General features: G+C 67.6%; 50 protein-coding genes and 1 pseudogene (1 of these 51 only partly in view). 15 read left to right on the top strand and 36 right to left on the bottom strand.

The features are described from left to right. The 4 genes in view from AB7U46_RS07600 to AB7U46_RS07585 are tightly spaced (at most 56 nt apart) and all read right to left on the bottom strand, a layout consistent with a single transcriptional unit that may run on beyond the window. Nucleotides 1-674, bottom strand: the 5' end (the start) of a protein-coding gene (locus AB7U46_RS07600; protein WP_428336349.1) for an alpha-glucosidase. The gene continues 973 nt to the left of window position 1, outside the view; only the first 674 of its 1,647 coding nucleotides appear in the window; it begins with the start codon at nt 672-674; its stop codon lies beyond the left edge, outside the window. Beyond that, nucleotides 675-1,808: a carbohydrate ABC transporter permease gene (locus AB7U46_RS07595; RefSeq protein WP_428336348.1), complete on the bottom strand. Its 1,134-nt coding sequence runs from the start codon at nt 1,806-1,808 to the stop codon at nt 675-677. After that, on the bottom strand, nt 1,808-2,803 hold the full coding sequence (locus AB7U46_RS07590; RefSeq protein ID WP_428336347.1) for a carbohydrate ABC transporter permease: 996 nt from the start codon (nt 2,801-2,803) through the stop codon (nt 1,808-1,810). Before AB7U46_RS07590 ends, AB7U46_RS07595 begins: the two co-directional genes overlap by 1 nt. A gap of 56 nt (nt 2,804-2,859) precedes the next feature. Then, a complete protein-coding gene (locus tag AB7U46_RS07585; protein WP_428336346.1) occupies nt 2,860-4,212 on the bottom strand; it encodes an ABC transporter substrate-binding protein in 1,353 nt (450 codons plus the stop codon). A gap of 274 nt (nt 4,213-4,486) precedes the next feature. On the opposite strand from AB7U46_RS07585, the gene AB7U46_RS07580 reads away from it, so the two are divergent. From AB7U46_RS07580 to AB7U46_RS07535, 10 genes and pseudogenes are all read left to right on the top strand, one after another. Beyond that, a complete protein-coding gene (locus AB7U46_RS07580) occupies nt 4,487-5,572 on the top strand; it encodes a substrate-binding domain-containing protein (RefSeq protein ID WP_428336345.1) in 1,086 nt (361 codons plus the stop codon). Then, nucleotides 5,569-6,897, top strand: coding sequence for a GH1 family beta-glucosidase (locus AB7U46_RS07575; RefSeq protein ID WP_428336344.1), 1,329 nt, complete (start codon nt 5,569-5,571; stop codon nt 6,895-6,897). The genes AB7U46_RS07580 and AB7U46_RS07575 overlap by 4 nt, the downstream gene beginning before the upstream one ends. Nucleotides 6,898-6,899: 2 nt before the next feature. Then, nucleotides 6,900-7,865, top strand: a complete 966-nt coding sequence (locus AB7U46_RS07570; protein ID WP_428336343.1) for an ROK family protein — start codon at nt 6,900-6,902, stop codon at nt 7,863-7,865. A 148-nt stretch (nt 7,866-8,013) separates the two neighbouring features. Next, nucleotides 8,014-8,298, top strand: a pseudogene (locus AB7U46_RS07565) (STAS domain-containing protein); the annotation flags it as partial. Then, a complete protein-coding gene (locus AB7U46_RS07560) occupies nt 8,295-8,660 on the top strand; it encodes a response regulator (RefSeq protein WP_428336342.1) in 366 nt (121 codons plus the stop codon). The pseudogene AB7U46_RS07565 and the gene AB7U46_RS07560, both read left to right, overlap by 4 nt. Nucleotides 8,661-8,671: 11 nt before the next feature. Next, nucleotides 8,672-10,843, top strand: a complete 2,172-nt coding sequence (locus AB7U46_RS07555) for a chemotaxis protein CheA (protein WP_428336341.1) — start codon at nt 8,672-8,674, stop codon at nt 10,841-10,843. A gap of 4 nt (nt 10,844-10,847) precedes the next feature. Next, complete coding sequence (locus AB7U46_RS07550; RefSeq protein ID WP_428336340.1) at nt 10,848-11,309, top strand: chemotaxis protein CheW; 462 nt, start codon at nt 10,848-10,850, stop codon at nt 11,307-11,309. After that, nucleotides 11,306-12,181 (top strand): CheR family methyltransferase, encoded by an 876-nt coding sequence (locus AB7U46_RS07545; RefSeq protein ID WP_428336339.1) that lies wholly within the window; start codon nt 11,306-11,308, stop codon nt 12,179-12,181. The genes AB7U46_RS07550 and AB7U46_RS07545 overlap by 4 nt, the downstream gene beginning before the upstream one ends. Continuing rightward, nucleotides 12,172-12,558 carry a response regulator gene (locus AB7U46_RS07540; RefSeq protein WP_428336338.1) on the top strand — a complete coding sequence of 129 codons (387 nt, stop codon included), beginning with the start codon at nt 12,172-12,174 and terminating at the stop codon, nt 12,556-12,558. Before AB7U46_RS07545 ends, AB7U46_RS07540 begins: the two co-directional genes overlap by 10 nt. Beyond that, nucleotides 12,555-12,947, top strand: coding sequence for a hypothetical protein (locus AB7U46_RS07535; protein ID WP_428336337.1), 393 nt, complete (start codon nt 12,555-12,557; stop codon nt 12,945-12,947). Before AB7U46_RS07540 ends, AB7U46_RS07535 begins: the two co-directional genes overlap by 4 nt. A gap of 88 nt (nt 12,948-13,035) precedes the next feature. Here AB7U46_RS07535 and AB7U46_RS07530 read toward each other — a convergent pair whose 3' ends face one another. The 10 genes from AB7U46_RS07530 to recA all read right to left on the bottom strand — a co-directional run bounded on the left by AB7U46_RS07530 (nt 13,036) and on the right by recA (nt 26,944). After that, nucleotides 13,036-13,551 (bottom strand): chemotaxis protein CheD, encoded by a 516-nt coding sequence (locus AB7U46_RS07530; RefSeq protein ID WP_428336336.1) that lies wholly within the window; start codon nt 13,549-13,551, stop codon nt 13,036-13,038. Beyond that, the gene (locus AB7U46_RS07525; protein WP_428336335.1) at nt 13,548-14,600 is read right to left on the bottom strand and encodes a protein-glutamate methylesterase/protein-glutamine glutaminase; all 1,053 of its coding nucleotides are present in this window, start codon (nt 14,598-14,600) and stop codon (nt 13,548-13,550) included. The genes AB7U46_RS07530 and AB7U46_RS07525 overlap by 4 nt, the downstream gene beginning before the upstream one ends. 35 nt (nt 14,601-14,635) lie before the next feature. Beyond that, on the bottom strand, nt 14,636-17,722 hold the full coding sequence (locus tag AB7U46_RS07520) for a methyl-accepting chemotaxis protein (RefSeq protein WP_428336334.1): 3,087 nt from the start codon (nt 17,720-17,722) through the stop codon (nt 14,636-14,638). Nucleotides 17,723-17,850: 128 nt separating this feature from the next. Further along, nucleotides 17,851-18,597: a squalene/phytoene synthase family protein gene (locus AB7U46_RS07515; protein ID WP_428336333.1), complete on the bottom strand. Its 747-nt coding sequence runs from the start codon at nt 18,595-18,597 to the stop codon at nt 17,851-17,853. Then, nucleotides 18,594-20,216, bottom strand: a complete 1,623-nt coding sequence (gene cimA, locus AB7U46_RS07510; protein WP_428336332.1) for a citramalate synthase — start codon at nt 20,214-20,216, stop codon at nt 18,594-18,596. The genes AB7U46_RS07515 and cimA overlap by 4 nt, the downstream gene beginning before the upstream one ends. 52 nt (nt 20,217-20,268) lie before the next feature. Further along, nucleotides 20,269-21,672 carry a cysteine--tRNA ligase gene (cysS, locus tag AB7U46_RS07505; RefSeq protein ID WP_428336331.1) on the bottom strand — a complete coding sequence of 468 codons (1,404 nt, stop codon included), beginning with the start codon at nt 21,670-21,672 and terminating at the stop codon, nt 20,269-20,271. A gap of 164 nt (nt 21,673-21,836) precedes the next feature. Then, a complete protein-coding gene (locus AB7U46_RS07500; protein ID WP_428336330.1) occupies nt 21,837-22,634 on the bottom strand; it encodes a class II glutamine amidotransferase in 798 nt (265 codons plus the stop codon). Nucleotides 22,635-22,717: 83 nt separating this feature from the next. Then, nucleotides 22,718-23,008: a DUF1330 domain-containing protein gene (locus AB7U46_RS07495; protein WP_428336329.1), complete on the bottom strand. Its 291-nt coding sequence runs from the start codon at nt 23,006-23,008 to the stop codon at nt 22,718-22,720. After that, entirely contained in the window at nt 23,008-25,665 is a 2,658-nt protein-coding gene (gene alaS / locus AB7U46_RS07490) for an alanine--tRNA ligase (RefSeq protein ID WP_428336328.1), read from the bottom strand. The genes AB7U46_RS07495 and alaS overlap by 1 nt, the downstream gene beginning before the upstream one ends. A 211-nt stretch (nt 25,666-25,876) precedes the next feature. Further along, nucleotides 25,877-26,944, bottom strand: coding sequence for a recombinase RecA (gene recA, locus AB7U46_RS07485; RefSeq protein ID WP_428336327.1), 1,068 nt, complete (start codon nt 26,942-26,944; stop codon nt 25,877-25,879). 200 nt (nt 26,945-27,144) lie between these two features. Between recA and AB7U46_RS07480 the strand changes: the two genes are divergently transcribed. Next, a complete protein-coding gene (locus AB7U46_RS07480) occupies nt 27,145-27,738 on the top strand; it encodes a hypothetical protein (RefSeq protein WP_428336326.1) in 594 nt (197 codons plus the stop codon). A gap of 106 nt (nt 27,739-27,844) precedes the next feature. Here AB7U46_RS07480 and AB7U46_RS07475 read toward each other — a convergent pair whose 3' ends face one another. From AB7U46_RS07475 to paaN, 9 genes are all read right to left on the bottom strand, one after another. Continuing rightward, on the bottom strand, nt 27,845-30,046 hold the full coding sequence (locus AB7U46_RS07475) for an ATP-binding protein (protein WP_428336356.1): 2,202 nt from the start codon (nt 30,044-30,046) through the stop codon (nt 27,845-27,847). Nucleotides 30,047-30,258: 212 nt separating this feature from the next. Then, complete coding sequence (locus tag AB7U46_RS07470; protein WP_428336325.1) at nt 30,259-31,434, bottom strand: RsmB/NOP family class I SAM-dependent RNA methyltransferase; 1,176 nt, start codon at nt 31,432-31,434, stop codon at nt 30,259-30,261. Between the two features lie 83 nt (nt 31,435-31,517). Beyond that, complete coding sequence (locus AB7U46_RS07465) at nt 31,518-33,476, bottom strand: 3-hydroxyacyl-CoA dehydrogenase NAD-binding domain-containing protein (RefSeq protein WP_428336324.1); 1,959 nt, start codon at nt 33,474-33,476, stop codon at nt 31,518-31,520. 1 nt (nt 33,477) lies between these two features. Then, the gene (locus AB7U46_RS07460; protein ID WP_428336323.1) at nt 33,478-34,179 is read right to left on the bottom strand and encodes an ABC transporter ATP-binding protein; all 702 of its coding nucleotides are present in this window, start codon (nt 34,177-34,179) and stop codon (nt 33,478-33,480) included. After that, nucleotides 34,166-34,942, bottom strand: a complete 777-nt coding sequence (locus AB7U46_RS07455; protein ID WP_428336322.1) for an ABC transporter ATP-binding protein — start codon at nt 34,940-34,942, stop codon at nt 34,166-34,168. The genes AB7U46_RS07460 and AB7U46_RS07455 overlap by 14 nt, the downstream gene beginning before the upstream one ends. Further along, nucleotides 34,939-35,895, bottom strand: coding sequence for a branched-chain amino acid ABC transporter permease (locus tag AB7U46_RS07450; RefSeq protein WP_428336321.1), 957 nt, complete (start codon nt 35,893-35,895; stop codon nt 34,939-34,941). The genes AB7U46_RS07455 and AB7U46_RS07450 overlap by 4 nt, the downstream gene beginning before the upstream one ends. A 1-nt stretch (nt 35,896) precedes the next feature. Next, nucleotides 35,897-36,769 (bottom strand): branched-chain amino acid ABC transporter permease, encoded by an 873-nt coding sequence (locus AB7U46_RS07445; RefSeq protein ID WP_428336320.1) that lies wholly within the window; start codon nt 36,767-36,769, stop codon nt 35,897-35,899. Nucleotides 36,770-36,821: 52 nt separating this feature from the next. Next, nucleotides 36,822-37,967, bottom strand: a complete 1,146-nt coding sequence (locus AB7U46_RS07440) for an ABC transporter substrate-binding protein (protein ID WP_428336319.1) — start codon at nt 37,965-37,967, stop codon at nt 36,822-36,824. A 44-nt stretch (nt 37,968-38,011) separates the two neighbouring features. Beyond that, nucleotides 38,012-39,652 carry a phenylacetic acid degradation protein PaaN gene (gene paaN, locus AB7U46_RS07435; protein WP_428336318.1) on the bottom strand — a complete coding sequence of 547 codons (1,641 nt, stop codon included), beginning with the start codon at nt 39,650-39,652 and terminating at the stop codon, nt 38,012-38,014. A 102-nt stretch (nt 39,653-39,754) separates the two neighbouring features. Between paaN and paaG the strand changes: the two genes are divergently transcribed. The 4 genes from paaG (at nt 39,755) to AB7U46_RS07415 (ending at nt 43,050) form a co-directional block, all read left to right on the top strand. Then, on the top strand, nt 39,755-40,543 hold the full coding sequence (gene paaG, locus AB7U46_RS07430; protein WP_428336317.1) for a 2-(1,2-epoxy-1,2-dihydrophenyl)acetyl-CoA isomerase PaaG: 789 nt from the start codon (nt 39,755-39,757) through the stop codon (nt 40,541-40,543). A gap of 26 nt (nt 40,544-40,569) precedes the next feature. After that, nucleotides 40,570-41,001: a hydroxyphenylacetyl-CoA thioesterase PaaI gene (paaI, locus tag AB7U46_RS07425; RefSeq protein ID WP_428336355.1), complete on the top strand. Its 432-nt coding sequence runs from the start codon at nt 40,570-40,572 to the stop codon at nt 40,999-41,001. A 26-nt stretch (nt 41,002-41,027) separates the two neighbouring features. After that, a complete protein-coding gene (paaK, locus tag AB7U46_RS07420; RefSeq protein WP_428336316.1) occupies nt 41,028-42,338 on the top strand; it encodes a phenylacetate--CoA ligase PaaK in 1,311 nt (436 codons plus the stop codon). A 112-nt stretch (nt 42,339-42,450) separates the two neighbouring features. Next, entirely contained in the window at nt 42,451-43,050 is a 600-nt protein-coding gene (locus AB7U46_RS07415) for a TetR/AcrR family transcriptional regulator (protein WP_428336315.1), read from the top strand. A gap of 24 nt (nt 43,051-43,074) precedes the next feature. Here the strand turns inward: AB7U46_RS07415 and AB7U46_RS07410 are convergent, their stop codons facing one another. The 13 genes from AB7U46_RS07410 to AB7U46_RS07350 form a co-directional block, all read right to left on the bottom strand. Next, a complete protein-coding gene (locus AB7U46_RS07410) occupies nt 43,075-43,689 on the bottom strand; it encodes a transferase hexapeptide repeat family protein (RefSeq protein WP_428336314.1) in 615 nt (204 codons plus the stop codon). Further along, nucleotides 43,686-45,749, bottom strand: coding sequence for a phenylacetic acid degradation bifunctional protein PaaZ (paaZ, locus tag AB7U46_RS07405; protein ID WP_428336313.1), 2,064 nt, complete (start codon nt 45,747-45,749; stop codon nt 43,686-43,688). Before paaZ ends, AB7U46_RS07410 begins: the two co-directional genes overlap by 4 nt. 17 nt (nt 45,750-45,766) lie before the next feature. Continuing rightward, nucleotides 45,767-46,507: a Phenylacetic acid catabolic protein gene (locus tag AB7U46_RS07400; RefSeq protein WP_428336312.1), complete on the bottom strand. Its 741-nt coding sequence runs from the start codon at nt 46,505-46,507 to the stop codon at nt 45,767-45,769. A 23-nt stretch (nt 46,508-46,530) separates the two neighbouring features. Next, the gene (paaE, locus tag AB7U46_RS07395) at nt 46,531-47,607 is read right to left on the bottom strand and encodes a 1,2-phenylacetyl-CoA epoxidase subunit PaaE (RefSeq protein ID WP_428336311.1); all 1,077 of its coding nucleotides are present in this window, start codon (nt 47,605-47,607) and stop codon (nt 46,531-46,533) included. 19 nt (nt 47,608-47,626) lie between these two features. After that, nucleotides 47,627-48,139 (bottom strand): 1,2-phenylacetyl-CoA epoxidase subunit PaaD, encoded by a 513-nt coding sequence (gene paaD / locus AB7U46_RS07390; RefSeq protein WP_428336310.1) that lies wholly within the window; start codon nt 48,137-48,139, stop codon nt 47,627-47,629. 4 nt (nt 48,140-48,143) lie between these two features. After that, nucleotides 48,144-48,932 carry a 1,2-phenylacetyl-CoA epoxidase subunit PaaC gene (gene paaC / locus AB7U46_RS07385; RefSeq protein ID WP_428336309.1) on the bottom strand — a complete coding sequence of 263 codons (789 nt, stop codon included), beginning with the start codon at nt 48,930-48,932 and terminating at the stop codon, nt 48,144-48,146. Beyond that, entirely contained in the window at nt 48,932-49,216 is a 285-nt protein-coding gene (gene paaB, locus AB7U46_RS07380) for a 1,2-phenylacetyl-CoA epoxidase subunit PaaB (RefSeq protein WP_428336308.1), read from the bottom strand. Before paaB ends, paaC begins: the two co-directional genes overlap by 1 nt. A 46-nt stretch (nt 49,217-49,262) precedes the next feature. Then, nucleotides 49,263-50,252 (bottom strand): 1,2-phenylacetyl-CoA epoxidase subunit PaaA, encoded by a 990-nt coding sequence (gene paaA, locus AB7U46_RS07375; protein ID WP_428336307.1) that lies wholly within the window; start codon nt 50,250-50,252, stop codon nt 49,263-49,265. A 17-nt stretch (nt 50,253-50,269) separates the two neighbouring features. Continuing rightward, a complete protein-coding gene (pcaF, locus tag AB7U46_RS07370) occupies nt 50,270-51,475 on the bottom strand; it encodes a 3-oxoadipyl-CoA thiolase (RefSeq protein ID WP_428336306.1) in 1,206 nt (401 codons plus the stop codon). A 165-nt stretch (nt 51,476-51,640) separates the two neighbouring features. Then, nucleotides 51,641-52,465, bottom strand: coding sequence for a PaaX family transcriptional regulator C-terminal domain-containing protein (locus tag AB7U46_RS07365; protein WP_428336305.1), 825 nt, complete (start codon nt 52,463-52,465; stop codon nt 51,641-51,643). A gap of 15 nt (nt 52,466-52,480) precedes the next feature. After that, a complete protein-coding gene (locus tag AB7U46_RS07360; RefSeq protein WP_428336304.1) occupies nt 52,481-53,536 on the bottom strand; it encodes a hypothetical protein in 1,056 nt (351 codons plus the stop codon). 2 nt (nt 53,537-53,538) lie between these two features. Continuing rightward, nucleotides 53,539-56,214: a pentapeptide repeat-containing protein gene (locus AB7U46_RS07355; protein WP_428336303.1), complete on the bottom strand. Its 2,676-nt coding sequence runs from the start codon at nt 56,212-56,214 to the stop codon at nt 53,539-53,541. A gap of 99 nt (nt 56,215-56,313) precedes the next feature. Continuing rightward, nucleotides 56,314-56,775 (bottom strand): hypothetical protein, encoded by a 462-nt coding sequence (locus tag AB7U46_RS07350; protein ID WP_428336302.1) that lies wholly within the window; start codon nt 56,773-56,775, stop codon nt 56,314-56,316. Nucleotides 56,776-56,988 lie beyond the last annotated feature (213 nt).

Raw genomic sequence — 56,988 nt, 5'->3', positions numbered from 1 at the left:
TCGACCGGCAGCGGCGGGTTGTCGCGCAGCTGCTCGTCATGCATGTAGAAGTTGATCGTATCGAGGCGGAAGCCGTCCACCCCGCGCTCGAGCCAGAACTTCGCCACGCCGAGCAGCGCCTCCTGCACCGCCGGGCAATGGAAGTTCAGATCCGGCTGGCTCACGAGGAAATTGTGCAGGTAATACTGCTCGCGCCGCGCGTTCCACTGCCAGGCCGAACCGCCAAAGATGCTCAGCCAGTTGTTCGGCGGCGTGCCGTCTGGCTTCGGATCGGCCCAGACATACCAGTCCGCCCGCGCATTGTCGCGGCTCGCCCGGCTTTCCTGAAACCAGGGATGCTGATCCGAAGTATGGCTCAGCACGAGGTCGATCATCACCTTCAGCCCCAGCGCATGGGCCGTGGCGATCACCTGGTCGAAATCGGCGAGATTGCCGAACATCGGATCGACGTCGCAATAATTCGCGACGTCATAGCCGAAATCCTTCATCGGCGAGGTGAAGAAGGGCGAGATCCAGATCGCATCGGCGCCGAGGCTCGCGACATGGGGCAACCGGCGCACGATGCCCAGAAGATCGCCCACCCCGTCGCCATTCGTGTCCTGAAAGCTGCGCGGATAGATCTGATAGATCACCGCACCGCGCCACCAGTCGGGATCCTTGCGAAGCATGTTCATTCAGCCACCTTTCACCGAGCCGGCCAAGAGACCGCGCACGAGATATTTCTGCATTGCGAAGAAGACGAGGAGCGGCACCGCGATCGAGACGAAGGCGGAGGCCGCGAGAATCTCCCAGTCGCCGCCGCGCGAGCCGAGCAGCTCGCGCAGCACGCCGGTCATCACCAGCTGATCGCGGCGATTGCCGAGGAAGACGGTGGCGACGAGCAGATCGTTCCAGACCCAGAGAAACTGGAAGATCGCGAAGGAGGCCAGCGCCGGGAAGCTCAGCGGCAGGATGATCCGGCGGAAGATCTGGAACTCGGTCGCGCCATCGACGCGCGCGCTTTCGATGATCTCGCGCGGCAGGCCGACCATGTAGTTGCGCAAAAGGTAGATCGCGAGCGGCAGGCCGAAGCCGGTATGGGCGAGCCAGATCCCCATGTAACCCTTGCCGAGCCCGATCTCGTTGTGAAAGCGCAAAAGCGGGATCAGCGCGAGCTGCAACGGCACGACAAGGAGGCCGACGACCGCGGCGATGATCAGCGCGCGGCCGGGAAACTCCATCCAGGCCAGGGCATAGGCCGCGAAGGCCGCGATCAGGATCGGGATCACCGTCGCCGGCACCGTCACCGTCATCGTGTTCAAAAACGCCTGCCCCAGCCCCTCGGCCCCGATCACCCTTGCGTAATTGTCGGTGGTGAAGCGCGGCGGCGTGGTGGTGGTGGTAAAGATGCGCATGCCGCGCGTCTCGGTGAATTGCCTGGGCGAGGTCAGCCGGTAATCGCCGTTTTCCGCGACGGTGAGGCTTTGGCCGTCCTTCAGCGCGGCGGTGTCACCGGGGCGATAGGCCTCGGGCTCGCGCGAACTCGTGCCCCAGGCGGAGAGCGCCTCGCCCTTGGCGAGCACATTGCCTGAGATCACCCAGATATCCCCCTCCTGCGCCTGATCGGCGGCGGTGCCCGCGCGCACGAAGCCCGAGGCGGTCGAGGAGAACGGCGCCCGCCACCAGCCCGAGGCCGCGATCTGGTCGCGGTCGCGGAAGCTCGAGACGAGCAGGCCAAAGGTCGGCACCGTCCACAGAACGACGAGGATCGCGGCGGCAAGGTTCACCGCCCAGACGAGCCGCGCGCGGGTGCCTGCGATATGATCCATCAGGCCATCTCCTTGCGCGCGTTGCGGATGTTCCAGATCATGATCGGCGTGACGAGCGCCATGATCACGATCGCGATCGCCGAGCCGCGGCCGTAATCGGGCGCGCCGCGGAACATCCAGTCATACATCATATTGGCGAGCACCTGCGTGCCCCACTGGCCGTTGGTCATCACGAAAACGATGTCGAAAACCTTGAGCACGGTGATGGTGATCGTGGTCCAGACCACCGCGATCGTGCCCCAGATCTGTGGCACCTTGATCAGGAAGAAAAGCTGCCAGGGGTTCGCCCCATCGAGGATCGCGGCCTCGAGCGTTTCCTCGGGGATACCGCGCAGCGCCGCCGAGAGGATCACCATGGCGAAACCGGTCTGGATCCAGATCAGCACCACCATCAGGAAGAAATTGTTCCAGAACGGCACCGTGAGCCAGGTTTCGGGCGCGTGGCCGAAACCGGTGACGATCGCGTTCAGAAGGCCGATCTGATCCTGCCCCTCGGCGCGGAAATCATAGATGAATTTCCAGATCACGCCGGCGCCGACGAAACTGATCGCCATCGGCATGAAGATCAGGCTTTTCGCCAGATTGCCCCAGCGGATGCGGTCGGTCACCTGCGCCGCGAGCAGCCCGAAGAAGGTCGAGGCGGCGGGCACGACGAGAAGCCAGAGCATGTTGTTCAGGATCGACTCGCGGAATTTCGCGTCGCCCGCAAGCCATTCGTAATTGCCCAGGCCCACGAAATGCCGCCCGTCGCTGTCGAGCACCGAGAGCCAGAGCGACTTGAACACCGGATAGACGAGGTAAAGCCCCAGAAACAGCAGCGCCGGCCCGATGAAAAGCCAGGGCCGCACCCGGTTCGCCCGGGTGATGTTGCGCCCGGCATGCGCCCCGCGCGGCGGAAAGATCGTGTCAAGGATCAGGTTCGATCCCCAGAACCACGCGACGCAGCCAAAGACGCCGGCCACGATGGTGCCTGCTGCGAGAATTGCCTGTTGCATCCATCCCTCCCCGGACGTGGTCCGCCCGCGAGGTCTCCCCCGCGGGCGGACGCGCGTTACTTCAGCGTGTCCCAGGTGGCCTGGATCGCCTTCGCGACCTGGGCCGAGGACTTGCCGCCGACATAGTCGATCATGCCGGTCCAGAAGGCGCCTGCGCCGATCGCGCCCGGCATCAGATCCGACCCGTCAAAGCGGAAGGTCGTCGCGTTGAGCATGATCTCCCCCATCTTGCGCTGGGTGTCATTGGCATAGGCCGCGGGGTTCACCGCCTTGTAGGGGGTGACGAAGCCGCTCTGCGCCATCCAGACCTCATGCGCGATCGGGCTTTCGAGGAAGGAGATGAAGGCGTCGCCCACCGGATTGTCGCTGAGCTTGGCGAACATCGTGCCCGCGCCGAGCACCGGCTTGCCGAGATCCTTGCTCGCATAGGCGGGGAAGTAGAAGAAATCGGCATCCTGCCCGATCACCGTCCCCTCGGGGAAGAAGCTCGGGATGAAGCTCGCCATGCGGTGCATGTAGCATTGCGGCGGCGAGGTGAAGAGCCCCTTCGGGCTGTCGCGGAAATCGGTGGTGGCGACCGCGCCGACGCCGCCCGCGACGAAGGTGTCGTTCTTCGCGAACCAGCCGAAATCGTCGATCGCCTCGAGCACCTTCGGATCGTCGAATTTGAGGGTGTTCGCGACCCAGGCGTCGTAATCCTCGGGCGTGTTGTCGCGCAGCATGAAATCCTCGACCCAGTCGGTCGCGGGCCAGCCGGTGGCCCCGCCCGAGCCGAGCCCGATGCACCAGGGCGTGCCGCCATCCTTCACGATCTGCTCGGTCAGCGCCTTGAGCTCCTCCATCGTCTGCGGCACCTCATAGCCCGCATCCTCGAAATTCTCCGGCACATACCAGACGAGCGATTTCAGATCGGCCTTGAACGGGAAGGCATATTGGTGATGCGCGCCATCCGGCCCGAGGTAATTGCCATAGGCCGCCCAGCTGTCGCCCGCGGCGTAATTGTCCTTGATCCAGCCCTCGACACCATCGGCGAGCGGGATGAGCCGCCCCTTCTTCGCGAGATCGGCGGCAAGGCCCGGCTGCGGAAAGACCGCGATATCGGGCGGGGAGCCGCCCTCGGCGTCGATCACGATCTGCTGCTCGAAACTGTCGGAGCCGGAATATTGCACATCGGCCCCGGTCGCGGCGCGGAAATAGTCGAGCACGCTTTCGAAGAGGTCACGGTCCGCGCCGAGCCAGGGGCCGAGCACGGTGAGCTTCTTGCCCTTCAGATCCATCGACTTGAGCGCATCGTAGCTCGCCCAGTCGAAGCGGCTGTCGGCGCCCGGCGCGAATTTCAGATCCTGCGCGAAGGCGGACGAGGCCGCGAAGGCCAGAACGGCGACGCTGAGATAAAGGCTTCTGGTCATGTGGTCCTCCCGAGACCGGGCTTACGCCCCTGAGACATCCGGCGCGACGAGCCGGATCGGCGACTCGAAGTCAAAGCGCTTTGGATACCGAAAACTCCCTCAAGCCCTCGTGAAAGTCAATCGTCGCAAATGCCGCATCTGCATTGTAAACTGATGATTTAATGCTGCATGGCAGCATGTTGGAGATCTTGCGAGAGCCGATTGACGTGCCCGCGTTGCGGTCGTATTTTGCTCTAATCCAAACCGCTTTGACTATCCGGAAAGGCGGAGCATCATGAACCTCAAGGATCTTGCAAAGACACTGGGCCTGTCTCCCACCACGGTCAGCCGTGCGCTCAACGGCTATCCCGAGGTCTCCGAGGCGACCCGCGCGCGCGTCGCGGAAGCGGCGCGACGGCACAATTATCGCCCCAACACCCAGGCCAAGCGCCTCGCCACAGGCCGGGCGATGGCGATCGGCCATGTGATCCCGCTGCGCGCGAGCGGGCATGAGATCGTCAACCCGGTCTTCGCCGATTTCATCGCCGGCGCGGGGGAGGTCTACGCCCAGGCGGGCTATGACATGGTGCTCTCGATCGTGCCCGACGACGACGAGGAGCGGATCTATCGCGAATTGCGCTCGCGCGGGAATGTCGACGGGGTGATCGTGCATGCGCCGAGGGCGGGCGATCCGCGCATCGCGCTGCTGAGCGAGCTCGGCATCCCCTTCGTCGTGCATGGCCGCGCCTCGGGGCTGCGCATGCCCTATTCCTGGGTCGACGTGAACAACACCCACGCCTTCGAACGCGCGACCCGCTTCCTGACCGATCTCGGCCATCGCCGGATCGCGCTGATCAACGGGATCGAGACGATGGATTTCGCGCTGCGCCGCCGCCGCGGGTTCGAACGCGCCCTCGCCGCGCGCGAGATCCCCTGCGATCCCGCGCTGATGGTCGCGGGCGAGATGACCGAGGCGCAGGGCCATGACGCCGCGAGCCGCATGCTCGACAGCGCCGCGCCGCCGACCGCCTTCCTCACGGCCTCCTTCCTCAGCGCGATGGGCGTGCGCCGCGCGCTTTGGGAACGCGGCATGAAGATGGGGCGCGACGCCTCGATCGTCACCCATGACGACGAGCTCGGTTATCTGAAGAACGGCGCCGAGGAGCCGATCTTCACCGCCACCCGCTCCTCCGTGCGCGAGGCCGGGCGCCGCTGCGCGCGAATGCTGATTGCGCAGATCGAGGCGGGCCCGGGCCGGGCGCCACAGACCGACCTGCTCGAGGCGGTTCTGGTCGTCGGCCCCTCCACCGGGCCGGTGCCCGAGCGCGCCTTCCACGATGGCGTTCTTGCGCGGCATGCGCATAACGGGGTGCGGAAATGACCGATCTGCCGGCGCGCGGCGCCTTTCCCGAGGGGTTCCTCTTCGGCGCCGCCACCTCCTCCTACCAGATCGAGGGCCATCGTTTCGGCGGCGCCGGCCCGACCCATTGGGACAGCTTCGCCGCGACCCCGGGCAATGTGGTGCGCGCCGAGGATGGCGCCACCGCCTGCGACCATTATCACCGCTGGGAGGAAGATCTCGATCTGATCGCGGCGGCGGGGTTCGATCTCTACCGCTTCTCGACCTCCTGGGCGCGGGTGATGCCCGAGGGGCGCGGCGCGGTGAACATGGAGGGCCTCGATTTCTACGACCGGCTCGTCGACGGGATGCTCGCGCGCGGGATCAAGCCGGCGCTCACGCTCTACCACTGGGAGCTGCCCGCGGCGCTTTCCGATCTCGGCGGCTGGCGCAACCGCGAGATCGCGAACTGGTTCGCCGATTTCACCGAGGTGATCGCGCGCCGCCTTGGCGACCGGGTGTTTTCCGCAGCCCCGATCAACGAGCCCTGGTGCGTCGGCTGGCTTGGCCATTTCGCGGGCCAGCACGCCCCCGGGCTGCGCGACATCCGCGCGACGGCCCATGCGATGCACCACATCCTGCTTGCCCATGGCCGCGCGATCGCGGTGATGCGCAGCCACGGCATGGGCAATCTCGGCGCGGTGTGCAATTTCGAATATGCCCATCCCGCCGATCCCAGCCCCGAGGCCGCCACCGCCGCGCGCCGCTACGACGCGATCTACAACCGCTTCTTCACCGAAGGGATCTTCCACGGCCGCTACCCGGAGGAGGTGCTCGACGGGCTCGGCCCGCACATGCCCTTGAACTGGCAGGACGATTTCGCCACGATCGGCGCGCCGCTCGACTGGTTCGGGATCAACTACTACACCTGCAAGCGCATCGCCCCCGCCCCCGGCCCCTGGCCCGCACTGGCCGAACTCGAGGGCCCGCTTCCGAAGACGGCGATGGGCTGGGAGATCTTCCCCGAGGGGCTGCACGCCTTCCTCACCCGGATCGCGCGCGAATACACCGGCGCCCTGCCCCTCATCATCACCGAGAACGGCATGGCCGCGCCCGATACGCTTGACGGCGAGAGCTGCCTTGATGCCGGGCGCATCGCCTATTACGCCGAGCATCTCGACGCCTGCCTGCGCGCGATTGCCGAGGGGGTGCCGCTTCGGGGCTATATCTCTTGGTCGCTTCTTGATAATTACGAATGGTCGCTCGGCTACGAGAAGCGCTTCGGCCTCGTCCATGTCGATTTCGAAAGCCTGACGCGCAGACCGAAGGCCTCCTACCACGCCTGGGCACGCGCCCTCGGAGCCTGAGAATGACCAAGACCGCCCCGCTCACGCTCATCGCCGATATCGGCGGCACCAATACCCGCGTGGCGCTCGCCCGCGACGGGCAGCTGCTGCACGAGACGATCCGGCGCTATGCCAATGCGGGGCGCCCCGCGCTCGAACCGATCCTCGCCGAATTCATCGCCGAATCTGGCGTCACGGGCCTCGCCGGCGCCTGCATCGCCGCCGCCGGCCCGGTGCGCGACGGCGTGGCGGAAATGACGAACCTTTCCTGGGTGATCGAGGATCACGCCGTCGCGCAGGTCACCGGCACCCCAGCAGTGGCGCTGCTCAACGACCTGCAGGCGCAGGGCTACGCGCTCGGCCATCTCGCCCCCGAGATGGTGCGCGAGATCCTGCCGGGCGCCCCCGCCCGCCCTGGCGCGAGCCGCCTGGTGATCGGGGTCGGCACCGGGTTCAACGCCGCCCCGGTGCATGAGGGGCCGGGCGGGCGCATCGTCCCCCCGGGCGAGGCCGGCCATATCACGCTCCCCTGCATCACCGAGAGCGACTTCCGCCTGAAGGCCTATCTCGAGGAGAAACATGCCTTCGCCTCGGTCGAGCATGTCGTCTCCGGCCGCGGCATCGAGCGCGTCTACGCCTATCTCGCCGGCCATGAGGAGGCGATCACCCCGGGCCACGAGATCATCGCCGCGATCGGCGCGGGCGACGGGGTCGCGCGCGCGGCCGGGCAGCTCTTCGTCGAGATGCTGGGCCGGGTGACCGGCGATCTCGCGCTCGTCCACCTGCCCTTCGGCGGCATCTATCTGATCGGCGGCGCGGCGCGCGGCTTCGTGCCCTGGTTCGCCGAATTCGGCTTCGACCGGGCGATGCACGCGAAGGGGCGGTTCTCCGACTTCCTGCGCGCCTTCCCGGTCTTCGTGATCGAGGACGATTACGCCGCGCTCGCCGGCTGCGCCGCCTATCTGGCCGCGCATCTCGCGCGCAGCTGACGCCCGGCCGAGGCCGCGCCCCCGGGGCCGCATGAACCGGCGACGAACCCCTCCGGCGTCAAGCCAATCTTAACCTGCGCGCGGTAAGCCTTTTTCATTCTGGAATGAAAGGGGAACACGTGAGCCTTTTCCGGACCTTCGATTTCAGGGGGATGCGATGAGCGTTCTCCCCCTTCCCGCGAAACTCGATCTCGCGCAGGCCGAGACGCTGGCACAAGCGATTCGCGCCGAAAGCGGCGGCGATCTCGCCCTCGACGCGAGTGGCGTGACCCTGCTTGGCGGGCTGGGCCTGCAGATCCTGGCGAGCGTGGCGCAAAGCTGGCGCGCCAGTGGCCACCGGCTCACCATTTCCCCCCGTTCCGAGGCATTCGACGAGGCGCTCACGATTTTCGGCGTCGACCTCGCCACCCTGCAATCCGAGGAGGCCGCATGAGCCTGACAGTCCTTGCGGTCGATGACAGCCGCACGATCCGAGACATGCTGAAACTCGCGCTGAGCGAGGCGGGAATCACCCTGCATCTGGCCGAGGACGGCGTCCATGGGCTCGAGGTGCTCGAGGGGATCGAACCCGACGCGATCATCTCCGACATCAACATGCCGCGCCTCGACGGCTTCGGCTTCATCGAGGCGGTGCGCAATCAGGACAAGCATCGCGCGACGCCGATCCTGGTGCTGACCACGGAATCGGCGCCCGAGCTGAAAGCGCGCGCCCGCGCGGCGGGAGCGACCGGCTGGATCGTTAAACCCTTCGACCCGCCGAAGCTGGTCAAGGCGCTGCAGATGGTTGCGGGCTGAGGGAGGCACCGATGGCAACGGACCCGATGGCGGAAATCCGGGCGAGTTTCTTCGTCGAATGCGAGGAACTGCTCGAAAGCCTTCAGGATGCGCTCTCCGACATGGACGAGGGCAATCAGGACAACGAGACGATCAACGTCGTCTTCCGCGCGGTCCATTCGATCAAGGGCGGCGCCGGCGCCTTCGGCCTCGATGCGCTGGTGGGCTTCGCCCATCGCTACGAGACGGTGCTCGACGAGCTGCGCTCGGGCCGGCTCACGGTCACGCCCGATGCGATGAAGCTCTTCTTCCATGCCGCCGACCTGCTGCATGACCATGTGCGTGCGGCGCGCGATGCCGGCGCCCCGCCCGAGGGGGCGGAGGAATGCCTGACCGATCTCGAGGCGCTGATCGGTGGCGGTGCCGGCCCCGCGCCCGAGGAGGAGGTCACCGATTTCCAGCCGATGGGTCTGAGCTTCGACTTCGAACCCGAGCAGGCCGAGGGCGAATCGCCGCGCTGGCGCGTCACCTTCCGCCCGACGGCGGCGCTCTACGCCTCCGGCAACGAACCCCTGCACCTGCTGCGCGCGCTCGCCGCGCTGGGCGAGACGCAGGTGAGCTGCCGGCTCGACGATCTGCCTCCCCTCGAGGATCTGAACCCCGAGGAATCCTATCTCGAATGGCAGGTCGAGATCAGCGGCGACATCACCGATTTCGAGATCCGCGAGGTGTTCGATTTCGTCGAGGATGTCTGCGCCCTGACGATCGAAACGACCGATTCCGATCCCGCGCCCGCCTTCGACTTTTCCCTGCCCGATCTGCCGCCGCTCGACGAGAGTGGCCTGACCGAACCCGAACCGCCCTCCGATCCCCCGCCCGGATCGGGTCTCGAACCTCCCGCGGAAACCTCTCCGATGACCGAAACGCCCACTGCTTCCGACACAGGTTCCACGCAGGCCGCCGCAGGCTCCGCCGCCTCGGCGCGCGATGCCTCGGCCGAGCACAGCACCACCGTGCGCGTCGATCTTGAGCGCATCGACCGGCTGGTGAACCTCGTGGGCGAACTCGTGATCAATCAGGCGATGCTCGCGCAAAGCGTCGCGGAGGCCGGCCTGCCCCCGAATTCGGCGGTGATGACCGGGCTCGAAGCCTTCATGATGCTCACGCGGGACATTCAGGACAGCGTGATGATGATCCGCGCCCAGCCGGTGAAACCGCTGTTCCAGCGCATGGCCCGGATCGTGCGCGAGGCCTCCGGCGCGGTCGGCAAGGAGGTGCGGCTGCGCACCGAGGGCGAGGCGACCGAGGTCGACAAGACGGTGATCGAACGTCTCGCCGATCCGCTGACCCACATGATCCGCAACGCGGTCGACCACGGGCTCGAAACCCCTGAAAAGCGCGTCGCGGCGGGCAAATCCGCCGAGGGTGTGATCACCCTTTCGGCGCAGCACCGCTCCGGTCGCGTGGTGATCGAGGTAAGCGACGACGGCGCCGGGATCAACCGCCCGAAGGTGCGCGAGATCGCGGTGCGCAAGGGGTTGATCGCCGCCGACGCCACGCTCAGCGACACCGAAATCGACAACCTCCTGTTCCTGCCCGGTTTTTCCACCGCAGACCAGGTTTCGGCCCTCTCCGGCCGCGGCGTCGGCATGGATGTCGTGCGACAGGCGATCCAGGGGCTCGGCGGCCGCATCGCGATCCATTCCGAACCCGGCAAGGGCACCCGCTTCTCGATCTCGCTGCCGCTCACCCTCGCGGTGCTCGACGGGATGGTGGTGAATGTCGCGGGCGAGACCCTCGTCGTGCCGCTCTCTTCCATCCTCGAAACGGCGACCCTCACCGACGAGGACATCCGCACCCTCGGCCCGCAGACCAATGTCGTGCATGTGCGCGGCGCCTTCGTGCCGCTCTACGATCTGGGCGCGGAACTCGGCTATCGCCCGCCGCAAACCTCCTATGCCGGCGGCATCGTGCTGCTCACCGCGCAGGAAAACGGCAACCGGTCCGCCCTGATCGTCGACGCGATCCTCGAGCAGCGCCAGGTCGTGATCAAGGGGCTGCAACGCAGCTACGGCCACATTCCCGGCGTCGCCGCCGCCACGATCCTCGGCGATGGCCAGATCGCCCTGATCCTCGATCCCGCAGACCTCGTCCAGAACGCTTCCGGCCGCACCCGCGCGCCCCAACTCGCCCTTGCAGGATGACGCCATGACCACGCAACAGACCCATGCCTCCGAACTCGAACTGCTTTCCTTCCGCCTCGCCGAAGAGGAATACAGCGTCGACATCATGTCCGTCCGCGAGATCCGCGGCTGGACCCGCGCGACGCCGCTGCCCCACGCCCCCGCCCATGTGCGCGGCGTGATCAATCTGCGCGGCACGGTGCTGCCGGTCGTCGACCTTTCCGTCCGCCTCGGCATGGAGCCGGTGCAGGGCGACGCCCGCAACGTGATCATCGTCGTCCAGGTCGGCAACCAGACCGCCGGCCTCCTCGTCAATGCGGTGTCGGACATCCTCGCTCTCCCCCGGAGTGAGCTGCAACCGCCGCCTGAACTCGCCGCAGATGCGGCGCATAGTTTCATCGAAGCTCTCACCATCGTCGAGGGGCGGATGATCCGCGTCCTCGACCTGACCGCCGTCCTCCCCGACGACGCCGCCGAGGCCGCATGACCGTACAATCTTCCCAGTTCAACGGCCCATCGGCCCCAAACGAGAGCGAGCTCGCCTCGATCGCCCGCGTGCTGCACGAACACGCCGGTATCGTGATCGCGCCGGGCAAGGGCTCGATGGTCCAGTCACGCCTGGCGAAACGGCTGCGCGCGCTGGGGTTGAACGATTACGCCAGCTACATCGCCCTGGTCACCTCCGAAGCAGGCCTCGACGAGCGCCGCGCAATGATCTCGGCGCTGACCACGAATGTCACGCATTTCTTCCGTGAGAACCACCATTTCGAGACCCTGCGCAAAGAGGCCCTTCCGCCGCTCATCGCCCGCGCCCGCGCCGGCGCCAAGGTGCGGATCTGGTCGGCAGGAAGCTCGAACGGGCAGGAGGTCTTTTCCATCGCAATGGTTCTGGCCGATCTGGCATCCGACCTCGCCTCGCTGGACATCCGGCTGCTCGCAACCGACATCGACCCACATATGATCGCGCGGGGCCGCGACGCCGTCTATGACCCGGCGACGATCGACACGATCCCGCAGCCGCTGCGCCGCTTCCTGCAAGCGGAGGAACGGGGCTGGCGCATCGCACCCGAGCTTCGTACGCTGGTTACGTTTCGCGAGCTCAACCTCCATGACAGCTGGCCGATGAAGGGCCGCTTCGACGTCATTTTCTGCCGTAATGTCGTGATCTATTTCGATCCCGCCGCTCAGCTTCGCCTCTGGCAACGTTTCGAGGCCGCCCTCAACCCGGGCGGCTGGCTCTTCGTCGGTCATTCCGAACGGGTGCCGCTCGGCGCGCAAAGCGCGCTGACCACGGCCGGCATCACCACCTACCGCCTGAAGGAAACGGGCTCGAAGTCAGGAGAGGCACAGTGGCACTGAGAGATCAGTTGAGAATCATGGTCGTGGACGACATGTCCACAAGCCGCGGCCTGATCACCCAGGCCCTCGACGCCATGGGCATCCGACAGATCGGCTACGCAACCGACGGCCCTGGCGCCCTGCAGATCCTCGAGAAGACCCCGGTTCACCTGGTGATCTCGGATTACAACATGCCCGGGATGGATGGCTTGCAACTGCTGCACGCCCTACGCAGCAACGCGCGCACGAAAGGCGTCGGGTTCATCCTGATCACCGGCCGCGCCGATCGCGAGATCATCGAGACCGGCAAGAAGCTCGGGATGAACAACTTCCTCAAGAAGCCTTTCACACCGCAGGATCTGCGCAATTGTATCGAAGCGGTGGTCGGACGGCTATGACAAATCCCCTTTCCGAAACTGACCTCCGGGATTTCGAGCGGCGCGACCTGCCGCTCGACGCACTCGCCGCGCGCATTGCCGATGAACTCGACACGCTTGCTGGGCTTTCCTCGGACGTGCAGCGCGCGATTTCGATGTGTCATTTTTCGGATCATACCGAGCCCGAAGCAATCCGCGGCTTGCAGGGCATCGACCGCATCACCCAGGCGCTCGAGGATCTCGGGCGGCTCATGGCGGCGGTATCGGGAGAAATGCCAACCGATGTGAAGCTGCATGCCGTTCCGATCCTCTCCCGGCTGCGTCTGCATGAGTTGATCAACAATCTCGATCCGGACCGGATTCGAGAAGCCGCGCCCCTTGCGGAAACAGGTGACATCCAGTGGTTCTGAAGATGGATGATCGCCTGTCGCCACCGACAATGCATCACTGACATCATCCGCCGCACAGGCCCGGATGCCGCGCCTGTCGAGAGCGACGTCAGAAGAGTTCCACACCATTTCCGGGTTTCGGAACAGCGAGCGACTCGAAAACCTGAGCCTCCCCGAGGAGCCGTTGGCGGGCACGCCCGGATCCGGGCCAGAACTCGATCCGGCGCGCCTGCGTTCCGCCGAGGCTCTGACCTGTACACTCGATCCCCTCACGCGTGAGGAAATCGAGAACGAAGGCCGCGTTCTTCTGCCCGACATCGGTAAGTCCCGCAATCAGCCGCGCACCACCGAAGACCTTCGCCTTCAGATGAGTGCGGTTCGCGCCAGCCTTGATCAGGCCGTTGATCAGGAGTTCCATCGCATTGACCCCAAAGCTCGCGGATTGCAGCGCCGAACCGGTTCCTTCGGGAAGGAGAAAGTGATTCATGCCGCCCAACCCGGTGCTCTGATCATAGAGGCATGTCGCCACGCATGAGCCGAGGATCGTCGAAATCGAGAGATCGTTTCCCTTTTCGACGGCAAATTCGCCTTGAGCGATGTGGCGCGGCCTGTGCTTACCCGTCATTTCATCCCCCCGACAGATCGGGCCACCGCCCCTCCGGTTTTGGAACAGAGATCCAGCACGCTTCGGGCCATTTCGCCGATCGGGGTTGCCTGATCGACCGCGCCAAACTCGATCGCGGCACGCGGCATGCCGAAGACCACGGAAGTCGCCTCGTCTTGTGCAAGGCAATGTGCGCCTGCGCGGCGCAGACCGACCATCGCTTCGGCCCCATCCCGCCCCATCCCGGTCAACATCACGGCCACCACCCGCCCCGCGACCGGAACGGCGGAGTCGAAGAGGACGTCGACAGAGGGGCGATGCCCATTCCGCTTCTCACTATCGATCAACGCACAGGTCAGAGGCTCTCCAAGCCGCACGCCAAGATGAAAGTTCCCGCCAGGTGCCAGATAGACCCTGCCCGCTTCCAGCGGGGCGTTCTGTGTCGCCAAAGCCATTCGCGGTGCGATCCGGCTTTCGAGGCGCCGGGCAAAACTCGCCAGGAAACTCTCGGGCATATGCTGCGCGATCAGCGTTGGAGGACAGTTTTCCGGATAGCCCGACAGGAAGGTTTCCAAGGCGTCGACACCGCCAGTCGAAGACCCGACCAGAACGACGCGCCCATTCCAGTCAAAGCCGGTCGCCGGAGAGATCCGCGCGCGCGGCCCGGGGCTGCGCAACCGGGCATCCGCCGCAACGACGAGAAGATCCGCGAGATGATCGAAAGCGTCGGTGACCCGGTCCAGACGTGGCTTTCCGATACATTCGACCGCGCCCAAGGCCAGCGCCTCCAGCGCCGCGGCCGACCCCTTGAAAGTCTCGGTCGAGACCATGACCACGGGCATCGGTCGCAAGCGCATGATTTTTTCGAGAAATTCGAGCCCGTTCATGCGCGGCATCTCGACGTCGAGCGTCAAGACATCGGGCGAAAGCGTCTTGATCTTCTCGCGCGCCTCGAAGGGATCACCGGCTTCACCGACCACGAGAAGTCTCGGGTCGGACTCAAGCTTGCTGCGGATCACCTGCCGGATCGTCTGCGAATCATCGACGATCAGCACGCGCTTCGGCTTCATGTCTGCCCCCTCATCCCTGAAACAAGTCATGACGTTCAAAAGTCTTCCCAATCCCCCTCATCGCTCCGGGGCTGCTCGGCAAGATTACCCGAGACGACCGGGGGCGGGGCCGCGCTCCTCCGATGGTGGAATCTTGGCAACTCCTGCACCGATGGGGCGGCATTGATGGCTTCTGCGCGCCGTGCGGGAGGCGCTCCCCCGCCCGTACGGAACTGCGCCATCGTCTGCGAAAGCGTCTGGGCCCCGAGCGTGAGCGAACGGCTCGCGGCACTGGACTGTTCGAACATCGCGACATTCTGCTGCGTGTAGCGATCGAGATCGCTCACCGCCTCGTTGATTTCCGCAAGCCCCGCGCTCTGCCCGCGGGCGGAAGAGGCGATCTCCGAAACACGGTTCGCAACATCGATGACGGAGGCCAGAATCGCCTCGAGCGCATGACCTGTTTCGCCGACCAGGTCGACACCACGCCGGACCTGCTGCGACGAGGCGGAAATCAGCGCATCGATTTCCCGCGCCGCGTCCGAGGACCGCAGAGCGAGCGCCCGCACCTCGGAGGCAACCACCGCGAACCCTCGACCGGCTTCACCAGCGCGTGCCGCTTCGACCCCGGCATTGAGCGCGAGAAGATTGGTCTGGAAGGCGATATCGTCGATCACGCCGATGATACGCGAAATGCGTTGCGAGCTTTGTTCGATCTCGCCCATCGCGGCAACGGCCTGCTGAACCACCCGACCGGAACTTTCGGCACTTCCCCGCGCCTCGGCGACCACACGATCCGCCTCTGCCACACCCGCCGAGGCCGAACCGACCGAAGCGGTGAGTTGCGTCAGTGCGGCGGCGGTCTGTTCGAGCGTCGCGGCCTGATGCTCCGCGCGCCGGCTCAGATCCTCCGAAGCCGCGCTGATGTGATGCGCCTCGCCGTCGATCTCTCCGGCGGCCTCGACCACGACCTGGATCGCTTGCGCGAGATTGGCGATCGCCGCGTTGAAATCCGCGCGCAACTGCTCGTAATCCGCGGGGAAAGAGATCTCGATCCTTGTTTCGAGATCCCCTTCCGAAAGTTTGCGAAGCCCCACGCGCAAGGCCTCGACCACGTTGTGCTGCGCCCTCTGCAGCGCCGCGGTCCGCTCCTGCGCCTGGGCAAGCTCCTCCTGCGCCGCCGTCACGTCGGTCGCAATCAGCACAAGGCGGAGCAGTTGCCCTTCGTGGTCGCTGACAGGCGTCATGCTGCCCTCGGCAATCAGAGTGCGCCCATCCGGCGCCGCGACGCGGAACCGCCCGGTGATCGGATCGCTCCCCCCGATACGCTGCCAGAAATCGCCAAGTTCCCCGTCTCCGGTCACGAGACTCCGCCCGTCGATACCGAGCAGAGTTTGCCCATCGAGACCAAGCGCGGCCGCGGCATTGGCATTCGCGCGCGTCACGCGCCCCTCGGGCGAGAATTCGAGAATGATCTGGTGATCGTCGATCGCCCCGAGCAGAGCCTGCGTCATCTGCTGCGCGCTCACATCGCGCCATTCCACAACATAGCCAAGCAGAAGGTCGTCGGCATCACGGATGTCGCTGACCTCGACGTCGAAGCGGCCGTCGCCCAGGGCAAGATCCCGATGCAAGGGCAGTTGCGCCGGATCGGCCAGGGCAGCGCGAAGCGTTGCGTCGAGCGGAAGGACGTCATCGAGCACGCGGCCGACAAGTGCCTGGGGCGAAATCTCCGGACAGCGGCGGCGGAAGTCCGCGATCCGCTCTTCGATCGTCGCCATCAGCGCGGCATTGACATAGGTGATGGTAAAATCGCCATCGACCATCATCAGCCCCGCCGAAGCGTTGCGGAAGGCCGCGCCCTGGATCGCGGCGGCGCGCTGCGTTTCCTCCGCGGCAGCCAGTTCGCTGCGCAGCGCCTCGAGTGCGCGGGCGATGTCCCCCACCTCGTCGCCGCGTTCTGTGCCCGCCACGGGAACATCATGCGCGCCCTTTGCGATCGCCCCGATCGTCCGGCTCAGCCCGACCATCGGACGCGAGACCGAACGCGCCATGCCGCCCGAAAGCAGGGCGAGCAGGGCGAGCAACCAGGCCGCGTTGAAGAGCTGCTTGCGCGCGAGCGCCCGGCTCGGCGCGAAAAGCTCCGCCATGTCCTGCTCGATCACCATCGCGAAGGACTTGCCGAAGAGATCGAGCGGCGCATAGACCGCCTGCACCTGCGCACCGTCGAGCCCGGTCTGCTGCACCTGCCCCGCCTGACCAGAGAGCGCCGCCGCGACCGCCGCGGGCTTTGCCGTCTCGCCGACCGCGACCGGAACCGCACGCCGCGGCGCGGTCTCCAGCGTGCCCGAGGCATCGACGAGATAGCCGATCCCGGTGTCGCCAAGCGAGCGCGCCTCCGCCAGCACCGCATCCGCCGCCGACGCGCGCGCGAAGAAGGCCAGCGCCCCGATCAGCCGCCCCTCGGGGGTGCGCATCGGCATCGCGAGATAGACGCCGCGCGGCCCGTCCTTCACCGCGGCATAGGGCGTGAAATCGGAGGCGACAGTCGCATCGCCCCCCTCCGCAAGGGCCGCGGTCACGACCTGCGCCAGCGCGCTCTCGCGATAGGTACCCTGCGCCAGCGAGGTCGCGAAATCGTCGCCCTTGCGCAGAGAATAAAGCACCATCCCCGAGGCATCGACGAGATAGATGTCGTCGATCTGCTTTGCCTCGGCCAGCGCGACGAAGCCACGATGGCTGCGCCGGTGCAGGATCGAATAGTCGTTCACATCCCCCGGAAATTCGAGCTTCGCGCGTTCCCCTTCCGGATGGGGATTCTTCGCGATGAAAGTCTCTCGCAAATAGCCCGCGGGATCATCGCCAAGTTGTTTCCACGCATTGGAAAAATCCCGCAGCGCGCGATTCGTGCCGGGGTTTGCCGCGCTCGCGCGCAGCTCCGACACCAGCCCCTCCGCCCAGGTCGAGAGCGCCTCGCGCCGCACATCGAGCGTCTGCTCGAGCCGCCCGGTGCCCTCCTCCAGCATGATGGCACGGCCGACGCGGTAGGATGACACCCCCATCACCGCCAGAGCGAAGGTCGAAATCGCGACCAGCATCAGCGGCAGCTTGATCGCGAGTCTCAGGTTGGTCAGGCCCTTCATGCGCTCCTCTCGGCAACGGATTCGGCAAAATCGCGCAACTTCGACGGGAGCCCAAAAGGCCCCCACCGGCAGAACATGACCGGAACTATTGAAGATTCACTTAAACCGTGCGGGTCGATCCGCGGTTTTCAGGCCAGAAACGCCGCCCGCAAAAGGCCGAAGCGGCGCGCGAATTCCGAACCGCGCAATTGCCCCGCGGCGATCCGCTCGGGCGCCTGCGCCGCGCGCGCCAGAACGCCCTCGGCCGCCCAGCCGGGCAGCGCCGCAAGCCGGGCCGCGCGCCCCGACAGACCCTCGCGCGCCTGCACAAGCCGCGTCCGCCCCCGGGCCGCCAGCGCGCCGAGCGCCGCCGCATCGGCCCCGGCCAGATCGAGCCGACCGCGCGCGCGCAATTCGGGCAATGCCTCGAGCCAATGCGCCAGCCCCGCCGCCGCGCCATAGGCGCGCAGCGCCTCGGTTTCCGCGCCAAGCGCCGCCCCCGCCGCGGCGTAGACCGCGCCCGAGGTCGCCGCGAGATAATCTTCGAGCGCCGCCTCGGTCTCGAACGGATCGGACCAGCAATCGGCGCGCCGCGCCTCCGCCGCCTCGGTCAGCCCGGCAAGCGCCGCGCCCGGCAGATCGGCCAGCGCCGGCCCGATCTCATGCGGCGGCGCCCCGCGCCCCTCGGCGAGCGCCGCGAAAGCGTCGATCCACCATTGCAGGCGCATCTCCGCCACCATCGGCTCGCCCGAGGCCCAGGGCGCGCGCGCGATCTCCAGATTGGCGGCGTAAAGCGCCCAGAGCGGCGCGCGCAGATCGGCCGGCACCGCCATCACCGCGGCGAACCGATCCGGGTCGCCCGCCGCCACCCGCTCCGCGCAAAGCGCCCCGCTCATGCCGGTTGCACCCGGTCGCGCAGCAGTTTCCAGCGGATCGCATCGAGCAGCGCCTCGAAGGAGGCGTCCACTATGTTCGGCGAGACCCCCACCGTCGACCAGCGGCTCCCCTGCCCGTCCTCGCTGTCGATGATGACGCGGGTCACCGCCTCGGTGCCGCCCTGGGTGATCCGCACCCGGAAATCGACGAGTTTCATGTCGTCGATGCAGGCCTGATAGGGGCCGAGATCCTTGCGCAGCGCGTTCGAAAGCGCGTTCACCGGGCCGCGGTCATGCCCCTCGGCATCCATGCTTTCCGAGACCGAAAGCATCTTCTCGCCGGCGATCTTCACCACCACCACCGCCTCGGAGATCGAGATCACCTGATCGAAGCGGTTACGCCGCCGCTCGACGGTGACGCGGTAGCGCTCCACTTCGAAGAACTCGGGCGCAAGCCCCAGCACCTCGCGCGCGACCAACTCGAATGAGGCCTGCGCGCCGTCATAGGCATAGCCGCGGTCCTCGCGCGCCTTCACCTCGTCGAGGATCAGCGCCAGCCGCGGATCCTTCGGGTCAACCGAAATCCCCATCGCGGCAAGACGCGCGCGCAGGTTCGACTGCCCCGCCTGGTTCGACATCGGGATCAGCCGGCTGTTGCCGACGAGCGCCGGATCGATATGCTCGTAGGTCGCCGGATCCTTGAGGATCGCCGAGGCATGCAGCCCCGCCTTATGCGCGAAGGCCGAGGCGCCGACATAAGGCGCCGAGCGCAGCGGCACACGGTTCAGGATGTCGTCGAGCTTGCGCGAAAGCCGCGTCATGCCGGCCAGCGCGTCTTCGCTGATGCCGGTCTCGAACCGGCTTTTGAACGGCTCCTTGAGCAAGAGCGTCGGGATCAGCGTCGTCAGGTTCGCATTGCCGCAACGCTCGCCCAGCCCGTTCAGCGTGCCCTGCACCTGCCGCACCCCGGCCTCGATCGCCGCAAGCGAGGCGCCGACCGCATTGCCGGTGTCGTCATGGCAATGAATGCCGAGGTGATCGCCGGGCACGCCCGCCTCGATCACCGCGCGGCAGATCGCAGCCACCTCGCCCGGCAGCGTGCCGCCATTGGTGTCGCAAAGCACCACCCAGCGCGCCCCCGCCTGATAGGCCGCCAGCACGCAGTCGAGCGCATAGGGCGCATTCGCCTTGAACCCGTCGAAGAAATGCTCGGCATCGAACAGCGCCTCGCGCCCCTCGGCCACCATATGCGCGACCGAGGCGCGGATGTTCTCGAGGTTCTCCTCGAGGCTGATGCCAAGCGCCGCGGTCACATGATAATCATGCGTCTTGCCGACAAGGCAAACCGCCGGCGTATTGGCATTCATCACCCCGGCGAGCACCTCGTCATTGGCGGCCGAGCGCCCCGCGCGCTTGGTCATGCCAAAGGCGGTGAAAGTCGCGCGCGTATGCGGCCGCACCTCGAAGAAATCGCTGTCGGTCGGGTTCGCCCCCGGCCAGCCGCCCTCGATATAGTCGATGCCGATCGCGTCGAGCGCCTCGGCGATCGTCACCTTCTCGGCCACCGAGAACTGCACGCCCTGCGTCTGCTGCCCGTCGCGCAGCGTGGTGTCGTAAAGGAAGAGCCGCTCCCTGCTCATGCCTGAACCCCCCGTTTCTTCCTGGTCAAAATACGCACTCCCCCCACACCGCTCACGCGAGATCCGGCAGCTTCGCCGCGTCGAACCCGGGCCCCGGCAAAAGCTCCACCCCCGCCTTCGACATCCGCACCTCGACGCCCGCCGCCGTGAGCGCCGATTTCAGCGCATCGACCGCCGAGAAATCCTTCGAGGCCATCGCCGCCGTGCGCAGATCTGCCAGCTTTTCGGAAAATTCCGAAAGATCGAAAACCGGCGAAACTGCCCATTTGCCGATCTCGTCACCCAGCAATCCCATCAGCCCCGCCGAAGCCTTCAGCACAGCCGGATCCTCGATCTGGTGCAGCGCCGCAATCGCGCCCGCAGTATTGAGGTCATCGCAAAGCGCCGCGATCACCTCGGGCGCCGCGCTCCGCGCGGGCTCGATACCCGCGGTGAGCGCATGCCACTTGCGCAGCGTCGCCTCCGCTTGCGCGGCCTTTTCCGCCGTCCAGTCCATCGGCTTCGTGTAATGCGTCTGCAGGAAGACGAAGCGGATCACCTCGCCCGGGATGCCCTTCTCGAGCAGGTCGCGCACCGTGAAGAAGTTGCCCAGGCTCTTGGACATCTTCTTGCCCTCGACCTGCAACATCTCGTTATGCAACCAGAAATTCGCGAAATGCCCCTCCGGATGGGCGCAGCAGCTTTGCGCGATCTCGTTCTCGTGGTGCGGAAATTGCAGGTCGATCCCGCCGGCATGAATGTCGAAGCTCGCCCCCAGCAGCTCATAGGACATCGCCGAACATTCGATATGCCAGCCCGGCCGCCCGCGGCCCCAGGGGCTGTCCCAGCCCGGCAGATCGTCATCCGACGGCTTCCAGAGCACGAAATCCATCGGATCTTCTTTGAAGGGTGCCACCTCGACCCGCGCCCCCGCGATCATGTCGTCGACCGAGCGCCCCGAAAGCGCGCCATATTCGGTATAGCTGCGCACGCGAAAGAGGACATGGCCGTCCTTCGCATAGGCATGGCCGCCCGCGATCAGATCCTCGATCATCGCGATCATCTGCGCGATGTAATCGGTCGCCCGCGGCTCGACCGTCGGGCGCAGCGCCCCCAGCGCGTCCATGTCGGCGTGATACCAGCCGATCGTCTCCTCGGTGCGCGCCCGGATCAGCTCCTCGAGCGTGCCCTCTGCCCCCGCCGCCTTGCGGGAAAGCGCCGTCGCGTTGATCTTGTCGTCGACGTCGGTGAAATTGCGCACATATTTCACATGATCCGCGCCATAGACCTGCCGCAGCAGACGAAAGAGCACGTCGAACACCACCACCGGCCGGGCATTGCCCAGATGCGCGAGGTCATAGACGGTCGGGCCACAGAGATACATCCGCACGTTCAGCGGGTCGATCGGCGCGAAGACCTCCTTGCGGCGGGTCTTCGTGTTGTGCAGGCGGATCTGGGGCGCAGGCGTATCGGACACGGACAGGCTCTCCTCGCGGCATCGCTCGCGGGCTTGGCTCATTCGGTCTGACTTGGCAACAGAGAACGGCCCGCGTGACGAAGGTCAGCGGCAAATAATGCAAATGATGGTGGCACGGGTTCTCATGGCGCTGTCATAGCGCGGGGCGCGCCGCTTGCCAAGCGTCAAGCGGCCGCAGCGGCGCGCAGCTCGGGCGCGAAGGGCTCGATCGTGACGCGCTTGCCCTCGAAGATGCAGAAGGATCCGGGCGGGATCTCCTCCCAGTCGCCCTCGCTGTCCTCCAGCGGTTCGGAGACCACCGCGCGCCCGCGCCGGCTGTCCGACCAGCGATGATAAAGCGTCGGCGCCGCGTCGTCCGACGCATAGCGCACCGCATAAAGCCGCACGCCGTCGGAAAAGGCCGCGGTGAGGCGCATATAGGGCGTGTGGCCCCGCTCGCGCGCCAGCGCCTCGAGCCGCGCCGTCGCCCGTTCGAGCGCGCATTTCGGATCGGCGTCGAGCCCTTCGGAAAGCGCGACGAGGAACAGCGCCTCGCTGTCGGTCGCGCCCTTGCGCTCACAATACAGGCTGTCGGGGATCAGCATCTCGCCCGCGCGGCGGAACTCGTCATAACCGCCGATCTGACCGTTGTGCATGAAGCTCCAGCGGCCCGAGGTGAAGGGATGGCAGTTGTTGCGCGAGGTCGCGGTGCCGGTCGAGGCCCGCACATGGGCCAGGAACAGCCCCGATTTCACCTGCGCGGTCAAGGATTTGAGGTTCGGGTCCGACCAGGCCGGCATGACGTCGCGGTAAAGCCCGGGCTCGGGCCGTTCGCCATACCAGGCGATGCCGAAGCCGTCCGCGTTGATCGCGGTGTGGCATTGCGTGGCGCATTGACTCTGATGGATGAGCGAATGCCCCGGTTTCGAGACGATGTCCTCGAGAAAGATCGGTTGCCCGATATAGGCGGCCCAACGGCACATTCACGGCCTCTCCCGGACGATCCGCGCCGTCCGCACCCATGCTGCATTGCGGCAATGTAACACGGGCGTGACGGCGCGCAAAGTCACTCGATCGCTTCGACGATCACCAGATCGCGTTCGGAGGCGCCCTTCGCATGGGCCAGCGCCGCCTGATAGTCGGGCCCGTTGTAGCAGGCGACCGCGGCCTCGACGCTCGGGAACCAGGCGACGACATTGCGCGCGCGCTCATTGCCCTCGAGCTGGACGTAGCGCGCACCACGGGCGAGGAACTTGCCCCCCGCCTTGGCGATCGCCGGCCCCGCAAGCGCGGCGTATTTGCCATAGGCCTCGGCGTCGAGCACCTTCACATTGGCAATCCAGTAGGCCCCCGGCATCAGATCTCTCCTGCGATCACGGCGCGCACGGCGGAAACCGCCTCCTGCGCCTTCGACGGATCGGCCCCGCCCGCCTGCGCCATGTCGGGCCGGCCGCCGCCGCCCTTGCCGCCAAGCGCCGCCGCCGCGGCCTTGACCATCTCGACCGCGCTGACGACATCGGTCTTGTCCGCGGTCACGCCCGCGGCCACCGCCGCCTTGCCGCCGGTATCGGCGACGACGAGCACCGCGCCCGAGCCGATCTTTTCCTTCAGGCTGTCGACCAGCGCCGGCAGATCCTTGCCCGAAACGCCGCTGACGACCTGGGCGAGGAATTTCAGCCCGCCGATCTCCTCGGCCTCGGGGCCACCCGCCGCACCGCCGCCCATCGCGAGCTCGCGGCGCAGCTGCGCCACCTCGTTCGCGAGATGCTTGCGCTCCTCGGCGAGCGCATGGACGCGCTCGACGAGATCCGCGGTCGAGGTCTTCAGCGTCGCCGCGGCCTCGGCCGCAAGCGCCGCCTGCGCCTTGAGGTGATCGAGCGCGGCCTGACCGGTCAGCGCCTCGACCCGGCGCACGCCGGCGCTCGACGCCGTGTCGCCAAGCGCGACGAAGGCGCCGATTTCGCCGAGCCGCCCGACATGGGTGCCGCCGCAAAGCTCGAGCGAATAGGTCTTGCCCGCAGGCCCCTTGCCGGAACCGAGCAGTTCGCCCATCGAGACGACACGCACCTCGTCGCCGTATTTCTCGCCGAAAAGCGCCTGCGCGCCAAGGCCGCGCGCATCGTCGGGCGTCATGATCCGCGTCTCCACCGCGCCGTTCTGGCGGATGAATGCGTTGACCTCGTGCTCGACCGTCGCCAGCTCCTCGGCGCTCAGCGCCTTCGAATGGCTGAAATCAAACCGCAGCCGGTCCTCGGCGTTGAGTGAGCCCTTCTGCGCGACATGGGCCCCCAGCGTGCGGCGCAGCGCCTCGTTCAGAAGGTGCGTCGCCGAGTGGTTTGCCCGGATCGCGGCGCGACGCTTGTGGTCGACCTCGAGCCGCGCGCCCTGCCCCTTCGAAATCTCGCCCATCGTCACCTCGGCGATGTGGACGAAAACCCCCGCGACCTTCTTCGTGTCGGTCACATGGGCCTCGCCGGTCTCGGTGCGGATGATGCCGGCATCGCCGACCTGACCGCCCGATTCCGCGTAGAACGGCGTCTGGTTCACCACGATCTGCACCGTGCCCTTGGCCGAGGCCACCTCGGCGCCATCGACCACGAGCGCGAGGATCTGCCCCTCGGCCTTCTCGGTGTCATAGCCGAGGAATTCGGTCACGCCCTTGTCCTCGGCGATCTCGAACCAGATCTTCGCATCCTTGGTCTCGCCCGAGCCGGCCCAGGCGGCGCGCGCCTTCGCCTTCTGCTCGGCCATCGCCGCGTCGAAACCCTCGGTGTCGACCTTGAGCCCCTTCTCGCGCAGCGCATCCTGCGTGAGATCGAGCGGGAAACCATAGGTGTCGTAAAGCTTGAAAGCCGCGGCGCCGGGCAGCTCGCCGCCCTCGGGCAGCGCGGCCAGCTCCTCGTCGAGCAGTTTCAACCCGCGATCGAGCGTCACGCGGAACTTCGTTTCCTCGAGCTTCAGCGTCTCCTCGATCAGCGCCTGGGCGCGCACGAGCTCCGGATAGGCCTCACCCATCTGCCGCACGAGCGCGGGCACCAGACGGTGCATCACCGGATCCTTCGCGCCGAGCATATGGGCATGGCGCGCGGCGCGGCGCAGGATGCGGCGCAGCACATAGCCGCGGCCGTCGTTCGAGGGCATCACGCCATCGGCGATCAGGAAGGAGGTCGAGCGCAGGTGGTCGGCGATCACGCGGTGATGCACCTTGCCCGGGCCGTCGGGGTCTTGCGAAGTGACATGGGCCGAGGCCTCGATCAGCGACCGCATGAGGTCGGTGTCGTAGTTGTCGTGCTTGCCCTGCAGGAGCGCGCCGATCCGTTCCAGCCCCATGCCGGTGTCGATCGACTGCATGTCGAGCGTGCGCATCGAGCCGTCCTCGAACTGCTCGTTCTGCATGAAGACGAGGTTCCAGATTTCGATGAAGCGGTCGCCGTCCTCATCCTTCGAGCCGGGCGGGCCGCCCCAGATGTGATCGCCGTGATCGAAGAAGATCTCGGTGCAGGGGCCGCAGGGGCCGGTCGGCCCCATCTGCCAGAAGTTGTCCTTCGTCGGGATACGGATGATGCGCTCGTCGGGCAGGCCCGCGACCTTCTTCCAGATCTCGGCCGCCTCGTCGTCGGTGTGATAGACGGTGACGAGCAGCTTCTCCTTCGGAATGCCAAAATCCTTCGTCAAGAGCTCCCAGGCGAAGGGGATCGCGCCGGTCTTGAAGTAATCGCCGAAGCTGAAATTCCCCAGCATCTCGAAGAAGGTATGGTGGCGCGCGGTATAGCCGACATTGTCGAGGTCGTTGTGCTTGCCGCCGGCGCGCACGCATTTCTGCGCGGTGGTGGCGCGGACATAGTCGCGTTTCTCGACGCCGGTGAAGCAGTTCTTGAACTGCACCATGCCGGAGTTCGTGAACATCAGCGTCGGGTCGTTGCGCGGCACGAGCGGCGAGCTTTCGACGACGCGGTGGCCGTTGCGCTCGAAGAAATTGAGGAAGGTGGAACGGATATCGTTGAGGCTGGGCATCTCACGGGCCTTTCGGGATTTCCCCCCGTTTAGCGAGCCCGCCCCGCGCTGTCCAGAAAGCAAAGGGGGCCCGGATCGAAACGGGCGCCAAAAGCAAGGCGGGCCGCGACATGCGCGGCCCGGCCTGTTTCACGACGGGGCCGGGATTTTCCCGGCCTGCCGCTTCCGGAAGGGGCGGATTCTCCGCCCCCGGCGGCGCCGTTCTGGCGCCTCACTCCTCGGTGAGAGTGTCGTCCTCGGGACCGATCCCGAAATCGAGCCCGTGGCTCGCGCGGATCTTGTCCTCGATCTCATAGGCCATGTCGGGATGGTCGCGCAGGAACTGCTTGGCGTTCTCACGGCCCTGACCGATGCGCTCGTCGCCATAGGAATACCAGGCGCCCGACTTGTCGACGACGCCGGCCTTCACGCCAAGGTCGATCAGCTCGCCGACCTTGGAGATGCCCTCGCCATACATGATGTCGAATTCGACCTGGCGGAACGGCGGCGCGACCTTGTTCTTCACCACCTTCACCCGGGTCTGGTTGCCGGTGACCTCGTCGCGATCCTTGATCGAGCCGACGCGGCGAATGTCGAGCCGCACCGAGGCGTAGAATTTCAGCGCGTTGCCGCCCGAGGTGGTTTCCGGGCTGCCGAACATCACGCCGATCTTCATGCGGATCTGGTTGATGAAGATCACCATGCAGTTCGAGCGCCCGATCGAGGCGGTGAGCTTGCGCATCGCCTGGCTCATCAGCCGCGCCTGTGCGCCGACCGTGGCATCGCCCATGTCGCCCTCGATCTCGGCCTTCGGCGTCAGCGCCGCGACCGAGTCGACCACCACCATGCTCACCGCGCCGGACCGCACCAGCGTGTCGACGATCTCGAGCGCCTGCTCGCCGGTGTCGGGCTGCGAAATCAGGAGTTCGTCAAGGTTAACGCCGAGTTTCTTCGCATAGAGCGGGTCGAGCGCATGTTCCGCGTCGACGAAGGCGCAGACGCCGCCCTTCTTCTGCTCCTCGGCGATGCAATGCAGCGTGAGCGTGGTCTTGCCCGAGCTTTCCGGCCCGTAGATCTCGATGATGCGCCCCTTCGGCAGACCGCCGATGCCGAGCGCGATGTCGAGGCCGAGCGAACCGGTCGAGGTCGCCTCGATCTCCATCGCCGGGTTTTCCGACCCGAGCTTCATGATCGAGCCCTTGCCGAATTGCCGTTCGATCTGCGCCAGCGCCGATTCCAGCGCCTTCTGCTTGTCCGCCTTGCTTTTGTCACTCATCTCGAAAAGGCCTGCCGTTGCCATCTGTCGCTTCCTTATTCCACAGCCGCCGCCCCGCAGCAATGATCGGGCGCCCCGCAACCGTTCCCCTCTTGTTCTCTCGATATGAGCACAATTAGAGAACATTGCAATAAAATTCTAGGAACGAGACTGGAACGTTAAGGTTAAAGAATGTTTACCGCCTCCGGCATCGGCGCTAAGAAATGCCAAACGACGGGGGCGGGATGCTTATTTTCTGGGAACAGCGACTGGTCTTTCTGGCGACGCCGAAGGCCGGCTCCTCTGCGGTCGAGGCCGCGCTCGAACCCCTCGCCGCCGTGGCGATGCAACGCCCGGCCCCCCTCAAGCATATGAGCGCAAAGGATTATCGCCTTCATCTTGCGCCCTTTCTCGAGGCCCAGGCCGGCAGCCCCTTCACCACCGTCGCGCTGATGCGCGAACCGATCGGCTGGCTGCGCTCCTGGTTCCGTTTTCGCAACCGCGACGATTTCGAGACCCCGGATCACCCGATGAAGGGGCGCAGTTTCGAGCAGTTCGCGCGCGACTACATGGCGCCCGAACGCCCGCCCCATGCCGAGATCGGCAGCCAGTCGGCGATTCTCTGCGACGAAACCGGCGCCCCGGGCGTCGATCGAATCTTCCGGTATGAGGAAATCGAAGCCTTCGTACATTTTCTCGAGGACCGGCTCGATTGCGCGATCACCCTGCCGCGGGTGAACGTGCCCCCCGCCGCCGACGTGAAGCTTTCCCCGGAAACCAGAGCCGAGCTGCACAGGGCCATGGCCCGCGATTTCGCGCTTTACGACAGCCTCGACTGACCGCGGCGCACGGCCCTTTTTCGCGCGCCGTCACCCAAGGGGCGCGCCCCCGCGATGCCAGCCGCATCAGGCCGTTTCCCCGCGGAACTCCCGCAACTCGGAAATCTCAGCTGCGCCGACCGATCTGGTTCTGCACGGTCGCCGTCAGCTCGCTCAGCGAGAAGGGTTTCGGCAGGAAAACCGAATTCGGTTGCGGCGCGCGCCCCTCGCGGAACACGTCCTCCGCATAGCCCGAAACGAAGACCACCGCGGTGTCGGGCCGGCGCTTGAGCGCCTCGGCGACCCAGGTCGGCCCGTCGATGCCCGGCATGATCACATCGGTGACGAAGACATCGAAATGCAGGCTCTCGTCCTCGAGGATGCGCAGCGCCTCCTCGGCGTTCTCGGCCTCGAACACGGTATAGCCGCGCAGCTTGAGCGCGCGCGAGGCGAAGGCGCGCACCGGCGCCTCATCCTCGACGAGCAGCACCGTCGCGCTCGCGGGATCGTCGGACATTTCCACCGGCGGCAGCGATTCCGGCTCGTTCTCCGGCTCGCTCGGCCGGTCGTGCGCGGGCAGGAAGATGGTGAAACAGGTGCCGGAGCCGACGACCGAGTCACAGAAGATATAGCCGCCGGTCTGCTTGATGATGCCATAGGCGGTGGAGAGGCCGAGCCCCGTCCCCTCGCCCGTGCGCTTCGTCGTGTAGAAGGGCTCGAAGATCTTGTTGAGCTTGTCCGGCGCGATCCCGGTGCCCTCGTCGGTGACCTTGACGACGACGTAATCCCCCTTCGGCACCGAGACGCGGTCGCGTTTCATCTCCTCGGTCAGGCGCAGGTTCTCCGTCTCGATCCGGATCTCGCCGCCGCCCGGCATCGCGTCGCGCGCGTTCACCACGAGGTTCATGATCACCTGCTCGAGCTGCCGCTTGTCGGCCCGGATCGGCGAGAGATCGGGGGCATGGCTGAGCGTCAGCACCACCTTCTCCCCCACCAGACGGTTGAGAAGATGGGTCAGATCGGAGAGCGTGTCGCGCAGGTCGATCACCCGCGGCTTCAGCGTCTGCTTGCGCGAGAAGGCCAGCAATTGCCCGACGAGCGAGGCGGCGCGGTTCGCGTTCTGGCTGATCTGGTCGAGATCGGCATAATCCGGATCGCCCTTGTCGTGGCGCAGCATCAGCAGGTCGCAATGGCCCGAGATCGCGGTCAGCAGGTTGTTGAAATCATGCGCCACGCCACCGGCGAGCTGGCCGATCGCCTGCATCTTCTGGCTCTGCACGAATTGCGCCTCGAGCGTCTTCAGCTGGGTCGCGTCGGAGAGCACCGCGACGAGGCCGGTGCGCCCCTCCTCGACCACGCGGCTGAGCGTGACCTGCAGAAAAACCTCACGATCGCCGCGCCGCGCGCGCAGCACCTCGGGGCGCCGCTCGGTCCGGCCGGCCAGCGCATCGGCGACCCAGTCGTTCACCGGGCGCCCCAGCCCCTCGAAGAGATCGGCGATCCGCGTCTCGGGCTGGATCTGGCCAAGCAGCCCGCGCGCTGCGCGGTTCACCGCCAGCACCCGCCCGTCCCCGGCAAGCCGCATCAGCGCGACGGGCAGGGATTCGAAGGAGGCGGGATCGTGACTCTCGCCGCGCCCCGGCAAGACCGGCAGGAGATAGATCTCGTTCCGCCCGCCCTGCCCCTCGATCTCGGCGACGATGCAGCGCAGCGGCCCGTCCGGCGTGGCGATCTCATGCTCCTCGCCCGAGCGCAGCGGCAGTTCGGAGAAGATGCGGTCGAGAGTGCGCACCCGTTCCCCGACCAGGCGGCGCAGCGCCTCGTTCATGAACAGCACCGCGCCCGAGCGCGACACGGTCAGCATCGGCAGGCTGATCGTCTCCGCCCCGCGCCCGCCCATCGGCCGCTCGGCCATGTCCTCGAGACGCCAGAGAAATTCGCCGGAGCCGACCTGATGCACCGAAAGCCGCACATGGCCGCGCCGGGTGATCAGATCCTCGCGCGCGGCGCCGAGCGAGGCCGCCTTCGACTGCAGCCGGTTGAGCACCGACCCGGGGCTCGCGAAGAGTTCGGAGAGCGCGCGCGCCAGCGTCTGCCCCCCGCGCGAGCCGAACCGTTCGACCGCGGCGCGGTTCTGATAGCAGATCTCGCCGTCGAGATCGGTGGTGAAGGAGGGCGAGGCGTCATGCGCGATGAAGCGGCCGATCTGTTCGGCATCGCGCGAGCGCTCGACCCGCTGGCGATGCGCCGCGAAACGGGCGACCACGGCCAGCACGAGGAAACTTCCCGCGATCGAAAGCAGGAGCATCATCGCCACGCGATCGCGCATGAAGAAACCGATGACCCCGGTCACACCGGCAAGTGCCAGCAGATAGACGGCGCCCGGCGCAAGCAGGGCCGCCGTGCGGCCCAGCGGCTGGAGCGGCTGGTCGGGATGGGCCACGTCCTCGGTCCTCTTCAGAATCAACGTCTCCATTCGGCGGCAAAAGCCTTAAATCCCGATTAACAAAAATTCCCTCTCAACCAAAAGCTGAATCGGCCTCAGCGCCCTTCGCGCGTGAGCAGTGCGCCGAAAAAGCCATCCCCGCCGTCGCAGGGCGTCAGCTGGCGCGCCTGCGTCACCTGCCAGCCCTCGGCGGCGGCGAAACGCGCGACCTGCGCCGCATTCTCGCGCGCGAGCAGCGAACAGGTCATGTAGAGCAGCGCTCCGCCGGGGGCCACGTGGCGCGCCGCCTGCGTCAGGATTTCCGCTTGCAGATCAACGAGATCGGAGAGCCGCTGCGGGGTGAGGCGCCATTTCGCCTCGGGCGTGCGGCGCCAGGTGCCGGAGCCCGAACAGGGCGCGTCGACCAGCACCAGATCGAAGCCTCCGGTGATCGCGCCGGGCCGCGCAAGGGCGATCGTGGCGCCGGCGCGGGTGGCGCGCGCGGGCAGATCGCGCATCCGCCCGGGGTCGATGTCATGCGCCACGATCCGCGCGTCGGGCATCCGCGCGGCAAGCGCCAGCGCCTTGCCGCCGCCGCCCGCGCAATAGTCGAGCGCGCGCAGCCCGGGCGCCTCGGGCACGGCCGCGATCATCGCTTGGGAGGCGGCATCCTGCAGCTCGACGCGCCCCTCGCGATAGGCGGCCGAGGCCTGGATCCGGCGCGCCCCCGCGATAACCTCGAGCGCGCTTTCGGCAAGCGGATGCGGCGCGCTTTCGATCCCCTCGGCGGCAAGCTCCCGCTGCGCGGCTGCGCGGTCGGTGCGGGCGAGGTTGACGCGCAGGAAGACCGGCGCGCGCGCCCGCATCAGGGCCGAAATCGTGTCGAACGCCGCGCCGAGATCGGCCTCGAGCGCGGGGCGCAGCCAGTCGGGCCAGTCGAGCCGGGCAAGCGCCGCGGCCTCGGGTGCCGGGGCGGCGAGCGCCGCTTCCTCCGCCGCATCGAGGGGCGCGGGGGCATGGCCCTCGCCGGTGAACAGCGTCGCGATCGGCAGATCCTGCGCGCGCGCGAGGCCGAGGATCAGCCCGCGCCCGCTCAGCGAGCCACCAAGCGCGGCATAGCTGCCGCGACAGCGCAGCGCGTCGAAGACATGGTCGCGCACCGCGGCGCGATCGCCCGAACCGGCAAAGCGGCTCGCCCGGCCCCAGTTCGTCAGCGCACGCTCCGCCGGTTCGCCGGAAAGCGTGGCATCGAGGATCGCGATCGCGGCGGAAAGGCGGGCGGCAGGGGTCATCGGAGCTCCTTTCGCCCGGGTCTAGCGGTGCGGGGCGGCGCGCGCAACGGAAAGCGCGGCCGCCCCGATCGCCTCGGGCCCGCTCAGCCCCGCACGCGGGTCGCGAACATCGGCCCGCCGCGCCAGCGCGGAAAGCCGTAGCCGTGGATCTCGACGAGGTCGATCTCCTCGGGGCGCCGCGCGATCCCCTCGGCGAGGATCGCCTGCCCCTCGGCGGCCATCTCGCCGACAAGTGCGGCGGCGATCGCCTCCGCCCCCATCGCCGCGCCCGGCACGACCTGCGCCGCGAGCAGTTCCGTCACCGCCGCCGAGGGCCGCGCGCGGCGATCGCCCGGGGCGTAGTCATACCAGCCGCCGCCGGTCTTCTGCCCCTTGCGCCCGGCGCGCACGAGGATGTCACCAAGCGTTTCGGGCACGATTTGACCCGCCGCCCGCGCCCCCTCGCGCTGCAAGAAGGCGATGTCGAGCCCGCCGAGATCCTGCGCCTCGAAGGGCCCCATCGCGAAACCATAGCCGCGCATCGCCGCGTCGATTTCCGCGATCGCGACGCCTCGGCGCACGAGATCCTCGGCCGCCGCGCGATAGCGTTTCAGGATCCGGTTGCCGATGAACCCCTCGCAGATCCCGGCCTGCACCGGGATCTTCCGCAGCCGCTGCGCCAGCGCGAAACCCGTGGCGAGTGTCGCTTCCGTCGTTTCCGGAACGGGAACAATCTCAAGGAGTTTCATCACATTGGCCGGGCTGAAGAAATGCAGCCCGAGGAAGCGCCCGGGGTTCGGCAGGCCCTCGGCGATCGCGCGCGGATCGAGATAGGAGGTGTTCGTGGCGAGCAGCGCATCGGCACGGCAGGCCTGCGCGAGCGCCGCGAAAACCGCGCGCTTCACGCCGATTTCCTCGAAGACCGCCTCGATCACCAGATCGACATCGGCGAGCGCAGCGTAATCGGTCGCGCCGATCACCCCGGCCTCCAGCGCCTCGGCCTGCGCCGCGGTGCGCTTGCCGCGCATCACCCCGCCCGCGAAGATCGCGGCGACATTGGCGCGCCCGCGGGCGAGCGCCTCGGCATCGCGCTCGACAAGCGTCACCGGCAGGCCGGCCTCGCGCAGCGCGGCGACGATCCCCGCGCCCATCGTGCCGCCGCCGATCACCGCGGCCGAGCGCAGCGGCAGCGCCTCGATGCCGCGCAGCGCGGCCGGGCGCGGCGCGGCGCGTTCGGCAAAGAAGACATGGCGCAGCGCGGCGGCCTCCTCGGTTGCGCGCAGCGCGAGGAAGGTCTCGCGCTCGAAGGCCATCGCCTCGGCGAAAGGCGCCTCCGCCGCGCGGCGCAGACAGGCAAGCGCGCGCCCGGGCGCGGTGGCGCCCTTCGCGGCCTTCGCCACCGCCGCCGCGCGCGCCTCCCAGAACCCGGCGGGGGGCGGCGTCACCGGCCGGGCGGAGACCGGCGCGGGCAAGGGCCGCGTGAGCGCGGCGCGGGCGAAACCCGTCGCCCCCTCGCCCAGATCGCCCGGGATCACCGCGTCGATCAGCCCCTCGGCCAGCGCCTGCGCCGCGCGCATCGGCCGGCCCGAGGTCACCAGATCGACGGCGAGCGCGACCCCCGCCAGTCGCGGCAGGCGCACGGTGCCACCCGCCCCCGGCACGATGCCAAGCGTGACCTCGGGCAGGCCGACCGAGGCCTCGGGCGCGGCCACGCGGAACCGGCACCCCATCGCCACCTCGAAGCCGCCGCCAAGCGCGGAGCCGTGGATCGCCGCGATCCACGGCTTTTGCGCCGCCTCGATCCGCGCCACGAGATCGGGCAGATGCGGCGCCATCGGCGGCTTGCCGAATTCGGAGACGTCGGCCCCCGCGATGAAGGTGCGCCCGGCGCAGATCAGCACCACCGCCGAGACCTCCGGATCGGCGTCGAGCCGGGCCACGGCATCCCAGAGCCCCTGGCGCAGTGCCTGGCTCAGCGCGTTCACCGGCGGGTTGTCGACGGTGACGCGGGCGATGCCCCCCGCGCGGGTGATGGTGACGACCGGGTTTGCGGTATCGAGCATTTCAGATCCCCAGATAGGCCTCACGGATGCGCGGATCGGCGATCAGCTCCGCCGCCGCCCCCTGCATCGTGATCTGGCCGGTTTCCATGACATAGCCGCGATCGGCGATCTTCAGCGCGCCGAACGCATTCTGTTCCACCAGGAGCACGGTGACGCCAAGCGCCTTGAGCCCCTGCACCACCTCGAAGATCTGGCTCACCACGATCGGCGCGAGCCCCATCGAGGGCTCGTCGAGCAGCAGGCACGAGGGCCGCCCCATCAGCGCCCGCGTCATCGCGAGCATCTGCTGCTGGCCGCCCGAAAGCCCGCCCGCGGCCAGATTGCGCTTCTCGCGCAGGATCGGGAACATCTGGAAGGCGGTCTCCATGTCCTTTTCGACGCGGTCGTCGCTGAACAGGAAGGCACCGAGGCGCAGGTTCTCCTCCACCGTGAGATTGGTGAAGATCTGCCGCCCCTCGGGCGATTGCGCGAGCCCGCGGGCAAGGCGGCGATGCGCGGGCACCACCGTCAGCGGCTCGCCGCGGAAGGTGATCGCGCCCGCCGTGACCGGCTGCACGCCGGACAGACAGCGCAGCAGCGTCGTCTTGCCCGCGCCATTCGCGCCGACCACGGTGACGATCTCGCCGCTCTCGACCGTGAGGTCGATCCCGTGCAGCACCTCGATGCGCCCGTAACGTGTGCGCAGCCCCTCAACCGTCAGCATGGCCGGCCTCCGTTCCCAGATAGGCAGCGATCACCTCGGGGTTGCGGCTGACCTCGGCCGGCGCGCCCTCGGCGATCTTCTCGCCGTGGTCGAGCACGACGATATGGTTGGAAATCCGCATCACCATCTTCATGTCGTGCTCGACGAGCAGGATGGCGACGCCCGAAGCCGCGACCTCGGCGATCAGATGGTCGATCTCCTCGGTCTCGACCGCGTTGCAGCCGGCGGCGGGTTCGTCGAGGAGCAGCACCTTCGGCTCCATCGCGAGCGCGCGGGCGATCTCGAGCCGCTTGAGCGAGCCGTAGGAAAGGCTCGCGGCCTCCCGGTCGGCGGCGCGGTCAAGCCCGACCCGGGCCAGAAGCGCCCGCGCCCGCTCCTCCGCCGCCCGCGCCCGGCGGCGCGATCCCGGCAGGCTGAGCAGATCGGCCAGAACCGAGCCGCGCTCGCGCAGGTGAAACCCGGTGACGGCGTTTTCCAGCACGCTCATGTTCTGGAAGATCTGAAGGTTCTGGAAAGTGCGCGACATGCCGCGCTGTGCCAGGCGGAAGGGTTCCATCCCCGTCACCTCGGCGCCGCTCAGCAGCACCCGCCCCGATCCGGGCCGGTAGACGCCCGAGATCATGTTGAAAAGCGTGGTCTTGCCCGCGCCATTCGGCCCGATCACCGAGACGATCTCGCCCGGGCCGACCTGAAAACTCACGTCATGGACCGCGCGCAGCCCGCCAAAGGCGATGCCGAGGCCCTCGATCTGCAAGAGGCTCATTCGTCCCTCCCCCGGATGCGGCGCAGGATCGAGGGCACGAGACCCTCGGGCAAAAAGATCATCACCGCCATCATCACCGCGCCGAGGATCAGCTGTTCGTAATCGGAAAACACGGTGAGCACCTGCGGAAGCAGCGTCAGCACACCGGCGCCCAGAATCGCGCCCGGCACCGAGGCGACACCGCCCAGAACCGCCATCGTCACCATCTCGACTGAATGCAGGAAGCCCGCGATGTCGGGGGTGACGAACTTGTTCTGCAGCGCCATCAGCGAGCCCGCAACCGAGGCGTAGATCGCCGAGATCACGAAGGCCTGCAGCTTCACCCGCGCGACGTCGATGCCGACGGTGCCGGCGGCGACTTCGGAGCCGTGCAGCGCGCGCAGGGCGCGTCCGGTCGGGCTCGAATGCAGGTTGAGCGCGATCCAGGCGCCGATCAGCAGGCAGATCCCGGTCAGCGCATACCAGAACTCGCCATTCGTGAGGCTCAGCCCCCAGTCCTTGAGCAACCCGCGCAGCCCGAGGTCAGGCACCTCGATCCCGTCCGGGCCGCGGGTCAGCGCGCGCTCGTTGTTGAGCACCATCGAGACGAGGATGCCAAAGCCGAGCGAGGCGACGCCGAGGTAATAGCCCTTGAGCCGCAGGATCGGGCGCCCGACGAGAAAGGCGAGCACGCCCGAGACCGCGGCGCCGAGCACGATGGCAAGCGCCGGCGGCAGGCCCCAATGCACCGGGGCGAGCGCGCAGGCATAGCCGCCGATCCCGGCGAAACCCGCATGACCAAGGCTGATCTGCCCGGCATAGCCGGTCAGGATCACGATCCCGGTCACCGCAAGCCCGTTGACGAAAAGCATCGAGCCCACGCGGAAATAATAGCCCGAGGGGAAGAAGAAGGGGGTGAGCGCGATCAGCGCGGCGAGGAACAGCAGCGTCGCGTATTTGGTCGAGATCCGCATGTCACACCCGCTCCGTCGATTGCCGGCCGAAGAGGCCCTGCGGCATGAAGAACAGCACCGCGAGGATGATGACGAAGGCGGCGGCGTCCTTGTATTGCGAGGACAGATACCCCGCCGTCAGCGCCTCGATCAGGCCCAGCAGCAGCCCGCCCGCGAAGGCGCCCTTCGGATTGCCCATGCCGCCGAGCATCGCCGCGGCAAAGCCCTTCAGCGCAAGGCCGAGGCCGACGTCATAGGAGGTGAGCGTGATCGGCGTGACGAGCACCCCGCCAAAGGCCCCGATCGCCGCCGAAAGCGCGAAGGAGAGCGTCATCACGAATTTCGTGTCGATGCCGACGAGCTGCGCGGCAAGGCGGTTGTTCGAGGTGGCGAGCACCGCGCGGCCCAGCAGCGTGCGGGTGAAGAAAAGCCACAGCGCCGCAAAGACCGCCACGGCGCCGCCGATCACCCAGAGGCTCTGGCTCAGGATCGTCGCGCCCATCACATGGATCGGCGCATCGCCCGAAAACGCCGGGAAGCTGTGGATCTGCTTGTCGAAGACAAGCTGCGCCGCGCCGCGCACGAAGATCGAGGCGCCGATCGTGATGATGATGAGCGAGACGACCGGCGCGCCGCGGGCGGGCTCGATCGCGAGCCGGTTCAGCGCGACGCCAATCACCGCGGTGGCGGCGATCGCGATCAGCGCGGCAAGCGGCAAGGGCAGCCCCGCCGTATGGGCGAAGACGGTGGTCATGCCGCCGAGCATGACGAATTCGCCCTGCGCGAAATTCACCACGCCCGAGGCGTTGAAGATGATGGTGAAGCCGAGCGCAACGAGCGCGTAGACCGCGCCCACCGTCAGCCCCGAAAACAGAAATTGCAGAAGTTCGGACATGTGCCCCCCGAGGGATGTGGCGAGGCCGGCCCCGGGCGGGGCCGGCGCGCGGTCAGTCGACGAGGGTCCAGCCGCCGGCCTTCACCTCGAGCATGCGGAACGCGCTCAGATCGAGGCCGAGGTGATCCTCGGGCGACATCGTGTAGATCCCGGTCACGCCGACGAGGCCCGAGGTCGTCTCCAGCGCGTCGCGGATCGCCGCGGGCTCGGTCGAACCCGCCCGCGCCACCGCGTCGAGCACGAGGGCAAGCCCGTCATGGGCATAGCCGCCAAAGGTGCTCACCGGCTGGTTGAACTTCGCCTCATAGGCCGCCTTGTATTCGGTCACGACCGGCTTTTGCGCATCGCCCTCGGGCAGCTGATCCGCGACCAGAAGCGCGGTGCCCGGCAGCCGCACCCCCTCGGCCGCCGCGGCGCCCGCAAGCTTGATGAACCCGTCCGAGGCGACGCCATGCGACTGGTAAAGCGGCAGCGCGATGCCCAACTGCGCATAGTTGCGCGTCACGATCGCCGGCCCCTGGCCAAAGCCCGGGTTCAGCACCGCCTGCACGCCCTCCGCGTTCTTGATCTTCGTCAGCTGCGCCGTCATGTCGGCGTCCTTCGGATCATAGGTCTCGTCGGCGACGACCGTGATGCCGTAATCGCCCACGACATCCTTGCACTGCGCCTGCATCGAGGCGCCAAAGCCGTCGGTGCCCGAGATCATGCCAATATTGGTGAAGCCGCGCGCCTGCATGTCGGCAAAGATCTTCTGGCAGGCCATGCGGTCGGTGTGCGGGGTCTTGAAGGTGAAGGGCTTCACCGGCTGGATGATCTCGATCGCGCCGGCGAGCGAGACGAAGGGCACTTCGGCATCCTCGGCGACCGAGAGGATCGCCATCGTGGTGCCGGTGGTCGAGCCGCCGACGATCGCCTGCACCTCGTCATCCTCGATCAGGCGGGTGGCGAAGGTGCGCGCCTTGTTCGCGTCGCCGCCGTCGTCGTAAAGCACGAGTTCGACTTTCTCGCCGTTCACGCCGCCCTTGGCGTTGATCTCCTCGACCATCATCTCGAGCGTCTTCGCCTCCGGGTCGCCCAGAAAGGCGGCGGGGCCGGTCGCGGAAACCGAGGCGCCGATCTTGATCTCGGCGCTCGCCGCGGTGGCGAGGCCAAGCGCGATCAGCGCGGCCGGAACGGTCGTCGTCAGGGTCTTCTTCATCTTCTCTTCTCCTCCCAGAGAGCGTGGTGAATAAGGCAGGGAACTCAGGCGGCGGGGCGCCGCCACATCACCCGGCGGAACCGCGGGGTGACAAAGGCCGTATCGGTCAGGCTGGCGGTGCCGGCGGGATTGGCGCCGGTCACGTGGAAATCGCTGAAGCCTGCGGACTGGTTGACGAAAATCGCGCCGGAAAGGTTGATCGACAGGTTCACCCCCGCCGCCATGAAGGCCTCGATCGCGCGCGCGATGCGGGCCTCGTCGGTGTCCCAGAGCGCGGCGGTGATCGCGCCCTTCTCGCGCGCCAGATCCGCCGCCCGGGCAATGCCCGCATCGGCATCGGGCACCGACACGACAAAGGCGATCGGGCCGAAACATTCCGCGCCGCTCACCGGATCTTCGCCGTCCACGGCCAGCAGGAGCGGCGAGGCGAGACGCCCCTCCCCGCTGCTCTCGCGTAGCACCCGGCCAAGCCCGCGCGCGGCATCGAGCCGCGCCCGCGTCGCCGGATTGGCAAGGCGCCCCAGCACGCCCTCGGCGCGCGCGGGATCGGCCAGCAGCGCGTCGATCGCCGCGGCGATCCCCGCCGCGACCTCGTCGAAACTCTTCGGGCCCTGATCCGTCTCGATCCCGCCCGCGGGCACGTAGATGTTCTGCGGCGCGGTGCACATCTGCCCGGAGTAGAGCGCGAGCGAGAAGGCGAGATTGGCGCAGAGCCCGGCGAAATCATCGCTCCCCGCGATCACCACGCTGTTCACCCCGGTCTCCTCGGTGAAAAGCTGCGCCTGCCGCGCGTGGGCCCGCAGCCAGTCGCCGAAAGCGCCCGAGCCGGTGTAGTCGATCAGCTTCACCGCCGGATCGGTGGCGAGATCCTTGGTGATCTCCGCCCCCGGCGCGTCGACGGCCAAGAGCACCGCGTCGGCGGGCAGACCGGCCTCGACCAGCACCGCGCGCAGCACCCGCACGGTTAGCGCGAGCGGCAGGATCGCGGCGGGATGCGGCTTCACGATCACCGGATTGCCGGTGGCGAGGCTCGCGAAAATGCCGGAATAGGAGTTCCAGGTCGGGAAAGTGTTGCAGCCGATCGCGAGCGAAACGCCGACCGGCACCACCCGCCAGTGTTTCTCGAGCACGATCGGCGCCGCCTTGCCCTGCGGCTTTTCCCAGCGCGCCTCGGCGGCGAAACGGGTCATCTCCGCCCAGGCCATCGCCACCGCCTCGAGCGCGCGGTCCTGCGCATGCGGCCCGCCCGCCTGAAACGCCATCGCGAAGGCCTGGCCGGTGGTGTGCATCACCGCATTCGCCATCAGGAAACTCATCGCGTTGAGCCGCGCAAGCGCCTCGAGGCAGACCCCGATTCGCGCCTCGATCCCGGCCGCGGCGAGCGCCGGGCGCGCAGCTTCGCCCGCCGCGATCAGCGCCCCGGGCGCGGCCGCCGGATAGGTAATTCCGAGCGCGGGACCAAAGGGCGAGAGCTCGGCGCCAAGCCGCGCGGTCTCGGGGTGGCCGGCAATCTCGAAAGGCTTGTTCAACAGGGATTCATAGGAAGCGAGCCCCTCTTCGCGGGCGTGCTCGCCATAGATCTTGCCGCTCGGCACCTCGGCGAAGGGCGTCCAGTAGCCGCGCGTGCGCAGCGCCGAAGCCGCAGCCTCCAGCATCGGCCGATGACGGTCGAAAAGCTCTGTCATGGTGTTCCTCCCTGAACTTGAGATTATCATTGACCGACCGGTCGGTTTATGCAACAGATATTTTCAGGGAGCCCCGGGATGCCCGGGGAACGGGAGACTGCGATGATTGAGACGGTGCTGAGCGCGCTGTCGGCGGGGGTGCTGACGCTTACCCTCAACCGACCGGAAAAACTCAATTCCTTCAACGAGGAGATGCATCTCGCACTGCGGGCGGGCTTTGAGCGGGCCCGCGACGATGCCGCGGTGCGCGCGGTGCTGCTCACTGGGGCGGGGCGCGGCTTCTGCGCGGGGCAGGATCTCGGCGATCGCGATCCGCGGCGCGGCGGCCCGGCCCCCGATCTCGGCGCGACGCTGGAAACCTTCTACAACCCGACGCTGCGGCTGATCCGGGCGCTGGAAAAACCCGTGATCTGCGCGGTGAACGGCGTCGCCGCCGGGGCCGGGGCGAATATCGCGCTCGCCTGCGACATCGTTCTCGCCGCGAAATCGGCGAAATTCATCCAGGCCTTCTCGAAGATCGGCCTCGTGCCCGACGCGGGCGGCAGCTGGTCGCTTGCCCGCATCCTGGGCGAGCCGCGCGCAAAGGCGCTCGCCCTCACCGCCGAGCCGCTGCCCGCCGAAACCGCCGCCGATTGGGGGCTGATCTGGCGCGCGGTCGAAGACGCCGATCTGGCAGCCGAGGCGACGGCGCTCGCCACCCGCCTCGCCGCCGGGCCGACGCTCGGCCTCGGCCTCACCAAGCGGCTGATCCAGCAGGCGGCCACGACGACGCTCGACGCGCAGCTCGATCTCGAGCGCGACGCGCAGCGCGCGGCCGGGCGCAGCGCGGATTACGCAGAGGGCGTCACCGCCTTCCTTGAAAAGCGCAAGCCGGAGTTCCAGGGGAAATGACCACGCCCGCGAAACCGCTTGCCGAAATGACCCCGCAGGAGATCGCCGAGGCCTCCGCCGCCGCGATGTGGAACGACGACGCGGCAAGCCGGCGCCTCGGCATGAGCCTCGAGCATGTCGGCCCGGGCACGGCCACGCTTTCGATGGTGGTCACGCAGGAGATGTCGAACGGTCATGGCACCTGCCACGGCGGCTATATCTTCCTGCTCGCCGACAGCGCCTTTGCCTTCGCCTGCAACGCGCACAATCAGCGCGCCGTGGCGCAACACTGTTCGATCACCTATCTTGTTCCCGGGAGGATCGGGGAACGGCTGACGGCCGAGGCGCGGGAGGTGTCGCGCCGGGGCCGCTCGGGGATCTACGACATTCGCATCACCAATGAGGACGGTGAGCAACTGGCCGAATTCCGCGGCCATTCGCGCACCGTCAAGGGCACACATATTCCGGTCGGGGAGTGACCGGAGGCATGTTCAGGGAGGAAACCATGCAAGACCTGTCCTTTGGCCGCAAGGATCTCGACCCGATCGAGACCGCCTCGCGCGACGAGATCGAAGCGCTGCAATTCCACCGCATGAAGCGGTCGCTGAAGCACGCTTTCGAGAATTCGCCCTTCTACCGCAAGCGCTTCATCGAACATGACGTGCATCCCGAGGAGCTGAAATCGCTCTCCGACATCGCGAAGTTCCCCTTCACCACGAAGCAGGATCTGCGCGACACCTACCCGTTTGGCATGTTCGCCGTGCCGCAGACGAAGCTCGTGCGCATCCACGGCTCCTCGGGCACCACCGGCAAGCCGACCGTCGTGGGCTATACCGCGAACGACATCGACCACTGGGCGAACCTGATCGCGCGCTCGATCCGCGCGGCGGGCGGGCGGCCCGGCGACATGCTGCACAACGCCTATGGCTACGGGCTGTTCACCGGCGGCATCGGCGCGCATTACGGGGCGGAGCGCCTTGGCTGCACCGTCGTGCCGATCTCGGGCGGCATGACCGAGCGGCAGGTGACGCTGATCAACGATTTCAAGCCGCGCATCATCATGGTGACGCCCTCCTACGTGCTCTCGATCCTCGACGAGTTCCGCCGCCAGGGGCTCGACCCGCGCGAAAGCTCGCTCGAGATCGGCATCTTCGGCGCCGAACCCTGGACCAACGCGATGCGCGAGGAAATCGAGCAGGCCTTCAACATGCAGGCGGTCGACATCTACGGCCTCTCCGAGGTGATGGGCCCGGGCGTCGCGCAGGAATGCGTGGAAACCAAGGACGGGCTGCATGTCTGGGAAGATCATTTCTATCCCGAGATCATCGACCCGGTGACCGGCGAAGTGCTGCCCGACGGGCAGGTGGGCGAGCTCGTCTTCACCACGCTCACCAAGGAAGGCCTGCCGATGGTGCGCTACCGCACCCGCGATCTGACGCGGCTTTTACCGGGCACCGCGCGCTCGATGCGGCGGATCGAGAAGATCACCGGCCGCTCGGACGACATGATCATCCTGCGCGGCGTCAATGTCTTCCCGACCCAGATCGAGGAGCAGATCCTGAAATGTGCGGGCCTCGCACCGCATTTCCAGATCGAGCTTTCCCGCTCGGGCCGGATGGACAGCATGACGGTGCATGTCGAATGCGCCCCCGATCAGGTCGATGCCGGCGCGCGCGCCGCCTCGGCGAAGGAACTGGCCCATCACATCAAGAGCGTGGTGGGGATCTCGACCAAGATCGAGGTGAAGGATCCGAACGCGATCGCGCGCTCGGAAGGCAAGGCGAAGCGGGTTCTCGACAACAGACCCAAGGAATGATCGGGGCGCGGCCCCGCGGCGCGGTGACAGAGGCGCCCGGGGCCGTTAAGGCAATCCCGGAAATGAAAGCCGGGGCCGGCTGGCCCCGGCCTTGACGATTGAAGGAAGCGGCATGGCTCGGACCCGGGCGACGGATTTCGAAGACAAGCGGCGCGGCATTCTCGAACATGCCGCGGCCGTCTTTGCGGAACAGGGCATGGAAAAGGCCTCGATGGCGCAGATCGCGGCGCATGGGCAGGTCTCGAAGGCGCTGCTTTACCACTATTACCCCAGCAAGGATGCGCTGATCTTCGCGATCATCACCACCCATCTCGAGGAGCTCGACGCCGCGATCGCGGCCGCCGAGGAGCCCGCCCTGCCGCCGCAGGCGCGGCTGCGCCGGCTCGTCGGTGCGGTGCTCGAGAATTATCGCGGCGCGGACAACGAACACAAGGTGCAGCTCAATGCCACCTCGGCGCTTTCGGACGAGGAGAAGGCCGCGATCCTCGCGATCGAAAAGCGGATCGTGAAGCGCTTCGCCGTCGTGCTGCGCGAGATCAACCCCGAGCTCGACAACCCCGAGCGCCCGCTGCTGACCCCGGTCACCATGTCGCTCTTCGGCATGATGAACTGGGTCTACATGTGGTTCAGGGAAGGCGGCCGGATCACCCGCGACGACTATGCCGATGTGGCGACGACGCTGATCCTCGAGGGGATCAAGGCGGTGCATTGAGGGGCGGTTCCCCGCCCCCTGCCCCTACTCCGCAAACCCCGCGCGTGCCAGCACGAGCGGATCATAGGCCGGCGCCTCGGCCCGGCGCCGCCCGGGTTCGGGCGCGGCAAGCGGTTCGGCCGGCGTGATCTTCTGCGCAGCCTCGATCGCGAGGCGCTGGTAAACCCCGGTGCCCTGCCGTTTCCAGGCGATCTCCTCCTCGGAAAGGCTGCGCACCACCTTCGCGGGCGAGCCGACGGCCAGCACCCCCGGCGGCAGCACCGCGCCGGCCTTCACGAAGGCCATCGCCGCGACGATCGTGTTCTCGCCGACCTCGGCCTCGTCCATCACCACCGCGTTCATGCCGACCATCGCATTGCGCCCGATCCGGCAGCCGTGCAGCACCGCGCCATGGCCGATATGGCCGGACTCGGCGATCACCACATCCTTGCCCGGGAAGGAATGCACGACGCAGGTCTCCTGCACGTTGCAGCCGCGTTCGAGCACGATCCGCCCGAAATCGCCGCGCAGCACCGCGCCCGGGCCGACATAGCAGCCCGGCCCGATCAGCACGTCGCCGATCACCACCGCCTCCGGATGCACGAAGGCGGCGGGGTCGATCACCGGGACGATCCCGTCCCAGGCGTAGACGCGGCTCATTCCGCGGCCTCGGCAAGCGCCGGCCAGGTCTTCGCCACCATCGTCAGCACGTCATATTGCGCGACCACCTCGCCCTTCTGGTTCGTCACCTGACAATCCCAGCGCACCTCGCCATGTTCGGCCGTCTCGCGCGGGTTGATCTCCTTGCAGGTGAGGCGCACCTGCAGCGTGTCGCCGAAATAGACGGGCGTCAGAAAGCGCATATTGTCGACGCCGTAATTCGCGAGCACCGGGCCCGGGTTCGGCTCGACGAACAGCCCCGCCGCGAAAGAGGCGATCAGATAACCATGCGCCACCCGGTCGTCGAAGAACGGGTTCGCCTTCGCGGCGTCGCTGTCCATATGCGCATAGAAAGTGTCGCCGGTGAATTCGGCGAAATGCTCGACATCGGCCTGCGTGACCTCGCGCGCGGCGGTGACCAGCTGATCGCCGATCTTGAGCTCGGCAAGCGATTTGCGGAACGGATGCACGTCGTGGCGCACCTCGGCCCCCTCGATCCAGCGCCCGGTGACGGCAGACAGCAGCCGCGGGCAGCCCTGCACCGCGGTGCGCTGCATGTAATGGGTGACGCCGCGGATGCCGCCCATCTCCTCGCCGCCGCCCGCGCGCCCCGGGCCGCCATGCACCAGCGGCGCAAGCGGCGAGCCGTGGCCGGTCGAGCTTTTGGCCGAGGCGCGGTTGCCGATCAGCACCCGCCCGTGGAAGGGCGCGACGCCCAGCACGACCTCTTCGGCAACGCGCGGATCGTCGGTGAAGACGGAGGAAACCAGCGAGCCCTTGCCAAGTTTCGCCAGCGCCACCGCCTCCTCGATCCCGTCATAGGGCATCACCGTCGAGACCGGGCCGAAGGCCTCGACCTCATGCACCGCCGCCGCCTCGAAGGGCCGCGCGGCGTGCAGAAGCACCGGGTTCAGGAAGGCGCCGGTCTCGGCATCGCCCGAGGCGACGCGCACCATGGCCGGATCGCCCGCGACGATCTCCGCCACCGATTGCAGATCGCGGATCCGGGCGCGGACCTCCTCGCGCTGATCGAGCGAGGCGAGCGCGCCCATCCGCGTGCCCTCGAGCCCCGGCAGGCCGACGGGCGTCTTCGCCAGCCGCTCGCCCAGTGCGGCGACCAGCGCCTCGACCTGCCCACGCGGCGCGATCACACGGCGGATCGCGGTGCATTTCTGCCCCGCCTTCACCGTCATCTCGCGCGCCACTTCCTTGACGAACAAGTCAAATTCCGGCGTGCCGGCGACCGCATCGGGGCCGAGGATCGCGGCGTTCAGACTGTCCGCCTCCATCGTGAAGCGCACCGAATTCGCGATCACCGCCGGATGCGCCTTCAGCTTGCGCCCGGTCGCGGCGGAGCCGGTGAAGGTCACCGCATCCTGGCCCGTGACGTGGTCCAAGAGATCGCCGACCGAGCCGCAGATCAGCTGCAGCGCGCCTTCGGGCAGGATCCCGGTCTCGACGATGCGGCGCATCACCAGCTCGGTCAGATAGGCCGATTGCGAGGCCGGTTTCACCACGCAGGGCACCCCGGCGAGCAGCGTCGGCGCGATCTTTTCCAGCATCCCCCAGACCGGGAAGTTGAAGGCGTTGATATGCACCGCCACCCCTTCGAGCGGGGTCAGGATGTGCTGGCCGACGAAGCTGCCGTCGCGCGACAGCCCCTCGACCGCGCCATCGGTAAGCACTCGCGTGTTCGGCAGCTCGCGCCGCCCTTTCGAGGCGAAGGTGAGCATCGTGCCGATGCCGCCCTCGATGTCGATCCAGCCATCGCCGGGGGTCGCGCCGGTGTGCAGGCTTTCGGCGTGGAACTCGTCCTTGAGCGCCATCAGCGCCTGACCAAGCGCCTTCAGCATCGCCGCGCGCTCGTGGAAGGTCATCCGCCGCAGCGCCGGCCCGCCGGTTTCCCGCCCGTAGGCGAGCGCCGCGGCAAAGTCGATCCCGCTCGAGTCGATCAGGGCGACGGTTTCGCCGGTGGCGGCGTCGAGGAGCGGCTGGCCGGGTTTCTCGCCCGGGATCCAGCGCCCGCAGACATGGCTTTCGAGGCGGCGCGGAGAGGTCATGGCGTGTCCTTGTTCTGTCAGAGGCCGAGCGCGGCCAGATGTTCACTCACCTGCGCCTCCCAGCGGGCGCGCAGGGTCTCGTTCGTGTCGTGGCGCAGCCCGAAGCGGCGCAGGAGGTCAAAGCGGGGCGAGGCCTCGGGCCCGAAGCCCGCCGCGACGCGCGGGCGCCAATAGGCGAGCGCCGCGCGCACCGCGTCGGAGGGCCCGAGCAATTCCAGCCCCTCGAGGCCAAGCGCGGCGTGGCGCGCCTCGCGCGGGGCGATCGCGCGGAACACCTCGGCGAGCGGACCGTAGGAAACGCGGGTGAGTTCGGTCATCTGCACCCCGGTCGCGAGCCCCTGCAGCACGTTCATCACCACCGCATCGGCCCAGCCGGTGACCGGATAGCGAAAGACCGAGGAGCGCATGTCCCCCTCGGCGCGGCCAAGCCCGGGCGCGGCGTCACGCGGGGCACGCGCGGCCCAGTCGTGGCTCGCCTCATAGCGCGCCATGTCGGTGCCGAAATCCGCCATCACCGCGAGCACCCGCCCGGCGTGATCGGCCTTTTCGAGCGTGATACGGCTCGCCGCGATCCGCGCCTTGATGCCGGGCGCGAAATTGATCGCCTCGGCAAAGCCCGCGGAGGCCGCGAGTTCGCTGTCGACGAAACCTGCCATCAGCCGCATCAGCTCGCCGCGGTAGCGCGCGGGCACGTTGCCGGGCGCGCTCAGCACGCCGCCCTGCGCGAGATATTCCTCGATGTTCATCGTCTCGGACATGGTTCTCCCCCCTCTCGTCCGGCTTATTCGTCGTAGCTCACGACGAGCTCGGCGCTCACCGGATAGGCCTGGCAGCTGAGCACATAGCCCGCGCGCACCTCGTAATCCTCGAGCGCGTGGTTCACCGCCATCTCGACCTCGCCCTTGAGCACCTTGCAGCGGCAGGTCGAGCAGACCCCGGCCTTGCACGAATAGGGCGCGTCCATCTTCGCCGCGATCGCCGCCTCGAGGATCGTCTGGCCCTCGCGCGGCATCTCGAAGGCGCGCGTGGCACCATCAAGCGTGACCGTCGCCTGCACGCCGCTGCCCGGGGTGACCGCGACCTTCGAGACCGCCTTCGCCTTCGCTCGCCCGGGCTGACCCGAGGCGAAAAGTTCGAAGCGGATCTGCGCGTCCGAGAGCCCCTGCGCGCGCAGGCTTTCCGCGATCGCGAGCATCATCGGCTCCGGCCCGCAGATGAAGGCGGTATCGATCGCCTTAGCATCGAGCCAATGAGCGAACAGCGCCTCCATCTTCGCCGCGTCGATGCGCCCGGTGAAGAGGTCGATCTCCTGCCCCTCCTGTTCGAGCACATGGATCACCGAGAACCGGCCAAGATGGCTGTTCTTCAGATCCTCCAGCTCCTCGCGGAACATGATCGAGCTGATCTGGCGGTTGGCGTAGACGAGGGTGAACTGCGCCTTCGGCTCGCGCGCCAGAACGGTGCGGATGATCGACAAAAGCGGCGTGATCCCCGAGCCGCCGGCAAAGCCGAGGTATTGCTTCGCGGCCTCCGGCTCGAGCGGCGCGCCGAAGCGGCCCATCGGCGCCATCGCCTCGATCTCGTCGCCCGGCGCGAGGTTTTCGTTCGCCCAGGTCGAGAAGGCGCCGCCCTCGACGCGCTTGATCCCGACCTTGAGACAGCCGTCGTCGAGCCCCGAGCAGATCGAATAGGAGCGGCGCAGCTCCTCGCCGTCGAAATCGCGCCGGAAGGTCAGATACTGGCCCTGGGTGAAACCGAAGAGCGCGCGATCCTCCTCGCGCGGGGCGAGGGTCAGCACGACAGCGTCGCGCGTCTCGCGGCGGATCTCGGTGACTTTCAGGGGATGGAAGCGTGCCATTGGGGTCTCCTCCGCATCCTCAGATGCATTTGAAATAGTCGAAGGGTTCGAGGCAGTCGGTGCAGCGGTAACTCGCCTTGCAGGGCGTCGAGCCGAACTGGCTGATCTTTTCGGTCTTGGTCGAGCCGCAGCGCGGGCAGGCGATGGTCAGGTTGCCCCCGCCCGCAAGCCGCGCGATGCGCCCGGCGAGGCGGCCGTCCGCAGCGGTGCCGTCGACGGGCGGCGCGATGCCATAGGCGGCCAGCTTCGCGCGCCCCTCGGCCGTCACCCAATCCGTCGTCCAGGGCGGCGAGAGCCGCCGTTCGAGCCGCAGATCGGTGATGCCGCGGTCGCGCAGCGCGCGCTCGATGTCGAGGTTGATGATGCTCGTCGCCGGGCAGCCGGAATAGGTCGGCGTGACGGTGACGACGAGCGTCTCCCCCTCGTAAGCGAGATCGCGGATGATGCCGAGATCGGTGAGCGAGATCACCGGGATCTCGGGGTCGGGCACCTCGCCAAGCCAGCGCCAGACCTCCTCCAGGGGCGCGGCCATGGCGTCACCAGACCGCGTCGGGATAGGCGCGCTGCAGGAACTGCATCTCGGCCAGGATGAAGCCCAGATGTTCCGAATGCACGCCCTGCCGGCCGCCACCCGCACCGCGGATGCCGTGCTGCCAGCTCTCGCCCGGCCAGTCGAGCGTCGCCTCGGAAAGCACCGCGCGCACGGTCGCCTCCCATTCGGCGCGCAGGCTCGAGGGGAGCGGCGCGATCCCCGCCTCCGCCACCGCCACGTCGGTCGCGTCGTCGTGGAAAAGCTCGCCCGTGTAGCGCCAGAGCGCCGCCAGCGCCGCCGCCATCCGCGCGTGGCTTTCCGCGCTGCCGTCGCCCAGCCGCACCACCAGATCGGCGGAGCGTTCGAGGTGATAGGCCACCTCCTTTTCCGCCTTCGCCGCGATCTCGGCGACGCGCGGATCGGCCGAGGCCTTCAGCGCGCGCAGCAGCGCGATGTGCCAGGCGTCGAACAGGAACTGGCGCATCAGCGTCTGGCCGAAATCGCCGTTCGGGCGCTCGACGAGCAGCGCGTTGCGGAACGCCGCCGCGTCGCGGCGATAGGCGAGGTGATCGGCGCTGCGCCCCTGCCCCTCGACCTCGCCCGCGTATTCGAGCCAGAGCGTGCATTGCCCGATCAGGTCAAGCGCCTGATTGGCGAGCGCGATGTCCTCCTCGAGCACGGGCGCATGGCCGCACCATTCCGAAACCCGGTGGCCAAGGATCAGCGCATTGTCGCCGACCCGCTGCAACCACTCGGAAAACAGTTTCCGATCAAGGGATTGCACCGCACCCATCACATGTGCCCCACTTCTTCCGGAATGTCGAAGAAGGTCGGGTGGCGATAGACCTTGCTGTTCGAGGGCTCGAAAAGCGGCCCCTTGTCCGAGGGCGCCGAGGCGGTGATCGCCTTCGAGGGCACGACCCAGATCGAGACCCCCTCGTTGCGGCGCGTGTAGACGTCGCGCGCATTGCAGATCGCCATCTCGGCATCGGGCGCGTGGAGCGAGCCGACGTGGCGGTGGTTCAGACCGTGCTGACCACGGATGAAGACTTCCCAAAGGGGCCATTCGCTGGACATGTTTTCCTCCCTCAATGCTGCGGGCGGGCCGGCGGCCCGCCGGATCTCATTCGGCGGCGACCGGCGCGCGCGCGGCGGCCTTTTGCGCATGCGCCATCAGCCCCTCGCGGAACCAGGCGCCCTCTTCCCAGGCGCTGACGCGGGCGTTCAGCCGTTCCTCGTTGCACGGGCCATTGCCCGCGATCACCTCGAAGAACTCGTCCCAGTCGGGCTCGGCGAAATCGTGGCCACCCTTTTCCTCGTTCCAGACGAGCGTCTCGTCGGGGATCGAAAGGCCGAGGTATTTCGCCTGCGGCACGGTCTGATCGACGAATTTCTGCCGCAGCTCGTCATTCGTGTTGATCTTGATCTTCCACTGCATCGACTGCGCGGAATGGACCGAGTCCTTGTCCGAGGGGCCGAACATCATCAGCGCCGGATACCAGAAGCGGTTGAGCGCATCCTGCGCCATCGCCTTCTGCTCCGCCGTGCCCGCGGCCATCTTCATCATGATGTCGTAGCCCTGCCGCTGGTGGAAGCTTTCCTCCTTGCAGATGCGGATCATCGCGCGGCTATAGGGCCCGTAGGAGGTGCGCTGCAGCGGCACCTGGTTCATGATCGCCGCGCCGTCGACGAGCCAGCCGACCGCGCCGATATCGGCCCAGTTCAGCGTCGGATAGTTGAAGATCGAGGAGTATTTCATAGCGCCGCTGTGCAGCTTGGCGAGCAGCTCGTCGCGGCTCACGCCAAGCGTCTCGGCGGCGGAATAAAGGTAAAGCCCGTGGCCCGCCTCGTCCTGCACCTTGGCGAGCAGGATCGCCTTGCGCTCGAGCGTGGGCGCGCGGGTGATCCAGTTGCCCTCGGGCAGCTGGCCGACGATTTCGCTGTGCGCGTGCTGGCCGATCTGGCGGATCAGCGTCTTGCGATAGCCCTCGGGCATCCATTCCTTCGGTTCGATCTTCTCGCCGCGGTCGATGCGCTCCTGAAAGGCGATCTCCTCGGGGGTCATCTCGGCGCGGCTCTTCGCGCCTTCGGACTTCACGAGCTGTGCATACATGGCCGTTCCTCCCTCACTCAGACACGTTCGATGATGATCGCGATGCCCTGCCCCACGCCGATGCACATCGTGCAAAGCGCATAGCGCCCGCCGGTGCGGTGGAGCTGATACATCGCGGTGGTGACGAGCCGCGCGCCCGACATGCCGAGCGGATGGCCGAGCGCGATCGCGCCGCCGTTCGGGTTCACATGCGCCGCATCGTCGGGCAGGCCAAGATCGCGCAGCGTGGCGAGCGACTGGCTGGCAAAGGCCTCGTTCAGCTCGATCACATCCATCTGGCCGATGGTCATGCCGGCGCGTTCGAGCACCTTCTTCGCCGCGGGCGCCGGGCCGATGCCCATGATCCGGGGCGGAACCCCCGCCGCCGCCATCGCGACAATCCGCGCCTTGGGCACCAGACCCTGTTTCTCCGCCGCCGCACCCGACAGGATCGCCAGCGCCGCCGCGCCGTCGTTCACGCCCGAGGCATTGCCCGCGGTGACCGACAGATCCGGTCCGTTCACGCCCTTGAGCTTTGCCAGCATCTCGACGGTGGTGCCCGGGCGCGGGTGTTCGTCGGTGTCGACGACGATCGGATCGCCCTTGCGCTGCGGGATCGTCACCGGGACGATCTCCTGCGCGAAAAGCCCCGCCGCCTGCGCCGCCGCCCAACGTTCCTGCGAGCGCGCGGCGAAAGCGTCCTGATCCGCACGCGAGATGCCGAAATCGGCGGCGACGTTGTCGGCGGTCTGCGGCATGCTGTCGACGCCGAATTCCGCCTTCATCTTCGGGTTGACGAAGCGCCAGCCGATCGTGGTGTCATAGACCGCATTCGTGCGCGAGAAGGCGCTTTCCGCCTTTGGCATCACGAAGGGGGCGCGCGACATGCTCTCGACCCCGCCGGCGAGGACGAAATCGCAGTCCCCCGCCTTGATCGCGCGCGCCGCCATGCCGACCGCATCCATCCCCGAGCCGCAAAGCCGGTTCACCGTGGTGCCCGGCACGCCGATCGGCATGCCGGCAAGCAGCACCGCCATCCGGCCCACGTTGCGATTGTCCTCGCCCGCCTGATTGGCGCAGCCGAAGATCAGATCGTCGACCGCCGACCAGTCGACGCCCGGGTTGCGCGCCATCAGCGCCCTGAGCGGCATCGCCGCGAGATCGTCGGCGCGCACCGCGGAAAGCGCCCCGCCATAGCGCCCGATCGGCGTGCGAACCGCGTCACAGATGAAGGCGTCCTGCATGCCCTTCCTCCCTTTCGATGGTGCGAGAAGACCGACGATTCTCCCAATTCGTCGACCGCTTGGTCGGTTTATACGCCGCAATACATCACAGGCAAAGCAATTTTTGCAAGTTTTCCGTGATGCTTTTGCGCACGGAAAATTTCCGACGCGATTTCAATGCGTTGTTCAGGAGAGAGAGGCGAGGCGCGCAGCGCTTTCGGGGGTGGTCTCGGGCAGAAGCCCGTCGACCCCCTCGAAATGCGCGCCGATCCAGCGCTCGGCCCCGGGGCTCAGGCGCGCATAGAGATCACCGAAAAGACGGCGCGCGGCATGGCCCTGCCAGTCCGCGGGCAACGCCGGCGCGGGCAGGCGCGGGTCGCGCAGAAGCACCCCGCGATAGGCATGGACAAGCAATAGCCGCAGCACCAGCGCCGCGGCATCCGACAGCGCGCCCGCCTGCGCCACCGCGCCGAAGCGCTCGAGCATGTCGCGGTAGCGCGCCTGCAGCGCGGTGAGATCCCAGAACCCCGCCAGCGCGGCGAGATCGCCGGGATCGCCCGCCGCAAATAGCAGCGCCCCCTCGGGCACCGGCTGGCCGCGGTCGGGGCGCAGATAGACCTCGCCGCCCATATGCCCCATCCGCTCGCGCCGCGCCGCCTCGAGGCCGAGGCCCGGCGCATGCAGGATCTGCCAGCCCCGCGCCGGGCGCTCGGCGCCGTAAAGCAGCCCGGCCGCCTGATCGAATTCGCGCCGCGCCGAGGCGTCGAGCCGGTAATAGCTGCGCCGCCCCACCCGCTCCCCCGCGAGCCGGTCCATCGCGACAAGCCGCGAGACGGCGGTGCGCACCAGCGACTCGTTGATGCCGACCCGGTCACAGACCTCGATCAGCGTCCCGGTCCAGAGCACGCCCCCCCGCGGCACCACCACATCGCCATAAACGGTGACGATGAAGGCCGCGGCGCGCAGGCCGAGCCCCTCCAGCACGCGCGCGATCAGCTCGCTTTCGGTCATCGGATCCCCGCCACTTCAGCGCAGCTGATGCGCGTTGGTGATGCCGAGCTTGTCCTTCACCGAGGCCCAGATCTCGAAGGCGCGGGTGCGCCCGACGCCGATCGCCACCCCCGCCGTCGAGACGTTCGCCCCCTCGCGCACCGCCTCGAGCATCTGCCGCTCGCGCTCGGTCAGCACCGAGAATTCATCGGGCGAGGCGGCGATGCCGCGCCGCTCGCGGAAGGTGAGAAACCACCATTTCTTGCGCTTCTCGGCATAGAGCGGGTCGGGCGTGAAGGAGGAGGCGGAGACCGACAGCGCCGGCCCCTCGCCCAGATCGTCGCTCAGCACCTGTTCGAGCCAGGGCGCCTCGCCGAAGAGCAGCGCCGAGCGCGGGATCGAAAGCCGCCGGCGCGGCCCGGTGACGCCGACCCAGCCCTTCGCGAGAAAGCCGTCGAAGGCGGAATTCGCGCCGATCAGCTCACCCGAGGGGCCGGCGATGCAGGCCGCGATCTCGAGCTGCGCCATGTGGTCGAGCGCGGCGCGGTTCGACTGCCGGCTGTGCACCAGCTGCTGGCCCGATTGCCAGGCCTTGCGCAAAAAGCGGTAATGCTCCTGCGCGAAGGCCAGCGCGCGCTCGGCCGCATCGGGCAGCGCCGCGTCGAGGAAGATGTTGCAGGCGGTCCAGTGCCCCGGCATCCGGTCGAGTTCAAAGGCGATGGTGTCGTTGATCCCGGTCGGGCGCAGCCAGGAAAAGAAGCGCTGGTCGGGGTAGTCGTCGGGCGGGCAGACGCTCGACATCTGCAGCGGGCGCGAGGGGTAATGCGTGATCTGCGCCTCCGCCCAGGGGTCGATCGTGCGCAGCTCCTCGAGGTAGTAGCGGATCGCCTCCTGCGGGAAACCGCAGACGAGCGGCGAGTGAAACTCGCGTTCGAGCGCGTCGTCATTGACGATCTGGCAATTGCCCGCGTCGCGCAGCGTGATCATCGCCGCCTTCGCCCCGGTGGCCGCGATGATCGTCTCGAGCACCCGATGCCAGCGCTGCGGCTCGGGGATCGCCTCGACGGTGCGCAGAACCAGATCCTCGTGCATGCTCACTCCTCGTCCGGATCGGCCAGCATCCCGGCCGGCATCCCGGAACAGTTTTCGATGATCGGCGCCGCGACCGCAACCTGTTCGAACGAACAGTCGGAAAAGACGCAGTCCCGCCAGCCGACCATCACCAGGTTCGCCTGATCGAAGGAACAGTCCTCGAAGACGCAATTCGTGAAACTGCAGTCCTCGAAATCGGCGCGGTCGAAGCGGGTGTCCTCGAAGCGGCAGCCGGCGAAGCGCATCCCGAAGAAGGCCGCCTGCGAGAAATCCTGATCGACGAATTTCGTGTCGGAGATCCGCGCATCCTTCAGCGTCGATTGCGCGCAGCTGCTGTGCTCGAAGCGGCAGCGCGACAGCGGGCTCGTCACGAAGCGGCTGCGGCGCAGGTTGCAGGAGGTGAAGCGCACCCCCGCGAAATCCACCGCCGACCAGACCCCGCCCTCGAAGCTGCACAGCTCGAAACGCGAACCGGTCACCTCGCCGCCCGAGGCGTAATAGCCCGGCACCTCGCCGCCGTCCCAGAACACGCCCGACAGCGCCTGCACCGAAAACGTGTCGGGCACCGGGTCGCCGATCACCGCATCGGCGGTGCAATTGAGGCTGTAGAAGGGCGTGCAGAACTGGAAGTCGATGCTTTCGAAGGCGAAGGGGAGCTCGAGCTCGGTCAGGCTGTCCCGGCGCGCGCTGCGCACCTGGTTCAGCGCCCCCCAGAAGAGCAGGATCGCCCCGCTCGCGCGTTGCAGCCGCTCGGCGGTGGTCACCTCCGAGACCCAGGTCAGCGCCGGATCCGGCGCCACCCGGGCGAGGCATTGCACGAGGCCCGAGACCTCCTTCGCGCGGTCCCAGACCGTCCAGTCCTGCCGGTCGAAGCGCAAAAGCGCCTCGTCGCGCGCAAACCGCCCGATCTCGCGCGCCTGCGGCCCCGCCATCACCACCCCGATCCAGCGCCGCTCCGCCGCCGCGCGCTCGGCATCCGAACGCCCCGGCCCATGCGCGAGCAAAAGCCGCTCGAAAGCGTCGAAAAGAAAGGTGGTGAGCAGATATTCGGCAAAGGTCCGGTGGGTGAATTCGATCTCGTAGTCGCGTTCGTTGCCGACCAGCCCCCGCGCGAAAGGCGCGCGCTGATAGCGATAATAGAAACTGGTCAACAGCGTCGGATCGCCATTGTCGCCCAGATCGCATTGCAGCCGCTCGAACTTGCCGATCAGCGCCGGCGCGCTTTGCTCGATCACCTGGCGGATCCCCTTCAGGCTGGCCGCGCGCAGCGTGCCGTTCTGCCAGGTCGCAACCGCCATATGCTGCAGCACGTCGACGAAATCGGCGCGCCGCAGCGGCGGGGCGACGGCGCGGTTCCAGTCCTCGCCGCGGCGCACGCGCTCGATGATCTCGGCGTAGATCTCGTTGCGGTTGCGCCGCGAGGTGTGGCTGTCGATCTGCGCGACGACCTCCTCCGCCCCCTCCGACGGGCTCCCCGCCTCCGGCCAGGCCGATTTCGCGATCAGGAAGGCGAGCAGCGGCTCGCGGCTCAGCGTGAACAGGCTCTCGCCCGGATCGTCGAGATAGCGCGGGATCGCGCGGCTGCCGTCGATCCCCTTCGCGCCGGCATAGCGCTCCCACCAGAGCCGGCGCAGGTCGGCGCCGTAGCGAACCGGCTCGCAGCCCGCCTCCGGCTCGAGACGGCCGGAAAGATCGCCCATCTCGTAAAGCGCGCAATGCCCCTCGAAACTGTCGGCGGCAAGCCGCGTCACCGTCTGCCGGCCGAAGACGATCACCCGCACCACCTTGCCATGCGCCTGGCTCAGCGCGATCTCCGAGCGGATCTCGGCCAGCACCTCGAGCACCCGCCGCTCGGCGTAGCTTTGCGCGCCGATCTCGTCGAGCCCGTCGAGGATCAGCGTGAGCCGGCGCTCGCTGGTGTCGCGGAAGGCGTTGAAATAGTGTTTCACCGCGATCGTGTCGTCGACCTGCCGCGGCAGGGTCTCGCCCGGGACATGGGTCTCGCCGCCGATCCGGGTGCCGCGAAAGAAAAGCGTGAAGCCGCCGCGCTCCTGGCTGAGCCGCTGCGCAAGTGTGAGCGCGAGCGCCGATTTCCCGCTCCCCGGCCCGCCGGTGACGAACAGCCAGTCGGCCCCCTCCGCCCCCGCGCCCTCGCCCGGGCGCAGCGCGAAATCGCGCAGGAAATCCTCGTCGCGGGCGGCCTCGGCCCCGGCCAGCCGGTCGCGCAACGCCCCGGGCAGGATCTTGATCGGCACGTAGATCCGGCTCAGCGCAAAGGCCTCGCCGATCACCGGCTGCGCGTAGCGCGCCCGGATCCACTGGTGATGCGCGGTGAAAAGCCGGCGCTGATTGCCCCTCACCGCCTCGAACCGCGCCCAGCATTCGACGAAGGCCGCATCCCAGGCGGGCGCCACGCGCGCGCTGCACAGATGCCGCAGGAGCGCGCGGAAGGCGCGCCGCGCGCCAAGGCTCGGGGGTTTGTCGAGCGTGCTCCAGGCGGCGACGAGCGCCTCGCTGATGCCGCGGCCGCCGGGCTTGAGCAGGTCGAATTCCGCGCTCAGCTCGAAATCGGTCATCCCGCAGCGCGAGACGAAATCGCGCATCAGCTGCGCCGGGGAATACTGCGCCGCCGCGACCGGCGGAGGGGTGGTGACCCTGCGGCTGAAGTCCTGCTCCACGAAAACCTGTCCGGTGAAAATATCTTCCCCCAGATAAGCACGAAAGCCGCGCGCAAGAAAGCGGGCCCCGACGGCACGGCCGGGGCCCGTTGGGCGCGCTCAGGCCGGCATCGCGCCCCTGGGCCCCTCGCCGATCTCGCCGGAGATGAAGCTGCGCACCGGCTCGATCTTGCGCCAGGAACAGACCTGGAACCGCTGCCCCACCCGGCGCTCGAAGCAGATATGCTGCAGCTGCTCGAAATAGAGGCCGCCCGCGTCGAAGATCCGCACCTGAAGCGGCAGCCGCGCGGGTTTGCTCGGCTCCGCCACCTCGAAGCTGATCCAGACCGGCGCGCGGACCTCGGAGAACCACAGGTGGCGGTGGTAGCGGCTCTGGCAATCCACCGTCCAGACATTGTAGTTCTGACCGATGTCCTGGGCGAAACCCGCGACGTTCTGCGCCGCGTAGAAGTCGTCGCGATAGAGCTTCACCAGATTGTGGAACTGGTCGAAGCTGAGGAACGGCACCCCCTCCTTCGCGCGCTGCATCAGGAAGGGGCGGTGAATTTCATAGGTGATCATGGTGTCCATCCTTGTTGGGGTCGACACCGCCCGCCCGGGCTTGCGGATGGGACAGGCTTAACGCGAAGCGGCCCCGGGGCGGAAAAGACAAACCCCGGGAAAACCCCGGGGAAATCCGCGCATCCAACGGAAATCAAAAGACAATAATTTCACGATTTTCTTTCGGCGCATCCTCGGCCGCCGCCCGCCCGGCGCCCCCCATGCTGCGCCGCG

It is taken from the genome of Paenirhodobacter sp. (genome assembly GCF_050177655.1).
Classification (GTDB): domain Bacteria; phylum Pseudomonadota; class Alphaproteobacteria; order Rhodobacterales; family Rhodobacteraceae; genus Rhodobacter.
The sequence above is the reverse complement of the archived record's forward strand: the minus strand, read 5'-3'. Positions and strand labels throughout refer to the sequence as shown.

Bases quoted from the DNA above. Each gene is read 5' to 3' on its own strand.
- AB7U46_RS07480 (WP_428336326.1), top strand. From the start codon at position 27,145: ATGCTTATTTTCTGGGAACAGCGACTGGTCTTTCTGGCGACGCCGAAG.
- AB7U46_RS07535 (WP_428336337.1), top strand. From the start codon at position 12,555: ATGACAAATCCCCTTTCCGAAACTGACCTCCGGGATTTCGAGCGGCGC.
- AB7U46_RS07400 (WP_428336312.1), bottom strand. From the start codon at position 46,507: ATGTCCGAGACGATGAACATCGAGGAATATCTCGCGCAGGGCGGCGTG.
- AB7U46_RS07560 (WP_428336342.1), top strand. From the start codon at position 8,295: ATGAGCCTGACAGTCCTTGCGGTCGATGACAGCCGCACGATCCGAGAC.
- AB7U46_RS07450 (WP_428336321.1), bottom strand. From the start codon at position 35,895: ATGCGGATCTCGACCAAATACGCGACGCTGCTGTTCCTCGCCGCGCTG.
- AB7U46_RS07440 (WP_428336319.1), bottom strand. From the start codon at position 37,967: ATGAAGAAGACCCTGACGACGACCGTTCCGGCCGCGCTGATCGCGCTT.
- AB7U46_RS07465 (WP_428336324.1), bottom strand. From the start codon at position 33,476: ATGCTCGATACCGCAAACCCGGTCGTCACCATCACCCGCGCGGGGGGC.
- paaK (WP_428336316.1), top strand. From the start codon at position 41,028: ATGCAAGACCTGTCCTTTGGCCGCAAGGATCTCGACCCGATCGAGACC.
- paaZ (WP_428336313.1), bottom strand. From the start codon at position 45,749: ATGACCTCTCCGCGCCGCCTCGAAAGCCATGTCTGCGGGCGCTGGATC.
- paaA (WP_428336307.1), bottom strand. From the start codon at position 50,252: ATGTATGCACAGCTCGTGAAGTCCGAAGGCGCGAAGAGCCGCGCCGAG.
- AB7U46_RS07550 (WP_428336340.1), top strand. From the start codon at position 10,848: ATGACCACGCAACAGACCCATGCCTCCGAACTCGAACTGCTTTCCTTC.
- AB7U46_RS07445 (WP_428336320.1), bottom strand. From the start codon at position 36,769: ATGTCCGAACTTCTGCAATTTCTGTTTTCGGGGCTGACGGTGGGCGCG.
- AB7U46_RS07555 (WP_428336341.1), top strand. From the start codon at position 8,672: ATGGCAACGGACCCGATGGCGGAAATCCGGGCGAGTTTCTTCGTCGAA.
- AB7U46_RS07595 (WP_428336348.1), bottom strand. From the start codon at position 1,808: ATGGATCATATCGCAGGCACCCGCGCGCGGCTCGTCTGGGCGGTGAAC.
- paaE (WP_428336311.1), bottom strand. From the start codon at position 47,607: ATGGCACGCTTCCATCCCCTGAAAGTCACCGAGATCCGCCGCGAGACG.
- AB7U46_RS07365 (WP_428336305.1), bottom strand. From the start codon at position 52,465: ATGACCGAAAGCGAGCTGATCGCGCGCGTGCTGGAGGGGCTCGGCCTG.
- paaN (WP_428336318.1), bottom strand. From the start codon at position 39,652: ATGACAGAGCTTTTCGACCGTCATCGGCCGATGCTGGAGGCTGCGGCT.
- AB7U46_RS07545 (WP_428336339.1), top strand. From the start codon at position 11,306: ATGACCGTACAATCTTCCCAGTTCAACGGCCCATCGGCCCCAAACGAG.
- cimA (WP_428336332.1), bottom strand. From the start codon at position 20,216: ATGAGCAGGGAGCGGCTCTTCCTTTACGACACCACGCTGCGCGACGGG.
- AB7U46_RS07460 (WP_428336323.1), bottom strand. From the start codon at position 34,179: ATGCTGACGGTTGAGGGGCTGCGCACACGTTACGGGCGCATCGAGGTG.
- AB7U46_RS07500 (WP_428336330.1), bottom strand. From the start codon at position 22,634: ATGTGCCGTTGGGCCGCCTATATCGGGCAACCGATCTTTCTCGAGGAC.
- pcaF (WP_428336306.1), bottom strand. From the start codon at position 51,475: ATGCAGGACGCCTTCATCTGTGACGCGGTTCGCACGCCGATCGGGCGC.
- paaD (WP_428336310.1), bottom strand. From the start codon at position 48,139: ATGGCCGCGCCCCTGGAGGAGGTCTGGCGCTGGCTTGGCGAGGTGCCC.
- paaC (WP_428336309.1), bottom strand. From the start codon at position 48,932: ATGGGTGCGGTGCAATCCCTTGATCGGAAACTGTTTTCCGAGTGGTTG.
- AB7U46_RS07590 (WP_428336347.1), bottom strand. From the start codon at position 2,803: ATGCAACAGGCAATTCTCGCAGCAGGCACCATCGTGGCCGGCGTCTTT.
- recA (WP_428336327.1), bottom strand. From the start codon at position 26,944: ATGGCAACGGCAGGCCTTTTCGAGATGAGTGACAAAAGCAAGGCGGAC.
- paaB (WP_428336308.1), bottom strand. From the start codon at position 49,216: ATGTCCAGCGAATGGCCCCTTTGGGAAGTCTTCATCCGTGGTCAGCAC.
- AB7U46_RS07360 (WP_428336304.1), bottom strand. From the start codon at position 53,536: ATGCACGAGGATCTGGTTCTGCGCACCGTCGAGGCGATCCCCGAGCCG.
- alaS (WP_428336328.1), bottom strand. From the start codon at position 25,665: ATGCCCAGCCTCAACGATATCCGTTCCACCTTCCTCAATTTCTTCGAG.
- AB7U46_RS07470 (WP_428336325.1), bottom strand. From the start codon at position 31,434: ATGACCCCTGCCGCCCGCCTTTCCGCCGCGATCGCGATCCTCGATGCC.
- AB7U46_RS07410 (WP_428336314.1), bottom strand. From the start codon at position 43,689: ATGAGCCGCGTCTACGCCTGGGACGGGATCGTCCCGGTGATCGACCCC.
- AB7U46_RS07495 (WP_428336329.1), bottom strand. From the start codon at position 23,008: ATGCCGGGGGCCTACTGGATTGCCAATGTGAAGGTGCTCGACGCCGAG.
- paaG (WP_428336317.1), top strand. From the start codon at position 39,755: ATGATTGAGACGGTGCTGAGCGCGCTGTCGGCGGGGGTGCTGACGCTT.
- AB7U46_RS07415 (WP_428336315.1), top strand. From the start codon at position 42,451: ATGGCTCGGACCCGGGCGACGGATTTCGAAGACAAGCGGCGCGGCATT.
- paaI (WP_428336355.1), top strand. From the start codon at position 40,570: ATGACCCCGCAGGAGATCGCCGAGGCCTCCGCCGCCGCGATGTGGAAC.
- AB7U46_RS07570 (WP_428336343.1), top strand. From the start codon at position 6,900: ATGACCAAGACCGCCCCGCTCACGCTCATCGCCGATATCGGCGGCACC.
- AB7U46_RS07525 (WP_428336335.1), bottom strand. From the start codon at position 14,600: ATGAAGCCGAAGCGCGTGCTGATCGTCGATGATTCGCAGACGATCCGG.
- AB7U46_RS07585 (WP_428336346.1), bottom strand. From the start codon at position 4,212: ATGACCAGAAGCCTTTATCTCAGCGTCGCCGTTCTGGCCTTCGCGGCC.
- AB7U46_RS07515 (WP_428336333.1), bottom strand. From the start codon at position 18,597: ATGAGCGGGGCGCTTTGCGCGGAGCGGGTGGCGGCGGGCGACCCGGAT.
- AB7U46_RS07575 (WP_428336344.1), top strand. From the start codon at position 5,569: ATGACCGATCTGCCGGCGCGCGGCGCCTTTCCCGAGGGGTTCCTCTTC.
- AB7U46_RS07580 (WP_428336345.1), top strand. From the start codon at position 4,487: ATGAACCTCAAGGATCTTGCAAAGACACTGGGCCTGTCTCCCACCACG.
- AB7U46_RS07520 (WP_428336334.1), bottom strand. From the start codon at position 17,722: ATGAAGGGCCTGACCAACCTGAGACTCGCGATCAAGCTGCCGCTGATG.
- AB7U46_RS07475 (WP_428336356.1), bottom strand. From the start codon at position 30,046: ATGCGCGATCGCGTGGCGATGATGCTCCTGCTTTCGATCGCGGGAAGT.
- AB7U46_RS07455 (WP_428336322.1), bottom strand. From the start codon at position 34,942: ATGAGCCTCTTGCAGATCGAGGGCCTCGGCATCGCCTTTGGCGGGCTG.
- AB7U46_RS07530 (WP_428336336.1), bottom strand. From the start codon at position 13,551: ATGACGGGTAAGCACAGGCCGCGCCACATCGCTCAAGGCGAATTTGCC.
- AB7U46_RS07350 (WP_428336302.1), bottom strand. From the start codon at position 56,775: ATGATCACCTATGAAATTCACCGCCCCTTCCTGATGCAGCGCGCGAAG.